The sequence below is a fragment of the Janthinobacterium sp. PSPC1-1 genome (genome assembly GCF_049897625.1).
Classification (GTDB): domain Bacteria; phylum Pseudomonadota; class Gammaproteobacteria; order Burkholderiales; family Burkholderiaceae_D; genus Janthinobacterium; species Janthinobacterium tructae.
Window position 1 is genome coordinate 291316 of record NZ_JAFCWP010000006.1, and the last position, 55749, is coordinate 347064.

Here is a 55749-nt window from a genome sequence, read left to right on the forward strand (position 1 = left end):
GTTGACGGAAGTCGTGTCGGTGATCACCACTTCGCCAGTCTGCGCGCCGAGCAGCGGCGCCAGGCGGTCGCCCAGGCGCTTGGGCAGGTCGAACCAGCCGGCCGTATTCCAGCTGCGGATCAGGTCCGTGCCCCATTCGGCCGTGATGACGTGCTGGGCCCGGGCCAGGGCCGCTTTCGGCCGGGCGCCCAGGGAATTGCCGTCGAGGTAAATCACGTCTTGCGGCAAGTCGAATTGCTGGCGCAGGGGCGCCAGGGGGTCGTCGAGATCGCGCGCGCCGCAGTCATGTCGAGAAATCATGGTGGCTTTCATGTCGGGACTTGCATTAATGGCACGATATTGATTGAGACCTAAAGTATCGTGCGGAAGCAGGCAGTGTAGCAAATCCCCGCCAAAAAGCGGTATTTCCGCCTGGGATGAGGGGCGGAAAGTGCCGCCTTGTGGGGCGTCAACGAAAAAAATCACGATTTTTTAAAAATATTTTCAAATCACCCTAAAGTTCTGCAATTCGCCGCCGTCAACGATTACATGAACGGTGTCAAGCCGCCAAAAAGAATGCGGGTTTTTAAATATTTTTCGAAAAAACCCTAAAGTTACTGTCAAGGCAGCCGTTATCTAGGTAAGCAGACTTGATTTTGATCAAGTTGTTGTAAAAAAGTGATATTTTTTACAGGCCTGAAGCCGGGTAAATCCCCTTCAACGCCCACCTCCAACATCCGCGCCCTTACTGGCGTGCGACCATGATCGAGTAGTGTTTGTCAGACAAACACCTACGGTCCTGCCCGCCATTTCCCGACCTAAAATACAGTCCTTCGCCTCTGTTGCGTTTGATGTTGCTCCTGCAGAATGTATCTCACTGGCAACAGACAACGCCAGCTGAATTCAACGGATTGAGGAGATGGAAATGACTGCTAACGATATGATGGCTGAGATTCGCGACGCTAACCTGAGCTACCTGATGCTGGCCCAGCAAATGATTCGTGCGGACAAGGTAACGGCCATCTTCCGTTTGGGCATAGCCGCCGACATCGCCGAATTGATCGAAGGCATGAGCAATGCGCAGATCCTGAAGCTCGCTGGCGGCAACATGATGCTGGCCCGCTTCCGCTTCGACGACAGCGCCATCCTGGGCATGTTGACGAACTACAATAAAGACCGCTCGCTGGCCCAGTCGCATGCCGCCATTTTAATGGCCGGCCAAGGCGTCGAAGAAATCGCTTAAGGTCAACCTTATTAGTCAGTATCAGTAGTCGGTATCAGTCAGTCGCGGAGTACACAGCATGGCCAAGAAAAGTGTCGTATCGGAAGCGCAAGAAATCCAGCTGGCCATCGAGTTGATACAGCTGGGCGCGCGCCTGCAACTGCTGGAGACGGAAGTCTCGCTGTCGCGCGAACGCCTGCTGAATCTGTACAAGGAATTGAAGGGCGTCTCGCCGCCCAAGGGCATGCTGCCCTTTTCCACCGACTGGTTCCTAACCTGGCAGCCGAATATCCATTCCTCGCTATTCATCAATATCCACAAATTCCTCGTCGACCACGCTGGCGCCACCGGCATCGAAGCCGTGATGAAGGCGTATAAACTGTATCTGGAGCAGATGCCGCCCGAAGCGGGTGAAGAGCCGCTGCTGTCGCTGACGCGGGCCTGGACCCTGGTGCGCTTTTTCAGCAGCAAGATGCTGAACATGGCGCCCTGCGGCAAGTGTGGCGGCAAGTTTGTCGTCAATTGCCTCGACCTGAATGCCGATTATGTCTGCGGCCTGTGCCATATGCCTTCGCGTGCCGGCAAGACCAAGAAGGCGCGCGATGAAGCGGCTGCGGTCGCGTCGCCGCGTGTGACCGCCTGATACTGCCTCTGCATCGTTCAAGCCGGAGCTGGTCGCCAGACCGGACTCCGGTTTTTTCATGGTGCTTTCGCTTACACTGGCGTTTTCCTCCTTTGACTACCCCATGCTGCAACAAATCCTGCGCGCGCCCGCGCTCAAGGCCATCCTGATCCAGGTGCTGGCCTTTCCCTTGATGTTGCTGTTGGTGTATGGCCTGGCGCGCGCAGGCGTGGCCATGTCGTTGCCGGTCGTGGCCTTGCTGCAGGGTGTGCTGGCGGCGCTCATCACCTGGCGCGCTGGTCTGGCGCGCTGGTGGTGCGCCATCGGCCTGCTGTTCGCGCCCGCGCTGCTGGCGGCCAGCCTGCTGCACTGGCCGCCGGTCGTGTTCCTGGCTGCCTTTGTTTTCCTGCTGAGCTTGTATTGGTCCACGTTTCGCACGCAAGTGCCGTTTTACCCGTCCGGGCCGAAGGTGTGGCGGGCGGTGGCCGAGCTGATCGCGGACCGTCCCGGCGTGCGCCTGGTCGATATCGGCAGCGGCCTGGGTGGCCTGGTGCTGGACCTGGCGCGGCGGCGTCCCGATGGGCAGTTTTCCGGCATCGAACTGGCGCCGCTGCCGTGGCTGGCAAGCCGCCTGCGCGCGCGGCTGTCGGGGAGTCGCGCGCGCTTCTTGCGCGGCGACTACGAAGCGCTCGACTTCAGCCGCTACGATGCGGTCTTTGCCTACCTGTCGCCGGCGGCGATGGCAGCCCTGTGGCGCAAGGCGGAAAAGGAAATGTTGCCCGGTAGTATGCTTCTTAGTTACGAATTCCAGATCGCGGCACGCGAACCCGATAAGACCATCGCCGCCACAGAGGGTGGCCCTTTACTTTACATATGGTGCTTTTAAGCAATTGTCTGCGTTATTTGCTTGCCCGTAGGGCGATCTCACGTTATTGTAGTTCCACACGGCATTTTATCGGATTTGCCTTGAAAAGCAGCGCATTTGAATTAACTTCCGGTTGCTTTTTTGTCGCTGTCTCTTCGTCGGCGGCGCAGCCGCCAGAAGGCAGAAACAGGTTTGAACATGCCGGGCATACAGCCCCGGCCATTATTGGGAGTCAGGGCACTTGTTAGTCATAATCGGATACATCATCGTCTGCGCCTCGGTCTTTGGCGGCTTCGCGCTGGCCGGCGGCCATCTGGCGGCGCTGTTCCAGCCGCTGGAGTTGCTGATGATCGGCGGTGCCGCCCTGGGCGCCTTCCTTGTTGGTAACAATAACAAGGCGATCAAGGCAACGATCGCCGCCTTGCCCAGCCTGTTCAAGGGTTCGCGCTATACCAAAGAGCTGTACATGGAGCTGATGTCGCTGCTGTTCGAAGTGCTTAGCAAGGTGCGCAAGGAAGGCTTGATGTCGATTGAAGGCGATATCGACAAGCCCGAAGAAAGCCCCCTGTTTTCCAAGTATCCGGCCGTGCTGGCCGACCACCACATCATCGAATTCATGACCGATTACCTGCGCCTGATGGTATCGGGCAATATGGATGCCTTCCAGATTGAAAACCTGATGGACAACGAAATCGAGACGCACCATCACGAAGGCGCCGTGCCGGCCCACGTGATTGCCAAGGTGGGCGACGGCTTGCCCGCTTTCGGTATCGTCGCCGCCGTGATGGGCGTGGTGCACACGATGGAATCGGTGGGCATCCCCCCAGCCGAGCTGGGCATGCTGATCGCGCACGCGCTGGTCGGCACCTTCCTCGGCATCTTGCTGGCGTATGGTTTCGTGGGCCCGCTGGCCAGCCTGCTGGAGCAGAAGCTGGAAGAGTCGAGCAAGATGTTTCAGTGCGTGAAAGTAACCCTGCTGGCCAGCTTGAACGGGTATGCGCCGGCGCTGGCCGTGGAGTTCGGTCGCAAGGTCCTGTTCTCGACCGAGCGCCCGACGTTCAACGAGCTGGAAGACCACATCAAGAAATCGAAAACGAAGTAAGCAGTGAACAGACGCCTGGACACCATGATTCATTTGCAGCACACGGAAGGGGGACGCCATGGCCGATGAAGGCATGCGCCCGATTATCGTCAAGCGTATCAAGAAGACGGCTGGCGGCCACCATGGCGGGGCGTGGAAAATCGCCTACGCCGACTTTGTCACGGCCATGATGGCCTTCTTCCTGCTGATGTGGCTGTTGGGTTCCACCTCGAAGGGCGACTTGAACGGCATTTCCGAATTCTTCAAGACACCGCTGAAAGTGGCGATGGCGGGCGGTTCCGGCAGCGGCGAGAGCAATTCCGTGATCCAGGGCGGCGGCCAGGACCTGTCGCGCCAGGATGGACAAGTGCGCAAGGCGCAGGAAGAGCCGCAGCGCAAGTCGTTCGACCTCAATTCCGCCAAGGCCGCGCTTGAACGCGAGGAAGGCAAGCGCCTGCAGGCGCTCAAGGCGCGCATTGAGGCAACTATCGATGCCGATCCCTTGCTGAAAAAATACAAGAACCAGTTGCTGCTCGATCTCACCAGCGAAGGCTTGCGCATCCAGATCGTCGACGAGCAGAATCGTCCGATGTTTGCGCTCGCCAATGCGAATCTGCAACCCTATACCAAGGAAATCCTGCACGCCATCGGCTTTGTGCTCAATGAAGTACCGAACCGCATCGGCCTGTCCGGGCACACGGATTCGACACCCTACATGAGCGATGCCGGCTACAGCAACTGGGAATTGTCGGCTGACCGCGCGAATGCGTCGCGGCGCGAACTGGTGATTGGCGGCATGAAGGAAGAAAAAGTATTGCGCGTGGTGGGACTGGGCTCGGCCGCCCACCTGGACAAGCTCGATCCCTTCAATCCGATCAACCGGCGCATCAGCATCATCGTCATGAACAAACGTACGGAAGAAAATGTTTTGCGCGATGGGTCGGCGATCGAGCTGCCGGTGACCGATGCCGCTTCCGCCGCTGTCGCTTCGGGGCTGGTGGCCGGTGCGCCGCCTGCGGCGGCGCCAGCTCCCGGCCCGGCAGCGGCGAAAAAATAACACGCAAGGCTGTCAACGCGTGGTGTATTGAAACAATGAGACCTTTATGACAAGAAAGAAAATACTTGGCTCGCATGTAAAACGCCTGCTGTCTGGCGTGTCGGACCATGGCCGCAAGCACTTGACGGAGGTGGAAACCGACCTGGTGCAGACCGGCATCTTGCTGGAAGAGGCGATCGAGAAGCTATCCTTCAATTTCATGGCGATACACGCAGCCGTCGCTGCGCAGCAAGATACCATCGCCCTGCTGCTCGCAGGCGGTATTCCGGCCGAGCAGCAGCGGGAAAAACTGCTGGCATTGCAGGACGAAGTGGGGGGCTACGTGAATGCCGCCATCACCAGCCTGCAGTTCCAGGACATGACCAGTCAGCTGATCGAGCGCACCCTGAAGCGCGTGACGGGCTTGCGCGAGTTCCTCGGTACTTTGGGCTCGCATGGCGCGGAGATGTTGCCGGAGAGCGACAATGAAGAAATTGTCGCCTTGCTGGGGCGGGTCAGCATGGCGCTGGCGATTCAAAGCCTGGAGTTGCGCAGCGTGCTGCGCAAGGCTGTCAGTCAACAGCATTTGGAAAGCGGCGACATCGAGCTGTTCTAGCATGTCAGTGTGGAACGCTTGCGGTTGCATGGATTGATTAATCAAATACTCGGGCAGGATGCCCGGAATAAGTGGGAGCAAAGATGGCCAAAACGATACTTGCAGTGGACGATTCCAGCTCATTGCGCCAGATGGTGGCGTTCAGCCTGAAAGCCGCCGGTTACCAGGTGGTGGAGGCCGTCGACGGCCAGGACGGACTGGAAAAAGCCAAGCTGCAAACCGTGGACCTGGTATTGACGGACCAGAACATGCCGCGCATGGATGGCCTGGAGCTGATCAAGCTGCTGCGCGAATTGCCGACCTACCAGAAGGTGCCGATTCTGATGCTGACGACGGAGTCGTCGGACGAAATGAAGTCGAAAGGACGTGCCGCCGGCGCCAATGGCTGGCTGGTCAAGCCCTTCGATCCGCAACGCCTGATTGAAGTGGTCAAGAAGGTGATTGGCTGATGCCAGCCGCGCAGTGCAACGATGCAAATGACGGAGTCACCCTATGACCATCGATATTAGCCAGTTTTTCCAGGTCTTTTTCGATGAGGCCGAAGAACTGCTGGCTGAAAAAGAACGGCTGCTGCTGGCCGTCGATATTGCGGCGCCCGACGCCGAAGACCTGAATGCCATTTTCCGCACCGCCCATTCGATCAAGGGCGGGGCATCGACGTTCGGCCTCTCCGACATGAGCGAGGTGACGCACATCCTCGAGTCGCTGCTCGACCGCATCCGCCAGGGCCAGATGGCCCTGACGGCGGAACACGTCGATGCCTTTTTGGCCGCCAAGGATATCCTCAAGATGCAGCTCGACGGTCATCGTCTGGGCAGCGCCGTCGACCAGGATGCCGTGGCCAATGTGCGCATGATGCTGCAGTCGTTCTCGCAGGACGTGCCCGTGGCTGCGCTCACGCCCGTCGCGCCAGCGTTCCATACGGCTGAAAAAGCAGCCGTCAGCCACGCCGGCGGACATCGCATCCGCCTGGAACTGCCGAAAATGGAAGAGCGCGAAGTCGAGGCGCTGGCGGCCGAACTGGGCTTGCTGGGCGATGTCGCCGTGTCCACCCTGGCCGACGCGCGCAAGGTGCTGGAAGTGACGACGCATGAAAGCCTGGACGATATCCTGGCCATCTGCTCGTTCGTGCTCAATCCCGACGACATGGTCATTACGCAGGCGCCGCCACTGGCGCCAGGCGAAGCCGAAGCGGCCCGCGCGGCGCAGGAAAAAGCCCAGGGTTATGGTTTCTTCGACCCGCTGCCAGGCGCGCCTGGCGCGGCGGATCCCGGCTATGGCTTCTTCCAGCCGATCGAAGACATCCGCGCCGCCGCTGGCGTGCAGAGCGACGCCGAACAGGGTTATGGTTTCTTCCAGCCGCTCGAGCAGATTCGCGCCGACGCGGCCAAGGCGGGCAACACCAGCGCTGCCGCCGTGCCGGCCGTGGCGAGCGCCGCGGCCGAGGTGGAGCAGGAAAAGAAACCGGCCAAAAAAGAGGGCGAGAAGGCCGGTACCGAATCGTCGTCGATCCGCGTCTCGATTGAAAAAGTCGATCAGCTGATCAACCTGGTGGGTGAGCTGGTGATCACGCAGGCGATGATCGAGCAGCGCGCCAGTGCGCTCGACCCGATGCTGCACGAGAAACTGCTCGACAGCGTCAGCCACCTGACGCGCAATACGCGCGACTTGCAGGAAGCGGTGATGTCGATCCGCATGATGCCGATGGATTTCGTCTTTTCGCGCTTCCCGCGCATGGTGCGCGACCTGGCGACCAAGTTGGGCAAGAAGGTTGACTTCATCACCAATGGCGCCGCCACGGAACTGGACAAGGGCCTCATCGAGCGCATCGTCGATCCGCTGACGCACCTGGTGCGCAACAGTATCGACCACGGCGTGGAAATGCCGGCTGCTCGCGTGGCCGCCGGCAAGACCGAGGCCGGCCGTTTGTTCCTCTCGGCCAGCCACCAGGGTGGCAACATCATCATCGAAGTGTCCGATGATGGCGCGGGACTGAACCGCGAGCGCATACTGGCCAAGGCGCAGCAGCAGGGAATGGACGTGTCCGAGACGATGAGCGACGCCGACGTGTGGCAGCTGATCTTCGCGCCCGGCTTTTCCACCGCCGAGGCGGTCACCGACGTGTCGGGCCGCGGCGTGGGCATGGATGTCGTCAAGCGCAATATCAGCGCCATGGGCGGGGTGGTCGACATCCGTTCGGCGAAGGGCTTCGGCACGACGATTTCGATCTCGCTGCCGCTGACCCTGGCCATCCTGGATGGCATGTCGATCCGCGTCGGCGACGAAGTGTATATTTTACCGCTGGGCTTTGTCATCGAATCGCTGCAGCCGGCCGTTGAGGATATCAAGGACATCAGTGGCAAGGGGCAGGTGGTGAAAGTGCGTGGAGAATACCTGCCGCTGATTCCGCTGTACCAGATGTTCGACATCACGCCGCGCTTTACCAGTCCCTCGGAAGGCATCTGCGTGATCCTCGAGACGGAAGGGCGCAAGGCGGCCCTGTTTGTCGACGACCTGGTGGGACAACAGCAGGTCGTGGTGAAAAACCTCGAATCGAATTACCGCAAGGTAGTGGGTATTTCTGGCGCCACCATCCTGGGCGATGGCGGTGTGTCGCTGATTCTCGATGTCGCCGCCCTGATCCGTTCCTCTCGCCAGCTGGCCGACGAGTCCATTTTTTCGTAATACCGATAGATAAAAGATAGGAAAACGCACCATGTCAGATACTCAACAAACATCCGGAAGCAATACGGGCGACGGCAAGGACATCGCCGGACGTGAATTCCTGGCCTTCACCCTGGGCTCCGAAGAGTACGGCATCGATATCCTGAAGGTCCAGGAAATCCGTGGTTACGAAGCGGTCACCCGCATCGCCAACGCGCCTGAATTCATCAAGGGCGTGATCAACCTGCGTGGCATCATCATTCCCGTGGTCGACATGCGCATCAAGTTCAACCTGGGCACGCCCGTGTATGACCAGTTCACGGTGGTGATCATCCTGAACATCGGCGGTCGCATCGTCGGCATGGTGGTCGACAGCGTTTCCGACGTCACCACCCTGACGCCGGAACAGGTGAAACCGGCGCCGGAAATGGGCACCGCCTTCTCGACCGACTACATGATCGGCCTGGGCACCATCGACGAGCGCATGCTGATCCTGGTCGATATCGACAAGCTGATGTCGAGCAGCGAGATGGGCCTGATCGACAAGCTGGCGGCGTAAGCGGCCAGATGGCAGCATGGCGTCGCCCGGTGCGCCGCCGTGTTGCCACGCAAAGTATCACTACAGATATGCATGTACCGGCGCGAGCAGCATCTAGAGGCGCGCCGGCAGGCTGCAAGGTCCGACAGAGACCAGGCCACAACACGGCGCCGTCCGGTTGAACGGGCGCCGTTCACATAAATATTGGAGACTGTAATGAGTTTGCGCGATTTCAAGATAGGCACCCGGCTGGGGATAGGTTTCGGCAGCATCCTCGCCATCCTGGTGGTGGTGATCGTTTCGGCGAATGCACTGAATTATCGTAACAAGGCCCAGTTGCTCACGGGCCTGGCACTGGCCAGCGAAAAAAATACGCAGGCGTCGCTGATGAAAAGCGCGATGCTGGAAACCGGTATCGCCATGCGCAATATCGGCCTGCAGGGCGATGTCGGCCTGATGCAGGTGGAAGAGGGCAAGGTGCGCGAACAGCGCAAGCTGTACGACGGCGCACGCGGCAAGCTGGCCACCTTGGGCCTGTCCGATGGCGAGAAGACGCTGCTGGCCAATATCGCCAGGGTCGACGGCGAAGTCGATGCCGCCTTCAAGGAGGCGATGGGGCAGGTGCTGGCGTTTAACAGCGAGGGCGCGGCGAAGGTGATTGCCACCCGCATCGACCCCTTGAACAAGACGACCCTGGCCGATATCAACAAGCTGCTCGACTTGCAGCATGTGGCCCAGCAAAGCTTCATGGACGACTCGCTGGCGGCCGATGCGCGCCTGATGACGGTGCTGTTCATCCTGGGCGGCGCGGCGGTGGCGATCGGCGCCTGGTGCGCCATTTTCATCACGCGCTCGATCACGGTGCCGCTGTCTGGCGCACTGGCGGTGGCGCAGAAGGTGGCAGCGGGCGAGCTGACGTCGCGCGTGGTGGTCGAGGGCAAGGATGAAACGAGTGCGCTGCAGCAGGCGCTCAAGGACATGAACGAGAGCCTGGTGCAGACGGTCAGCGATGTGCGCAATGGGACGGACACCATCACCGTGGCGTCGCGCGAGATCGCCAGCGGCAATGCGGACCTGTCGGCGCGCACGGAAACGCAGGCCAGTTCGCTCGAAGAGACGGCATCGTCGATGGAAGAGCTGACGTCGACCGTGAAGCAGAACGCGGACAACGCGCGCCAGGCCAACCAGCTGGCCGTGTCGGCATCGTCGGTGGCGGAGCAGGGCGGCAAGGTGGTGGCGCAAGTGGTCGATACCATGGGTTCCATCAAGGACAGTTCGCGCAAGATCGTCGATATTATCGGCGTCATTGACGGCATCGCGTTCCAGACGAATATCCTGGCGCTGAATGCGGCCGTCGAAGCGGCGCGCGCAGGCGAACAGGGACGCGGTTTTGCGGTAGTGGCGTCGGAAGTGCGCAATCTGGCGCAACGCTCCGCTGGCGCAGCGAAAGAGATCAAGGGCCTGATCGGCGACTCGGTCGACAAGGTCGATGCGGGCAGCCGCCTGGTGGACGAGGCGGGACAGACCATGGGCCTGATCGTCACGTCGATCCGGCAGGTGGCCGACATCATGGGCGAGATCACGGCGGCAACGCAGGAACAGAGCCACGGCATCGAGGAAGTCAACCAGGCCATCGCGCAGATGGACCAGATGACGCAGCAAAATGCGGCGCTGGTCGAGGAAGCGGCGGCCGCCGCCGAAAGCATGCAGGAGCAGGCGCAGAAACTGGCCGATGCCGTCAGCATCTTCAAGCTGGACGGCGAGAGCGCGGCGCAGGCGGCCGTGCAAGCGCCCGCGCCGGTGAAAGCGCCGGCACGGCCGGCACCGAGTGTTGGGGTAACTACACGGCGGTTGGCAAAGACGGCGCAGGCCGGTACGCCACCGCCCGCGAAAAAGCTGGCGGCGGCCGGCGGCGACGATTGGGAAGAGTTCTGACGCCAACCCGGTCCCGCTAGTTATACTTGCAAAGGCATTGGTCAGAGTAGTCATAGAGAGGTAAAAACAAAATGCCGCAAACTAAAACGGATTCGGTCAAGGAATTTGATTTCACTGGCAAGGACTTCGAACGGGTCCGCGCCATGATTTACAAGCGGGCCGGCATCGCGCTGGCCGACAGCAAGCAGGAGATGGTCTACAGCCGCCTGGCCAGGCGCCTGCGCGCGACCGGCATTTCCTCGTTCGTTCGCTATCTGGACGACCTGGAAGCGGGCCGCATGGGTGACGAGTGGGAAGCGTTCACGAATGCGCTGACGACCAACCTGACGTCGTTTTTCCGCGAGGCGCATCACTTTCCGCTGCTGGCCGAGCATGTGAAAAAACTGAGCGGGCCGATCACCATCTGGTGTTCGGCCAGTTCCACCGGCGAGGAGCCGTACTCGATCGCCATGACGGTGTGCGAGGCGTTCAATACGCTCACGCCGCCCGTCACCATCATCGCCACGGATATCGACACGAATGTGCTGGCCACGGCCGCCAATGGCGTCTATAACCTGGACCGGCTCGAGAAGATGCCGGCCGACCGTGCGCGGCGCTTTTTCTTGCGCGGCAAGGGCGATCGCGAGGGGCAGGTGCGGGTACGCCCGGAACTGCGCCAGATGATCACCTTCAAGCCGCTCAACCTGCTGGCCGACAGCTGGCCCCTGACGGGACAGTTCGATGTCATCTTCTGCCGTAACGTGATGATTTATTTTGACAAGGCGACGCAGCGCAAGATCCTGTCGCGCTTTGTGCCGTTGATGAAGTCCGATGCCCTGCTGTTTGCGGGCCATTCGGAGAATTTCCTGTACGTGTCGGATTCATTGAAGCTGCGCGGTAAAACAGTCTATGAGCTCGACCAGCCTCGGGGCGCCGCGCCCAAGGCATCGTCGCACCGTACATGAGAGTGAAATATGAGCCTGGAATCCAAAGAGCAATTTGCCACTAACGTCTATTACGACAGGACGTTCAATTGTGACGCCGCCAAGATCTTGCCTGGTGAGTATTACTTTACCAACAAGGACATGCTGATCGTCACCGTGCTCGGCTCCTGCGTCTCGGCCTGCATCCGCGACCGTGTCACGGGCCTGGGCGGCATGAACCATTTCATGCTGCCCGACGGTGGCAGCGATCCGAATAGCCCGATTTCAGCGTCGATGCGCTATGGCACTTACGCCATGGAGATATTGATCAACGATCTGCTGAAGGCGGGCGCGCGGCGCGAGAACATGGAAGCGAAGGTGTTTGGCGGCGGCGCCGTGCTGCGTGGCTTCACGGCGATCAACGTCGGTGAACGCAATGCGGCCTTCGTCATCAATTACCTGAAGGCGGAGAAGATGCGCGTGGTGGCCGAGGACTTGAATGACATCCACCCGCGCAAGGTGTATTTTTTCCCCCGTAGCGGCAAGGTGCTGGTGAAAAAGCTGATGCAGACGCACAACGACACCCTGGTACGCCGCGAACTCGATTACGCAAGCCGTCTCAAGGTTGCGCCGGTGGGTGGCGAGATCGAGCTGTTCTAGTAACACCAGACCAAACCTACTGCGCGTCGTGCTTTGCGGCCTGCGATGCTCACCGTGCTTCAGCACGGTTGCGCTTCTTAGCCACAAATCACTGCCGCTCGCTACGGTTTTGTCTGGCGTTTTTACCGATTAAGAATAAGGGCCGCAAGGCTTGGAAGGATATTTTATGAAGATCAAAGTATTGATCGTGGATGATTCGGCGCTCATTCGCAGCGTCATGACGGAAATCGTGAATAGCCAGCCCGACATGGAAGTGGTGGGGGCGGCGCCTGATCCGCTGGTGGCGCGCGAGATGATCAAGCAGACCAACCCCGACGTGCTGACCCTCGACGTCGAGATGCCGAAGATGGATGGCCTCGACTTCCTGGAAAAACTGATGCGCTTGCGTCCGATGCCGGTGCTGATGGTGTCGTCGCTGACCGAGCGCGGTTCGGAAATCACCATGCGCGCGCTGGAGCTGGGCGCCGTCGATTTCGTCACCAAGCCAAAGATTTCCATCCAGAGCGGCATGCGCGAGTACACCGACATGATCGCCGACAAGATCCGCGCCGCCTCGAAGGCGCGCATTCGCGCGCGTACGCTGCCGTCGGCGGGCGACAGAGTAGCCGCACCGCTGCCTGCGCTGCGCAGCCCCTTGACGTCGAGCGAAAAGCTGATCATCGTGGGCGCCTCCACGGGCGGCACGGAAGCGATCCGCGAATTTTTGATGCAGATGCCGTCCGATTGCCCCGGCATCCTGATCACGCAGCACATGCCGGAAGGATTTACGCGTTCGTTTGCGCGCCGCCTCGATTCGCTGTGCAAGATCTCGGTGCAGGAAGCGGCAGGCGGCGAAAGGGTGCTGCCCGGCCACGCCTACATCGCGCCCGGCCATTCGCACCTGACCCTGACGCGCAGCGGCGCCAACTACATGACCAAGATCGACCAGGGTGAACCGGTTAACCGCCACCGTCCCTCGGTCGATGTGCTGTTCCGTTCGGCCGCGCAATCGGCGGGTAAAAATGCCGTCGGCGTGATCCTGACCGGCATGGGCAAGGATGGCGCACAAGGCATGTTGGAGATGAAGGCCGCAGGAGCGTATAATTTTGCGCAGGATGAAGCCAGTTGCGTGGTGTTCGGCATGCCGCGCGAGGCGATCGCCATCGGCGCTACGCATGAGGTCGGCGCTCTGACGGCGCTGCCTGGCATGGTGTTGGGACACCTGGCTGCGCATGGTATGCGTGCTTTGCGCGTGTAAGCCACGTTTTGTATGATCTGGGGCAAGTTTGTTCGCCTAAAAGCAACGAAAATGCTATCCTATAACTTGCTGCCGTAGTGTCGACCATAATGTCGGCATTCATGTCGATATTATTAACAAACCGCTACAGAAACAACGGAGTTATTCATGGCTGATCCAAAGATGAAATTTTTAGTCGTTGACGATTTTTCGACGATGCGCCGCATTGTCCGGAATTTGTTGAAGGAACTGGGTTATGCCAACGTCGATGAGGCGGAAGACGGCGTGATGGGCCTGGCCAAGCTGCGCGCGGAATCCTACGATTTCGTCGTCTCGGACTGGAACATGCCTAACATGGATGGCCTGACGATGCTGCAGCATATTCGCGCCGATCCCGCACTGGCCAAGCTGCCCGTGCTGATGGTGACGGCCGAAGCGAAAAAAGAAAACATCATCGCCGCCGCGCAAGCTGGCGCCAGCGGTTATGTTGTCAAGCCGTTCACGGCCGCGACCCTCGATGAAAAGCTGAACAAGATTTTCGAGAAGCTGGAAAAAGCCGGCGCCTGATCACGCTTTGAACCGCTTCAAAAAAACGCTGCCAGTGCGAACTGGCAGCGTTTTTTTGTCCCTTGCTTCAGCTCCAGCCTGCGGCGTGGACGGAAAGCAAATCGTCGATGCTGATGCGCCGGACAAAACCGTAGCGAGCGGCAGTGATTTGTGGCTGAGAAGCGCAACCGTACTCTGGTACGGTGAGCATCGCAGGCCGCAAAGCGCGACGCGCAGTAGGTTTTGGCCGGTGCTACACGAGGCCGCCATTCGCGCGCAGGGTCTGGCCATTCACCCAGCGGCCATCCGGCCCAGTCAGGAATGCCACGGCGGCGGCGATATCGTCCGGCGTGCCCAGGCGTTCCAGGGGCGCCATCTTGCTCACGCGTTCTATCATTTCCGCCGTCTTGCCGTTCAAGAACAGGGCCGTGGCCGTGGGGCCAGGGGCGACGGCGTTGACGGTGATGTTCTTGCCGCGCAATTCCTTGGCGAAGATAGTCGTCATCGTCTCGATGGCGGCCTTGCTGGCGCCATAGATGCTGTAGCCGGGCAGGGCCAGGCCAATCACGCTGCTCGAGAAGTTGACCACGCTGCCGCCGTGGCGCAAGCGCGTCGCCGCCTGGCGCATGGTGTTGAAGCTGCCCTTGACGTTGATGGCGAACAGGCTGTCGAAGGTGGCGTCGTCCGTGTCTGCCAGGGCCGGCAGCGCGGGCGGCATGATGCCGGCGTTGTTGACCAGCACGTCGACGCCGCCGAAGGCCGCTTCGGCCGCATCGAACAGCGCTTGCACGTCGCCCGCATTGGCCACGTTGGCCTTGACTGCGATGGCGGCGCCACCGTCGGCAAGAATGCTTGCCACCAGCTCGTCTGCCGCCGCCTTGCCGCTGGCGTAATTGACGACGAGCTGCATGCCGTCGCGTGCCAGGCGGCGGGCGATGGCCGCGCCGATGCCGCGCGAGGCGCCCGTGACGATGGCGACCCTGGCTGGGGTGAGTATGGTATGCATGCTGCTTCTCCTGTCGTGTGGGAGGCCCGCGCGGTGTGTCTGCGAGCCGGTATGGCGATTGTGATCTTTATTGTTGCGTGGATAAAGACTGGTTTGCTGGTTTTAGTGTGCAATCCAGATCAACAATCCTGCATAAGTCACGGCGCCAGCCGTCGGGCAAACGCTGCCATGTGGCTGGTTGCTACATAGAATTAAATATTTCCTAAAGTTAACTTTACACGTCAACTAAAGTGGCTCATGATCGCTGCACTATTCCACCTCTGTCCCCGACCCCGACAAGAAGGAGCGCCACATGCGCCGAGCACCCGTATTATTCTTTGCCCTGAGCACGGCCTTGCTGGCAGCTTGCGGCGTGAGCCTTGAGCAAGCCAGCGTTGCCCCTGTCGCGCCTGCCGTCGTCGAGGCGCCGGAGCCGGCCGTGCAGTTGCCTGCCGACGGCGATGGCCGGCATGCCTATCTGCACCGCGTGGGTGGCCATGATTATGTCAGCCTGAGCCAGCATGGCCCGCAGGGCGGCTTGCCGATACGCACAGGGGCGCAGCGCGGTGCGCACGCGATCCGCCTGCTAGCAGCCGATCCGGCCCAGGCACGGGCCATCCTGCGCAGCCTGAGGCTGCCTGCGAACCAGCGCAAGCTGTGGGCGGGCGAGGAAATTGTGCTCGATGCGGCCAGCTATGACATGTTGCACGCGGCACGCGGCCGCAACAAGCCGTTGTTTGCCGAGCTCAAGTTGGTAGGGATGGAGTAGTCGATAAAGAAACGGGGCCGAATGGCCCCGTTGTGATTGCGTTTAAATTTCTAAATTATCAATTAATCGCGTCTGCCCCAGCTTGGCCGCAGCCAGCACCACCAGCGGTTCGCCGGCGGCCAGTTCGGCGGCGCTTGGCGCTTGCAGGTTGGCGCGCTTGCGCACGGCGATGTAGTCCGATTTCCAGCCGCGGCCGTCGAGCAGTTGCATGGCAGCCCGTTCCAGTTCACCCACGGCCAGGTTGCCCTTGCGCACTTCCTCGGCCACGAAATTAAGTCCCTTGTACAGTTCCGGCGCTTCCGCGCGTTCGCTTTCCGACAGGTACATATTGCGCGACGATAAGGCCAGGCCATCGTCGGCCCGATACGTTTCGGCGGCGATGATTTCCGTCGGCAGCGCGAACTGGCGCGCCATGTTGCGGATGATCATCAGTTGCTGGTAATCCTTCTTGCCGAACACGGCCACTCGCGGACCCACGCACGAGAACAGCTTGGTGACGACCGTGCACACGCCTTCGAAGAAGCCGGGGCGGAATTCCCCTTCCAGGGTATTGCCCAGATCATCGGGCGGGCGCACGCGGTATTCCTGCGGTTCCGGGTAGAGTTCCTTTTCCGTCGGCGCGAACAGCACGTACACGCCTTCCTTTTCCAGCTTGGCGACGTCGGCCGCCATGGTGCGCGGATATTTTTCGAAGTCTTCGTTCGGGCCGAATTGCAGGCGGTTCACGAAGATCGAGGCGACGACAGGGTCGCCATGCTTGCGCGCCAGACGCATCAGCGACAGATGGCCTTCGTGCAGGTTGCCCATGGTGGGGACGAACGCCGTGCGCAGCTGTCCGCTGAGCTGGTCGCGCAATTCTTCGATGTCGGAAATAATTTTCATGGATTGCTTTCGCTAAAACCCCGTTGTACGGTGGTCAGTGACAAAGGGAAGGGATCAGGCGGGCGAATACGCCAGCCGGACGTAGATGGGGGCAAACGGTTCTGCCTGCGTGATTTCGATCAGGGTTTCCTTGGCCAGTTCCAGCAAGGCCACGAAATTGACCACCACCACGGGCACGCCGCCGGCAATGTCGAACAGCTCGCTGAACTCGACGAAGCGCGACGACTGCAAATGGCGCAGGATGCTCGACATGTGCTCGCGCACGGACAGTTCCTGGCGGCTGATGCGGTGGTGCTGGGTCAATTTGGCGCGTTTCAGCACGTCGAGCCAGGCCTGCTGCAAGTCCACCGGTTCCACGTCGGGCCAGGTGGGCGTCAGGCTTTGCTCGATGAAAATCTGCGTGCGCACGAAATCGCGCTCGAACTGGGGAATGGTGTTCAGGTCGTAGGCGGCCAGCTTGATCTGCTCGTACTCGAGCAGGCGGCGTACCAGTTCGGCACGGGGATCGCCGCCGTCTTCCTCGACGTCGCTCTTGCGCGAAGGCAAAAGCATGCGCGACTTGATCTCGATCAGCATGGCCGCCATCAACAGGTACTCGGCGGCCAGTTCCAGGTTGCTCACGCGGATCTGGTCCACGTATTTCAGATATTGCAGGGTCACCTGCGCCATCGGAATATCGAGAATGTTGAAGTTTTGCTTGCGGATCAGGTAGAGCAGCAAGTCGAGCGGGCCTTCGAAGGCTTCGAGGAAGATTTCCAGCGCGTCCGGCGGGATGTACAAATCCGTCGGCATGCGCAGCATCGGTTCGCCATACAGGCGGACGATGCCTGGCGGCTCGGCGGCAGGCGCCGCGTCCGTGCTTGCAGATGCTGCAGGGTCGCCGCTGCCGTCGCCGCCAGTGGCGGGTTCGGGCGACTCGATGACTGCGCCGGCACCGGAAGCGTCGGCTTCCGGCGTGACTACAGACTCTTCAGGCAGCATCGTGCCGGTTCCAGATCTTAGTTCTTGTTCTGGTAAACGTAAGCCTGTTGCTTGACGGCCGATGCCAGCTGGCGTTCCTGCTCATCGATGCTGACGGCCGGCTTGTCCCACAGCAGGGCGCGGCCCGCTTGCTGGCCCGCTTCCATGCCAGGATTCTTGGCCTTCAGTTCGGCGATGAACAAGGTGTGGTCGGATACGTAGTTGTTGTGTTTTGCAGGCAGTTTCATATTCTCTTCTGAGTGTCTTATAAGTAAGGTCAGCCGGCCGTATTTTACCGCGCCGTACCGCTTGGCGGGTTGTTGTATCGGCAAGTCCGGGGCGAAATTGCTAAAAATCAATAACGCAGCAAACGCCGCATCACCATCGGCGCCGGTTCGGCGGGGTTGGCGTGCGAATATTCCAGTTCTTCGGCCAGATCGAATTCAAAGGCCGCATAAAAATCGATCAACTTGCGCTGGTCGCGCCGCACTGCCAGGCGCAATTCCTCGGCCTGGCACGACAGGCCGTGATGAATGATGGCTTCGAGCAAATGTTGCGAAACATGGCTGCCCCGGTACGCTGGCAGCACGCCCATGCGTGAAATCTTCCAGATGGCGGGGTCGCTGTCGAGCGGCATCCAGCGCAGCGAACCGGCTGGAATGTCGTCGATCAGCAACAGAAAACCGCCGCCGTGGCGCAGTTGCTCTTCCACCTGTTGTGCCGTCTCATGGTGTCCACTGGACGAGGCCGCCACCTTGCCGGCCCACGCAGCGCGGGTCAGTTCGGCCATCAGTTGTGCATCGGCATTTGTTGCTTCGCGCACCACGATATTCATCATCGGTCCTTGTGGGGGCTTAGCGGATGCGCATGCCAGGTTCGGCGCCCGGCCACGGGTTCAGGATGTAGATGCCCGGATTCGCCTTCTCGTCGGCGGCGGACGCGGCCATGACCATGCCTTCCGAAATGCCGAACTTCATCTTGCGCGGCGCCAGGTTGGCCACCAGCACGGTCAGCTTGCCGACCAGCTCTTCCGGCTGGTACGCCGAACGGATACCCGAAAACACATTGCGCAAGCGGCCTTCGCCCGCATCCAGCGTCAGGCGCAGCAGCTTGTCGGAACCTTCGACCAGTTCGCAGTTGACGATTTTGGCGATGCGCAAGTCGACCTTGAGGAAGTCGTCGATCTTGATCTCGGGCGCGAGTTCTTCGATGGCGGCAGCGGTGGCAGCTTCAGGCACTGCTGCGTCGTTGGCGGCGTCGCCGGCCGGTGCGGCAATGGCGGGGGCCGCTTGCGGCGCGTCAAACAGCGCTTCGATCATCTTCGCATCCATGCGCGTCATCAAGTGGCTGTAGGCGCCGATGGTGCGGCCCAGCATGCTGTTCGCGACGGCGTCGCCGAACACTTGCGTATCCGCCCAGCTGAACTCGGCGTCGTTGAGGAACGAGGCCACGTTCTTGGTCACACCCGGCAGCACCGGCGACAGCAGAATCGTCAGCTGGCGGAACAGGATCAGGGCCGTGGTGCACACGTCGTGCAACTCGGCTGTTTTTTCCGCATCCTTGGCCAAAATCCACGGCTTGTTTTCATCGACATACTGGTTGGTGATGTCGGCGATTTCCATGATTTCGCGCAAGGCCTTGCCGAATTCGCGGTTCTCGAAGTGCGCGGCGATGCTGGCCTGGCGCTCGACGATGACGCCATTCACGTCCACCGTCAGCGCGCGGTTGATCCAGCTTTGCGCGCCTTCGGACAGGGTGCTCGCCAGCTTGCCGTCGAAACGCTTGGCGATGAAGCCGGCGCAGCGGCTGGCGATGTTCACGTATTTGCCGATCAGGTCGCTGTTCACGCGGGCGACAAAATCTTCGCCGTTGAAGTCCAGGTCTTCCACTTTCGAGTTCAGCTTGAAGGCGATGTAATAGCGCAGCCATTCCGGGTTCATGCCCAGATCCAGGTAGCGCAGCGGCGAAATGCCCGTGCCGCGCGACTTCGACATTTTTTCGTTATTGACCGTCAGGAAGCCGTGGACGTTGACTTTCAGTTTGTCGATCACCGGGTGATTGGCGAACTTCAGCATGGCGGGCCAGAACAGCAAATGGAAGGAAACGATGTCCTTGCCGATGAAGTGGATCTGTTCCGTCGCTGGGTCATTCAGGAAGGCGTCGAAATCGATGCCTTTCTTGTCGCAATAGTTTTTCAGGCTGGCCAGGTAACCGACAGGCGCATCCATCCACACATAGAAGAACTTGCCCGGCGCATCGGGAATCGGGATGCCGAAGTAGGGTGCGTCGCGCGAAATATCCCAGTCGGCCAGCTTTTCACCCGCTTCGCCCAGCCATTCGCTGACCTTGTTGACCATTTCAGGCTGCAAGCGGCCTGGCGTATTCAGCCAGCTTTTCAGGAATTCGAAGCAGCGCGGGTCGGACAGCTTGAAGAAATACTGTTCCGACGGCTTCATCACGGGCGTCGCATTGGTAAACACGGAGAACGGATTGACCAGGTCGGTCGGCTGGTAGGCCGCGCCGCACACTTCGCAATTGTCGCCGTACTGGTTCTTGGCGCCGCATTTCGGGCATTCGCCCTTGATGTTGCGGTCGGCCAGGAACATGCCCTTGACCGGATCGAAGAAGCGGTCGACGGTTTTCGTGACGATCAGGCCCGTATCGCGCAGCTTGCGGTAGATCGATTGCGACAGGTCGACGTTTTCCGGCGAGTCGGTCGAATACCAGTTATCGAAGGCGATATGGAAGCCATCGAGGTACTGGGCGCGGCCCGCGGCGATGTTGGCGACGAATTGCTGCGGCGTGATGCCTTCCTTTTCGGCGGCGATCATGATGGGCGTGCCATGCGTATCGTCGGCGCCCACAAAGTGCACTTCACGGCCGGCTGCGCCATCGCGTTGCATTCGCTGGAACCGGACCCAGATATCAGCCTGGATGTATTCCATGATGTGGCCAATGTGAAAAGCGGCGTTTGCGTAAGGCAGGGCAGTGGTGACGAACAGCTTGCGAGTCATGATTGATGCACTTTTGGGATGGATAATAGGGCATTTTAACAGCGGAAAGGCAATATGAGCAGATGCAGCGCTGGCAAGTGATGCTTTTGCCGCCATCGCGCCATGCAAATTTGCGCTAGACTGCGCGTATTGCACATATGTAGTACACACGGAGATTTACATGAGCATCACAGTAGAAGACGTCAAGGCCGCGCTGGCCCAGGTTATTGATCCAAATACACATAAAGATTTCGTTTCCAGCAAAACCGTCAAGAATCTGAAGGTCGATGGCAATGATATTTCCCTCGACATCGAGCTGGGCTACCCCGCCAAAAGCCAGATCGACCTGATCCGCAAGTCCGTGCTGGCCGCGCTGCGCGTGCTGCCGGGCGTGGGCAACGTCAGCGTGGGCGTGTCGTCGAAAATCATTTCGCACACGGTGCAGCGCGGCTTGAAGCCGATGAGCAACGTGAAAAACATCATTGCCGTCGCTTCCGGCAAGGGCGGCGTGGGTAAATCGACCACGGCCGTCAACCTGGCCCTGGCACTGGCGGCCGAAGGCGCCAGTGTCGGCATGCTCGACGCCGATATCTATGGCCCGTCGCAGCCGATGATGCTGGGCATCAGCGGCCAGCCGAAGACCCTCGATGGCAAGAGCATGGAGCCGATGGAAAACCACGGCCTGCAAGTGTCGTCGATCGGCTTCATGATCGATCCGGACGAACCGATGGTGTGGCGCGGCCCGATGGTCACGCAAGCCTTGCAGCAACTGCTGGACCAGACCAACTGGCGCGACCTTGACTATTTGATCGTCGACATGCCGCCAGGCACGGGTGACATTCAGCTGACCCTGTCGCAAAAAGTGCCTGTCACCGGCGCCGTCATCGTCACGACGCCGCAGGACATCGCGCTGCTGGACGCGCGCAAGGGTCTCAAAATGTTCGAGAAAGTCGGCATTCCGATCCTCGGTGTGGTGGAAAACATGAGCACGCACATCTGCTCGAACTGCGGCCATGCGGAAGAAATTTTCGGTGCCGGCGGCGGCGCGAAGATGTGCGCCGACTTTGGCGTGGAATTCCTCGGCGCCTTGCCCTTGACCATGGCGATTCGCCAGCAGACGGATTCGGGTACGCCTACCGTCGTGGCCGAGCCCGATGGCCCCGTCGCCGCGATCTACAAGCAGATCGCCCGCACCATCGCGATCAAGGTGGCGGAAAAGGCGAAGGATATGACGAGCAAGTTCCCGAGCATCGTTATTAAAAACGACTGATTTAACCCAAGGCAGAGACTGGGGTCGAACCCTCAGGGTTCGACCCCGGCCCTTCATGGGTTAACAATCCTGCGCCATGCTCGTCAGGAATATGGTTTCATGCAGTCCGTGTTGTTATTAAACAAGAGGAGACATCATGCACCTGAATACTGTATTCCTGCGCCAAGCCGCAGCCGTGGTTGTTGGCAGCCTGCTGGCCGCCAGCGCCTTTGCCCAATCCGTTTCGTTCGTCGAGCCTGTTGATGGCGCGACGGTGACCAGTCCGTTCAAGGTGAAATTTGCCGTCAGCGGCATGGACGTCAAGCCGGCCGGTGACATGACGGCGAAGACGGGTCACCATCATCTGCTCATCAATATGGGGCCGATGAAGGCGGGTGAGATGATACCCATGGATGATAAACATTTGCATTTCGGCAAAGCGCAAACGGAAACGGACGTCACCTTGCCGCCGGGCCAGTACACCTTGACCATGCAGTTCGCCAACGGCGCGCACCAGTCGTATGGGCCGGAGTTGAGCAAAAGCATCAAGGTGACGGTCAAGTAATCGCGCACATTGATTCATGTCGGCATCAGGCCGGGTTCCAGCGATGGAACCCGGCCTTTTTCTTGTTATTGCTTTTTGTCATCATTGCGTCATATAGTCGGCGTATGCTGCCCGATGGCCTAACTTTGGATGAGTGCATATGAGCAAGAATTTCTCCCTTTCCCGGCAACTGGCGCAGGCGTTGCTGCTGGTGGCCAGCGTGGCGGCGTGCCAGGCGCATGCGGCTAAGGCAGTTCCCAATGCTGCGGCGCAGCCGAAGCTGGTGGTGGTGCTGGTGGTGGACGGCTTGCCGCAGGAACAGGTGACGCGCTACCGCGAGCAGTTCGGCCAGGGCGGTTTCCGCCGCCTGCTGGAGCAGGGCGCGTGGTTCAGCGATGCGCACCAGGCGCATGGCATCACGGTGACGGCCATCGGCCACTCGGCAGTGCTGTCGGGCGCTTACCCGTACCAGCATGGCGTGATCGGCAATAACTGGATCGATCCCGTCACGAAAAAATCCGTGTACTGCACCGAGGATGGCAATTTCCACTACATCGGCGAAGCAACTCAGCCCGACGACGGCACCGCGCCGACCAGGCTGCGCGTCAGCACCCTGGGCGACGAACTGCGCTATGCCACGGGCGACAAGGCCAAGGTCGTCACGGTGTCGGGCAAGGACCGCGGCGCCATCCTGCTGGCGGGGAAAACGGGCACCGCCTATATGTACATGGAAAAGACGGGCAACTTCGCCAGCAGTACCTATTACATGCAGCAGCATCCGCAATGGGTGCAGCGCTACCAGACAGCCAAGCCGCAGGATCGCTACTATGGCAAGAGCTGGACGCCGTTGCTGGCCGACAGCGCCTACGCCAATGACGCGCGCGAGGACATCGTGCCGGCCAAGCCGGGCACGCGCAACACCTTCCCGTTCGCCTACTACAGCGACAGCGGCAAGCTCGATGGCGAGTACTACAGCCGCTTGAAGTCCGGTCCCTTCCTCGATGAGCTGACCCTGGAATTTGCGCGCGCCGCCATCGATGGCGAAAACCTGGGCCGCAACCCGGCCGGCGTGCCCGATATCCTCGGCGTGAGCCTGTCCGCGCACGATTATGTGAACCACGCCTACGGCCCGGAAAGCAGGATGTCGCACGACCACCTGCAGCGCCTGGACCGCATGCTGGCTGGCTTCTTTGCCGACCTGGATAAAAAAGTCGGCATGGATAACGTGCTGGTGGTGCTGACGGCCGACCATGGCTTTGCCAACGTGCCGGAATTTTCTGAAACGCGGGGCTTCTCCGCCAAGCGCATCGACGGCGCCAAACTGGTCGATGGCTTGAACCAGCACCTGGCAACGACCCTGGGCATCGATAAACTGGTGACGACGTCGTCGCTGCCGAATATCTACCTCGATTACGCGCTGGCGGAAAAGAGCGGCGTCCATCGCGCCGCGCTGGAAGACGCGGCGGCCCGCTTCCTGCTGCAGCAGGACGGTCTGGCGCAGGTCTACACGCGCACGCAGATGGAAACGGGCGCCGTCGCCACGCGCATGGACACGCTGATGCGCCGCGCCTGGAACCGCCAGTTGTCGGGCGATCTGATGCTCGTCACAAAGCCGGCCTGGTACTTCGGCAAGGGCGCTGGTGGCACCTCGCATGGCACGCCGTACACGTATGACACCAACGTGCCGCTGATGGTCTTCGGCCCCCGCTGGATCAAGCCGGGCGCCTATGGCCAGTATGCGGAAGTGGTCGACATCGCGCCTACGCTGGCCCATCTGCTGCGCATACGCCAGCCTTCCGCGTCGGAAGGGCGGGTGTTGACGGAGGTGGTGCGGTAGAAGAGGGGGCTACGTGCTTGTCGGGTTACGTGCTTTGCGCTAACCCGACCTACGATGACCTTGCGAAGAGCGTAGGTCGGATTAGCGGGGCAAAGCCCCGCGTAATCCGACAACAGTGTTGGCAAAACAGCTTACAGCAGCCAATCAATCGGCAGCAGCGATAGAATCGCCACGCCCATGCGCTTCCACACGCTGGTGCCCGGTTCCGTGTCGTAGCGCGTGGTGGCGCCGCTGGCGTCGCGGGCGATCCAGTACAGCGCGCCGTCGTCGCCTAGCAGCACCTGGTAGGCGCGTTGCGGGATGGTGGTGCGCATGGCCAGGCCCAGCTGGCTGGCCAGCGCGTGGCTGTCGATGACGAGGCCCATTTCCGTGTTCAACTCGATCGAGCGCGGGTCGAAGTTGAACGAGCCGACAAAGATGCGCCGGTCATCGACGGCAAAGGTCTTCGCATGCAGGCTCGATGCGGAGCTGCCCAGGTGGCCGGGCTGCGCGCGCGCGTCGCCCCGTTCCCATGAGCGGCGCGATTCATACAGCAGCACGCCCGCTTCCAGCAGAGGCCTTCTCCACTTCGCATAGCCCGCATGCACGGCCGCCACGTCGGTCGCTTCCAGCGCATTCGTCAGGATGCGCACGCCCACGCCTTTTTTTGCCAGGTCCGCAAAGGCCTGGGTGCCGGCTTTGCCGGGCACGAAATATGGCGACACCAAGTCCACTTCCTTTTCCGGCACGCCCAGCAGGTTTTGCAGGTTTTCCGCCACGCCCGTGCCGGGCCGGGCCTTGTCCAGCACCTTGGCCGGGTCGTCGCTGACCATGCGCGTGCGCGCCCATTCGAAGGGCAGGGTGCGTTCCATCATCTGCCTGACGAAGGGCGAAGTGCGCAGCGCCTGCACGTATTCCTCGGCGGCCCTGGTGTCGTCGATGCGGTCCGCTTCGGCGGCGATGGTGGCCGCATCGCCCTCGACTGGGCTGGTCAGCAGCAGACTGGCCGGGTAGGCCGAGGCGCTGTTCCAGTAGCGGTCGAAATCCTGCGAGACCTCGTCGACGACGGGGCCGACGGCCAGCACGTCAAGGTCGGCAAACAGCACGTCGCCGGCCGCGCCAAAATATTCATCGCCCACATTGCGTCCACCGACGATGGTGGCCTGGTTATCGGCCGTAAACGATTTATTGTGCATGCGCCGGTTGAGGCGGGAAAAATCGGTGGCAAAGGCGAGCGCGCGCGGCGCGCGGGGCACGAAGGGATTGAACAGGCGGATTTCCAGATTCTGCTGCTTGCCCAGCATGCTTAGGGTCTGGTCCAGACCCGCCGTGTTGTTATCGTCGAGCAGCAGGCGCACGCGCACGCCCCGTTCGGCCGCCTGGCGCAGGGCGTCGAACAGCAGGGTGCCGGTGATGTCCTTGTGCCAGATGTAGTACTGCACGTCCAGGCTGCGCTGGGCGGCGGCGGCTAGCAGCGCGCGCGCGGCAAAGGCGTCGCGCCCGTCGACCAGCGGATAAATGCCGGACACGCCGGGATGCTGCGCCACCATGGGCGCAATGGCCGTGGCCAGCTGGGTGTGCTTTGTGTCGGCCATGACGGTTGACGCGCTGCGGCCTTCCAGCGAAGGCAGTGAAGCGCAGCCGGCAAGGACGGCGGACAGCAGCAGGGACAGCAGCAGCCGGGTGGTGCTGCGGAAGGGAAGTGCTTGGGCGGGCATGGCAGGCTTTCATCGAATTGCCCCGATGTTAGCAGATGCGCATGCCCGCACGCGGGCGCGGTTTTACAGTTGTTCCAGCGCGATCAGCTCGGCCACCGTCTGGCGGCGGCGGATCAAACGGGATTGCGCCCCATCGACCAGGTATTCGGCCGCATGCGGGCGGCTGTTGTAGTTCGACGACATCGACGCGCCATACGCGCCCGCGCCTTCGAACACCACGTAGTCGCCCACCTGCGCTGCGGGCAACAAGCGGGTTTCGACCACGCCGCCATCGCGCTGGGTAAACACGTCGCCCGATTCGCACAGGGGGCCGCCGACCACTGTGGCGTGTTGCGTGTCCAGTGCCCGGCCGTCATGCGCGATGACCGACATTTCATGGTAGCTGCCGTACATGGCGGGGCGCATCAGTTCATTGAAGCCCGTGTCGAGCAAGGTGAAATGGTTGCCGCCCATTTGCTTGGTGGCGCGCACTTCGGCCACCAGCAAGCCCGCGTCGGCCACCAGGAAGCGGCCCGGTTCGATTTCCAGGTGCACGGCGTGGCCCAGGTGCGCCTCGATCTGCTTGCGCGCCGCATCCCACAGCTGGAAGTAGTGGTCCGTGTCGACCGGTTGCTCGCCTTCGCGGTAAGGCACGGACAGGCCGCCGCCCGTGGAAATGGCTTCGATGTCGTGGCCCATGTTCTTCACCAGGTCGACCATGGTGCCGCAGACGGTTTCCAGGTGGCTGTAGTCGACGCCCGAGCCGATGTGCATGTGCAGGCCCACCAGGTGCAGGCCATGCGCGCGGATGACGGCCAGCGCCTCTGGCAGTTCTGCGTGCCAGATACCGTGCTTGCTGTTTTCGCCGCCCGTATTGGTCTTGTTGCTGTGGCCATGGCCATAACCGGGATTGATGCGCAGCCAGACGCGGTGGCCGGGCGACACGGGGCCCAGCTGGCGCAGCATGTCGACGGAGCCGCAATTGACTTCGATCTTCGCTGCCGCCACGCGCGCCAGGGTGGCGCGGTCGAACAGGTCGCAGGTGAATACCACGCCGGCGGCGCCATTCGTTTGCGCCGGCGTAAAGCCTGCCTGCAGGGCGCGTTCGATCTCGCCCAGCGAGACGGCGTCCACGTGCACGCCCGCTTCGCGCATCAGGGTGAGCAGATGGATGTTCGAATTGGCCTTCTGCGCGAAGCGCACGGTGTCGAACTGCGCCAGTTGCGCCACGCGCGCGCGGATGGTGGCCGCGTCATACACCCACAGGGGCGTGCCGTGTTGCTGGGCGAGTTGGGCGAGGGTGGCGTCTGGCACTGGTTTCATGGTGGTTGTCTTTGTCATGTTATGGGTGGCGTCGGATTACGCGGGCTTTGCCCGCTAATCCGACCTACGTGCCGAGCATCATGCGGGTTTTCTTTGTAAACATAAAATATCTATTTAAGCCTACCTTATTCATTTATGATATGAGCATGACTATCTCCCTGCGCCATATAGAGGTCTTTCGCGCCATCATGACGACGGGCAGCGTGACGGCGGCCGCCGCCATGCTGCATACCTCGCAGCCCACCGTCAGCCGCGAGCTGGCGCGCCTCGAACACTTGACGGGTTTGACCTTGTTCGAGCGCGAGCGGGGGCGGCTGCGCCCGACGGCGCAGGCGCTGCAGCTGTTCGAGGAAGTGCAGCGCGCGTATTTCGGCCTGGAGCGCATCGTCAGCACGGCGGCGGCCTTGCGCCAGTTCGACCAGGGGCAGCTGTCGATCGCCTGCCTGCCCGTGTTTTCCCAGTCGCTGCTGCCGCAGGCGTGCAAGCGCTTCGTCGCCGACTTTCCCAAGGTGAGCATCAGCATCACGCCGCAGGAGTCGCCGCTGCTGGAAGAGTGGCTGTCGGCGCAGCGCCACGACATCGGCCTGACGGAAGTAGACAATGCGCCACCGGGGACCGCGCTCGATACCCTGATGTCCGTCGACGAGGTGTGCGTGCTGCCCGATGGGCACCCGCTGGCGGCGAAATCCGTGCTGCAGCCGGCGGACTTTGCGGGCCAGCCTTTCATCAGTCTGGCCGCCGTCGATCCCTACCGCCAGCAGATCGACGCCATCTTCGCGCAAGCCGGTGTGGAGCGGCGCATGGCGCTCGACACGCACAGCGCCGCCTCCGTCTGCGCCATGGTGCGCGAAGGCGTGGGGCTGGCCATCGTCAATCCGCTCACGGCGCTGGACTACGCGGGGCAGGGCTTGCAGATCCGCCGCTTCGCCGTATCCTTGCCGTTCACGGTGAATCTCGTGAAACCTTTGCACCGCCCCCTGTCGCAACTGGTCGCCCTGTTCGAGCAGGCGCTGCATGCCCAGGCGGACGAGGTGAAAAGGCGCTTGCTGCAGCTGTGACGGCGCTTGTGGAGCGGCGGCGGTCAACAGAGTAAAATGGCGTTTTACTTATTCAAGCCTGATTACCTCGATGACCACAACCGCTACTCCCGTCCGTACCCGTTTCGCTCCCAGCCCGACCGGCTATCTGCACCTGGGCGGCGCCCGCACCGCTTTATACAGCTGGGCGTATGCCCGCCACTTCGGTGGCACCTTCGTGCTGCGCATCGAAGACACGGACGTGGAGCGCTCCACGCCGGAAGCCGTGCAAGCCATCATCGAAGGCATGAAGTGGCTGGGCCTGGACCACGACGAAGGCCCGTTCTACCAGATGCAACGCATGGACCGCTACCGCGAAGTGGTGGCGCAGATGCTGGCAGAGGGTACGGCTTACCATTGCTATTCCTCGCCGGACGAAGTCGAAGCGATGCGCGAGCGCATGCGCGCCGCCGGCGAAAAGCCGCGCTACGACGGCACCTGGCGTCCGGAGCCGGGCAAGACCCTGCCGGCCATCCCTGCCGACCGCAAGCCCGTCGTGCGCTTCAAGAACCCGCTCGATGGCGACGTGACGTGGGACGATGTCGTCAAGGGCACGATCACGATTTCCAACCGTGAGCTGGACGACCTGGTGATCGCCCGCCCGGACGGCACGCCGACATACAACTTCTGCGTGGCCGTCGATGACTGGGACATGCAGATCACGCACGTGATCCGCGGCGACGACCATGTCAACAACACACCGCGCCAGATCAACATCCTGCGCGCCATCGGCGCACCGCTGCCGCTGTATGGCCATCTGCCGATGATTTTGGGGGCGGACGGCGAGAAGCTGTCAAAGCGCCACGGCGCCGTCAGCGTGATGGATTACCCGGCGCAGGGCTTCCTGCCGGAAGCGATGCTGAACTACCTGGCGCGCCTGGGCTGGAGCCATGGCGACGATGAAGTGTTCTCGACCGAGCAGTTCTGCGAGTGGTTCAACCTGAACCACCTGTCGAAATCGGCGGCCCAGTTCAACAATGAAAAACTGGCCTGGCTGAACAATCACTATATCAAGCAGGCCGACAACACCCGCCTGGCCGACCTGGCGCGCCCGCAAATGGTCGCTGCCGGCGCCGTCTTCGAAGGTGCGCCGGACCTGGCACAAGTGCTGGGCATGATGAAAGAGCGCGCCAATACGGTCAATGAACTGGCTGCCGCTTCGATGCTGTTCTTCCGCGCGCCGCAACCGGAAGCGGAACTGGTAACGCAGCACATCACGGATGCCATCAAGCCCGTGCTGGCGCAGTTTGCCGAGCGCATCGCCACGGTGGAGTGGAGCAAGGAAGCCGTGGCCGCCATGATCAAGGAAGTGCTGGCGGCCAACACCATCAAGATGCCGCTGCTGGCCATGCCCTTGCGCCTGATTTTGACGGGCCAGCTGCAGACGCCGGCCATCGACCAGGTGGTGGTGATCTTCGGCCGCGACACCGTGCTGGCGCGCCTGGCAAAGTGGCTGTAATCGACGCGTAGAAATATGTGTAAAAACAGTGTGCGGAAACCGCCCCTATGAAAAGTTGCTCATAGACGAAAAAGGGTATTTGCAGAGTGAAACTTCTTTGCTATACTCTTGTTTCTGCACCAACGGGGGTATAGCTCAGCTGGGAGAGCGCTTGCATGGCATGCAAGAGGTCAGCGGTTCGATCCCGCTTACCTCCACCAGCAGCAAAATCGCAGTCAGGTTTTGTTAGTCGTTGAAGTGGTGCAGATGTTGTTTGGAAGTTCCGCGGTCCCCATCGTCTAGAGGCCTAGGACATCACCCTTTCACGGTGAGTACAGGGGTTCGAATCCCCTTGGGGACGCCAGGTAGTTGTGGTATAGTAGTGGCAGTTGTTTGTACTGATTGTTGTAAGTTCAGGCCCGTAAAAAACAGGTTCTGGATGGAAAGCAAGTAGTGGAACAAAGTCGCCAAGTGCGGCTTTTATTATTTCTGCGCCCGGGGGGTATAGCTCAGCTGGGAGAGCGCTTGCATGGCATGCAAGAGGTCAGCGGTTCGATCCCGCTTACCTCCACCAACAGCGCAGAAGTAAGGTAGCAAAACTGTAGTTCCGTGGTCCCCATCGTCTAGAGGCCTAGGACATCACCCTTTCACGGTGAGTACAGGGGTTCGAATCCCCTTGGGGACGCCAGTTCAGTCTGGTGTTTTGGTAGTGAAGAAGTAGCAGTGTTTCTGCGCCCGGGGGGTATAGCTCAGCTGGGAGAGCGCTTGCATGGCATGCAAGAGGTCAGCGGTTCGATCCCGCTTACCTCCACCAACAGCGCAGAATTCACATGATAATTAAAGTCGCCTTGAGCGACTTTTTTTATTTGCGTCAGTGATTTCTTCGCTCGGGGGAGGGTATGACTAAGCTGTTAGCGCGCTTGCATGGCATGCAAGAGGTCAGGGTTAGCTCCCGCCAACCTCTACCAACAGCGCAGAAACGGGTAGTGAATAAATCAAAGTCGCCTTGAGCGGCTTTTTTTACGTCTGTGAATTAATCGCCTTGCCCCTCGGGGGGGTAGAGTTAAGCTGTTAGCGCGCTTGCATGGCGTGCAAGAGGTCGGCGCTTAGCTCCCGCAAGTCTCCACCAGCAGCGCAGAAGTCACGTGATAATCAAAGTCGCCTTGCGCGGCTTTTTTTTCGTCATTACTTTCTGCTTTCCTTGTTGCTTGCGCGCGGCATGTCCGCATCATTTGCGTTTCGGAATGCCATTTTTGCCATTCATCGCTTTTGGGTGTGGATTGTAGTGCCGGGTGTATAAGATTTCTGGCGTTGAAGTTGTCGAGGGGCAGCTTTGCGCGTGCGGCAGTTTTTGCGCCTGTCAGTTTTCATGGAATTACTTAACTCCGGAGGTGGAATGTCCCGCTTATTTGTCAGCATTTTGTTTGCCGCTTTCTTTCCCGCTCCGGCTTTCGCTGCCGTGGCAGCTGCCGCACCCTTCGATCTTGCTGCCCACAAGTTGCAATCGGGGCGTATCAATGAGGTGATGGTGCTGGGCACGCCGCACCTGTCGCAGCTGCCGAAGTCGTTTGATCCCGCGCAGCTGAGCGCCTTGAACGCGCGTTTGCTTGGCTGGAAGCCGCAAGCCATTGCCATCGAGGCCTTGTCCGGTCTGCAATGTGCGTACCTGCGCAGCTACCCGCAACGCTATGCGGACACGATCAAGTCTTATTGCTGGGATCCCGCTCCCGCGCGGGCGGCGACCGGCCTGGATGTGGTGGCGGCCACTGTGCAGGCGCAGCGTTTGCTGGCCGCATGGCCGGCGGTGCCATCCGCCGCGCAGCGGCGCACCCTGGCGTCGCTGTTCCTGGCGGGTGGCGAGCGGGCGTCCGCGCTGGTGCAATGGCTGCGTCTGCCGGAGGCGGAGCGGCGAGTGGGCGACGGGCTTGATGTAAAGCTGGTGGCCATGCTCAATGATCGGCTGCAGCGGCGCGGCGAGGATGTGCTGATCGCAGCCGTGGTGGCGGCGAAGAGTGGTCATGAGCAGGTGTATGCGATGGACGACCATACTGCGGACGCACCCGCCGACAATGCGCAGGACGAAAAGGCTTCCGGCGAGGCGATCATGAAGGCGTGGGACAACCCGCATACGGCACAGCGCAAGCGTATCAGTGCAGAGCTGGAGGCGGCATTGGCGACGCCGGCAGGCGTGCTGGCCATGTACCGTGCCTATAACGAGCCTGGTCAGGCCGAGATGGTCTTCCGCAGCGATTTCGGCGCGGCGCTGGAAGAGCCGTCGCCACAGCATTTCGGCCGCAATTACGTGGCCTACTGGGAGGTGCGCAATTTGCGCATGGCATCGAATATCCGCGAAGTCATGATGGTGCGGCCCGGCATGCGCGTGCTGGTGGTGGTGGGGGCGTCGCACAAGGCTTACCTGGAGGCCTATTTGAACCAGATGCATGATGTGCGCATCGTCGGCACGGACGCTATCCTGCGCCAGGAAGACTGATCGCCCGTTTCCTTGTCTTCCTGCCATCATCGCGTTTCCATGGGGGCGGGAAGTGCAATAAGATGGAAAATAAGAGGCCAGCAGTTGATTTCGTGAATCGCTTCGTGTTAAACTTCGCGCACGCTTTTTTGAGGGGCTAAGCAAAGCCTTCAACGAAGAGTCCGCTGAGAGTCAAGCCAGCACAGGTCCCCATCGTCTAGAGGCCTAGGACATCACCCTTTCACGGTGAGTACAGGGGTTCGAATCCCCTTGGGGACGCCAGGATTTAGTTGTAAAGTGAGTGCAGTGCTGAACGGGCCTGACAAGTCAGGCTTTTTTTGTTTCTGTCATATTGCTGCAGTACCGGGTCAGGATGCGAAGTAATGCATTCAGGACAGATTTCTGTCCCCATCGTCTAGAGGCCTAGGACATCACCCTTTCACGGTGAGTACAGGGGTTCGAATCCCCTTGGGGACGCCAGATTCGCAAGCAGTAAGCACGTAAAGTAACAGGTCGGGATGCAAAGCAGCGCATCTTGGACAGATTTTCTGTCCCCATCGTCTAGAGGCCTAGGACATCACCCTTTCACGGTGAGTACAGGGGTTCGAATCCCCTTGGGGACGCCAGACCGGCTGAATCAGCCAACAAAAAAGCCGCCTGGTAACAGCGCGGCTTTTTTGTTATTTGCCGGCATGCCAACGTTTCCCCTTCACTCTTGCCTGCTCATGCCATTACCTAGCGATCGCGCGCCATCCCTGGCCATCTTCTGCAAAGTCGTCGACAACTACGGCGATATCGGCATTTGCTGGCGCCTGGCGCGGCAGTTGCGCGGCGAGCACGGCGTGGCCGTCACTCTGTGGGTCGATGATTTATCCAGTTTCAAGCGCATCTGTCCTGAAATTGATGTGACTGCCGAAGTCCAGCAAGTGTCCGGCGTCATGATCCGCCAGTGGCGCGATCAGGAGGGCGTGTTTGCGCCGGACGATATCGCCGATATCGTCATCGAGTTTTTTGCCTGCGACATTCCACCCGGCTATATCGCCGCCATGGCGCAGTGCGCGCCGCAGCCGGTGTGGCTGAACCTGGAAGGCTTGACGGCGGAAGAGTGGGTCGAGGGCTGCCATGCGCTGACCTCGCCACGCCACGGCATGATCAAGCATTTCTTCTTCCCCGGTTTTACCAATAAAACGGGCGGCTTGCTGCGCGAAGCGGCGCTCGATGAAAAAAGGCGGGCATTCCAGGCCGATGCCGGCGCCATGGCGGCATTCCTCGGGCAATTTGGCGTGCGTCCGGCGGAAATGTCTGCCTTGAAAGTATCGCTGTTCTGCTACCCGTCCGCGCCCGTCGCCGAGTTGTTTGGCGTGTGGCAGGCGGGCAGCGAGCCCGTGACATGCCTGGTGCCGGAAGGCGTCGCGTTCGATGCCGTTCAGGCGTTTATCGCCGACGATGCGGCGACGGCTGGTGCGGCGCGCACGCGTGGCGCGCTCACCGTGCGCGTGTTGCCTTTCGTGCCGCAAGACGATTACGACCGCTTGCTGTGGGCCTGCGACGTCAATCTCGTGCGCGGCGAGGATTCCTTCGTGCGCGCGCAATGGGCCGGCCAGCCGTTTCTCTGGCATATCTATTTGCAGGATGAGAACTTGCATCACGTGAAATTGCGCGCCTTCCTGCAGCGCTATGCGATGGACGCGGACGGTGCCATCGACAGCCTGGTGCAGGCGGCGCTGGCCTGGAATGGCGCCAGCGCGGACGCCTTGCCGTGGACGCTGCTGTGGCCCGCCTTGCAGGCCGACCTGCCGCGCATCAGGGCGCGCGCGCAGGCCTGGCAGCGGCAGATACAGTCCAATGGCGATCTGGCAAGTAACTTGCTGGCATTCGCCGGCGCGACGAGATAGGCGCTTGCCAAAAATTAAGGTAAAATGCCCGGTTATTTCTAACGTATTTTTAACCGATCAAACGCAAGCTTGCGGCGCTGATGGCGCACAGGCGGCAGATGGTCTTCATGCAACCCACTTTTTACGTACATTCCTATGAAACCCGCAAAAGAAATTCGTGTTGGCAATATCATCATGGTCGACAGCAAGCCAATGATCGTGTTGCGTTCTGATGTCAACGGTTCGAGCCGCACGGGCTTCACCTACAAATGGAAGATGAAAAATCTTCTGACGAACACCCCGATGGAAAACGTGTTCCGCGGCGACGACAAGTTTGACGTTGTTGTTCTGGATAAAAAGCCAGTGACGTATTCGTACTTCGCCGACCCGCTGTTCGTTTTCATGGACACCGAGTACAACCAGTATGAAATCGAAGAAGAAAACCTGGGCGATGCACTGCATTACCTGAAGGATGGCATGGAATGCGAAGCCATTTTCTACGACGGCAAGGCTATCTCCGTTGAACTGCCTACGACCATCGCCCGTCAAGTGGTGTACTCGGAGCCTGCGGTCAAGGGCAACACTTCGGGCAACGTCCTGAAAGAAGCCAAGATCGAAAACGCCATCGAAGCGCATCGCCACATCGTGCAAGTGCCGCTGTTCGTGGCACAGGACGATGTCATCGAAATCGACACCCGTACCAACGAATACAAGCGTGTCGTACGCAACTGATTTGCCCCAGTGCTTGACCATCAAGAAACGCTGCCTTCGGGCGGCGTTTTTTTTGCTTTAAAAATAATCCCCTTTGATAACAATTGAGTTGCAAGGACTGCTATGCTATGGATAGCACATTATTGCGTTAGAAACACTGAAGTTTCCTGGAGATAGCATGCAGCGTAGTCATATGGTGCGCAACGGCGCATATCGGGGGGCGACGCCTGCCGCGGCGGCCATGCCGGCGCGCGTGTCGCGCCCCGTACTGACCCGTGCCACGGCGCCCGCCAGCCCCATGGCCCACCTGCTCGATGCGGGCGTCTTGCCGCAACAGCAGATGATGCAGGCAGGCAAGCTCAGTTCCCATGCGCTGACGTCGCAGTACCTGGCGCGCATCCGCTCCCTGTGCAGCATCGGCGCGCGTGCCTATGCCGGCATTGAAATCAATCCCGATGCGCTGAAAATTGCCCTGGAAATGGACCGCGAGCGGCAGGGGCACAAGGTGCGCGGCCCCTTGCATGGCATCCCCATCGTCTTGCGCGACAATATTGCCACCGGCGACCGCATGAAGACGCGTACCCAGGCGCAGCTGGCCACGCAGGCCGGCTGCGATTCCTTTGTCGCGGCGCGCTTGCGCGCGGCCGGCGCCGTCATCATCGGCAAAAGCAATTTGCGCCAGTGGGCCGCCGTCAGCGTGCCGCATGCCAGTGCCAGCTGGGCCGGCCTGACCATCCTGGCGGTGGACAGCGCGGCGGACGGCTCCATTGTCGCGCCCGCATCTACGTGCGGCCTGGTTGCCATCAAGCCCACGGGCAGGGCCGCCGCCGGGCAGGGCGGCGAGCCAGCCACGGCGGGACCGATGGCGCCCAGCGTGCGCGAGGCGGCCTGGCTGCTCGCTGCCCTGACGGGCGAGCACCTGGCCGATGGCATGGTGCTCGATGCCGCCGCCTTGCATGGGCGCCGCATCGGCGTGGCGCGCCACCTGTTCGGCCAGTGTGCCGGAACCGATGCCGTGATCGAGCAGGCACTGCTGGTGCTGCGCGAACAAGGCGCGGAACTGATCGAGCCGCCGCCCGCGTCCGAGCCGGGCGGCATCGCAGCGTTGCTGTGCTCGCATGAACTCGATGCGCTGGTAGGGCCAACGTGTCATGGCGTATCGCAGGCGCAGTGCGCCTTGCCGCAGATTACGGTGCCTGCCGGCGTGGTTGAGGGCTTGCCCGTCGGTTTGTCCTTCATCGGACCTGCCCACGGCGACATACCGCTCATCGCGATGGCCTATGCCTATGAGCAGGCGACGTTGCACCGGCGCACACCGGCATTGCCGTCCAGCATTACGCAGGCGCTGCGTTGACCATGATGATATTTTTCGCTTTCTTTCGATAACTATGCTCGCAACCTTGCTGCTAAGTGCGGCCGTGGCCGCCACCCCGACTCCTTTTGATGCCGCGCAACTGTCTGGCAGCTGGTCCGACAGCGTGAATACGAGCAGTGTTTGCGAAGAAGCGCAGCACTTTACGCGCATGCAGCTGTCTGACGATCACCAGCGGCTGGCGATCTTCAACGACCGCACCTGGAAAAGCAAGCTCGGTGAAACCAACCGTTTTGCCGCGACCGTGGTGGCGGAAACGGAGCGCAGCCTGACGTTACGCTATGACAATGAAACCCGCCTCAATGCCGCTGGCAAGCTGGTGGAATGGCAGTTGATTATCGTCGCGCCCGGCGTGTACCGCTGGCGCGAGACGGGCTGGCCGGAAGGCAAGGTCAACGGGGTCGTCGGCATCCGCTGCTCTCCCTGATGCGGGTGTGCAAGCATGGCATTCTGCTATGCTGCCCGCATTATCCGATGCCTTTAGGAGAAGTCATGTCCGCACGTATGCTGTCCCCCCTGTTCCTGGCCGCCGCCGTGGCGCTGGCCACCATGCCGGCGCAAGCGCGCACGCCCAGGCTGTCGCTCATTGAGCAAGCGCAAAGCTGCGACGGTGGCCATACCTGCCCGTATTTCCCCGACGTCTACAAGGCGGACTACGCGTTTCGCAAGGCCTTCAATGTGGGCTTGAAAAAAGCCGGCCTGAAGCGGCAGCGCTGGGTGCCCGATGGCGTGGCAAGTCCGCTCAAGCCGGTCGAGATCGACGGCAAGGCGCGCCTGCTGAGCAGCGTCTGCGAACCGCATAATTGCGGCCACCACTACACCATCCTGTACGACCCGGTCGAGCGCAGCATGACGGGCATGTACATGGGCAGCGACGCCAAGGGCGGTTTGCGCACCGTGTACTTTGGCGAGCCCAGCATCGCCGAAGCCGACCTGCTGTTCAAGAACTGATGCACGCGCCACTACGCATCTCCAGCGAACGCGGCGAACTGGACGTGCCCATGATCCACCGCTACCTGAGCGAGCAGTCGTACTGGAAGCGCGGCGTGGCGATTGAAACGGTGCGCAAGGGAATTACCAACGCGCTGTGTTTCGGTGGCTATGTCGATGGCCAGCAAGTGGCGTTCGCCAGGGTCATCACCGATTACACGGATTTTGCTTACCTGCGCGATGTGTTTGTGTTGCCGCAATACCAAGGACGCGGATATGGCAAGCAGATGGTGGCCGCCGTGCTCGACGATGCACGCTTGCGCGATGTCGTTTGGATGCTGGGGACCGATGACGCGCATGGCCTGTATGCGGCCTTTGGTTTTGCGCCACTGGAGGCGCCGCAAAAATACATGCGCCGCCCCGCGCCTTAATAATTATCAAAAAAACCTTTAAGTGACAAGAGAACTATTGGCATTATTATACGAAATAATGTTGCATTGATAATGACATCATGTCATTATTCGCGCTCTGCAGCGTGCGTTGCTGATGCTGTGCTTTGTCGTCGCCCCCCTGGGGGCGCAGGCAAAGGTGGTGAACGGTCCGATTGCTCATCCCTGGCACGTTTTCTCGTCTCTTTAAAGGAATACATCATGAAACAATATGGAGCCGAGTTTCTCGGCACGTTCTGGCTGGTGCTGGGCGGTTGCGGCAGCGCCGTGCTGGCAGCTGGCTTTCCCGGCCTTGGCATCGGTTTTGCCGGCGTGGCGCTGGCGTTTGGCCTGACGGTGCTGACCATGGCTTACGCCATCGGCCACATCTCGGGTTGCCATTTGAATCCTGCCGTCTCGATCGGTCTGTGGGCCGGTGGCCGCTTTCCCGCCAAGCAACTGTTGCCGTACATCATCGCGCAAGTGCTGGGTGCCATCGTGGCCGGCGGCGTGCTGTACCTGATCGCCAGCGGCCAGGCCGGCTTCGATGTCAGCAAGGGCTTTGCCTCGAACGGCTATGGCGCCCATTCGCCGGGCGGTTATTCGATGCTGTCGGCGCTGGTGATTGAAATCGTGCTGACGATGTTCTTCCTGATCGTCATCCTGGGCGCCACCGACAAGCGCGCGCCGGCCGGTTTTGCCCCGCTGCCGATCGGCCTGGCGCTGACCCTGATCCACCTGATCAGCATTCCCGTGACGAACACTTCCGTCAACCCGGCCCGCAGCACGGGCGTGGCCTTGTACGTGGGCGACTGGGCTACCAGCCAGCTGTGGCTGTTCTGGCTGGCACCCATCATCGGCGCCTTGCTGGGCGCGCTGGCCTACCGCTTGATTGCTGGCGAAAAAGAGTAGGTCGGCTTAGCCCGCAGGGCGAAGCCGACAACGCCGATAGCGTAGCTTGTCGGCTTACGCGCGGCTGCGCCACGCTAAGCCGACCTACGGTGGCGTCCATCATTGGCGCCTTGTCCGGTGCGGTAGGTCGGCTTAGCCCGCAGGGCGTAAGCCGACAATTGCCGACAAACCACTTGACGAAAGCAGCCCACGGGTTGCTTTTTTCGTTTAATCGGCAGCGCGCCACTCGCTCAGGTAATGCTGCGGCGTGCGGCCCAGGATGCGGCGGAACATGGCGCTGAAGGCGCTGGGGCTGGCGTAGCCCAGCGCATAGGCGATGGCCGCCACGCCTTCGCCCCGGTCTAGGCGACAAAATGCCTCGGCCAGGTGGACTTGTTGCAGCCATTGGCGGTAGTGCAAGCCTGTTTCCTTGGGAAACAGACGGATCAGGGTGCGCGCACTGGCGCCCGCATCCTGCGCCCAGTCTTCGATGCTGCGCCGGCTGCCCGGTGCGCTCATGATGGCCGAGCAGACTGCCACCAGGCGGCGGTCGCGCGGCCAGGGGATGGCGAGGGGCACCGTATCGGCCGCCGCCAGTTCCGACAGGATCAGGTGCGCCAGCCAGTCGCCGCGCCCCGCCAGCGCATACTCGATCGGTTCGGCCAGCAAGGCCAGGATCAGCTCGCGCAGCAGCCGGCTCACTTCCAGCACCTTGCAATCGGCGCCATACTGGGCCGCTACCTGCGCATCGATATACACGGTGCGCATGCTCAGTTCGCTCAAGATATGGACTTCATGCACGACCCCCACGGGGATCAGCAGGGCGCGCCGGGGCGGCAATATCCACACGCCGTGCTCGGTGGAGACGCGCATCACGCCTTCCGTCGCATACAGCAGTTGCGCCCGCACATGGCTGTGCGGCGCCGTATAGTCGCCCAGCGCATATTGTCGGGACATGGCCGTCACGGGGCGCGGCACGTGCTGGTAATCGTGTGAGCTGGTGCTGCGGCTGAACGGCACGCCATCGGGGTGGGTCTGGGCGGTTGGGGGGCTGTACATGTGGGGCGTTGGCTTGTCTCTTGGTTGTCACTTGGGCGACGATTATTGGAAGTTGTCAGTTCAGCGACCATACTATACTGGCTTCTTTGCCGGGCCGCCCGCCGTGCCCGATTATTGCGGAAGACACATGCACACAACCACACCTGCCCCAGCATTGGCCAAGTCCGTGCCGGCGACTCCCTCGCTTCATCGTTCCCAACAACAATCTGGCCTGGCCATGCACATCCTGGGCGCCGTCGCCTTCGTGCATTTGCTCAATGACCTGATCCAGGCATTATTGCCGTCGATTTACCCGATGCTGAAAGCCGAGTTTTCACTCAGTTTTACCCAGGTCGGTCTTATAACCCTGACGTTCCAGTGCACGGCCTCGTTGCTGCAGCCCTGGATCGGCTTGTACACGGACCGCCGTCCGCTGCCCTTCCTGCTGCCCATCGGCATGTGTTTTACCCTGGCCGGCGTGCTGATGCTGTCCATCGTCTCGACCTTTCCGACCCTGTTGATCGCTTCGGGCCTGATCGGCGTCGGTTCCTCGACCTTTCACCCGGAAGCGTCGCGCGTGGCGCGCATGGCATCGGGCGGGCGCTACGGCTTTGCGCAATCGCTGTTCCAGGTGGGTGGCAATGTCGGTTCCGCGTTGGGACCGCTGCTGGCGGCGGCCGTCATCGTGAACCGCGGCCAGGGCAATATCGCCTGGTTCAGCCTGCTGGCCGTGCTGGCCATCGGCGTGCTGTACAAGGTCAGCCACTGGTACAGCGGCCACCTGGCCAGCTTCAAGCCGAAGGCGGGCGGCCACGGGCCGAACTTGTCGCGCAACAAGGTGCTGCAAGCGTTGGGGGTGCTGGCCCTGCTGGTGTTTTCGAAGTACATCTACATGGCCAGCCTGTCGAGCTATTACACCTTTTACCTGATCGATAAATTCCATCTGTCCATCGGCGCGGCGCAGCTGTACCTGTTCCTGTTCCTCGCCGCCGTGGCGGCCGGCACCTTCATGGGCGGCCCCATCGGCGACCGCATCGGCCGCAAGCGCGTGATCTGGATTTCCATCCTGGGCGCCGCACCGTTCACTTTGCTGCTGCCGTATGTGGACCTGTTCTGGACGGCCGTCTTGACGGTGATCATCGGTTTCGTCATTTCCTCCGCCTTTTCCGCCATCGTCGTCTTCGCACAAGAACTGGTGCCGGGCAAGGTGGGCATGATCGCGGGCATCTTCTTTGGCCTGATGTTCGGCGTCTCCGGCATCGCTGCTGCCGCCATGGGCTATCTGGCGGACGTGGCGGGCATCGCCTATGTGTATAAAATCTGCTCCTATCTGCCGCTGCTGGGCATCCTGACGGTGCTGCTGCCGCATATCGAGCAGGCGAAAAAATAAGCGGGCGACGCGGGAGGGCTTGACGGCCCGCCTGCGTACATGCGATATTTGTCCCATGAACACTTTCATCCTCCCTCCAGTTTTTGCATCCGGCGCCGCTGCTGCGCTGTGTCCGTGCGCCTGGCCCCGTGAGGATGCGGCTACGCGCCGGTAACGTTTTACTCCTCATTCGATGGCCACAGTGTTGAAAAACCTGTGGCCATTTTCTTTTTCCGCAGCGCTAATGAAAGTTCCGCATGACACTCCATTTGTACGATACGTATAGCCGCAGCCTGCGCCCGTTTGAACCCATCGCCCCGGGCCAGGCGGGCCTGTACGCCTGCGGCCCCACCGTCTACGATTACGCGCATATCGGCAATCTGCGCACCTATCTGTTCGTCGATGGCTTGCGCCGCGCGCTCGCATTCAATGGCTTGCAGGTGCGCCACGTGATGAACATCACGGACGTGGGCCATTTGACGTCGGATGCGGACAGCGGCGACGACAAGGTCGAAGCGCGCAGCCGGCGCAGCGGCGAGTCGGCCTGGGACATCGCCGCCGCATTCACGCGCGCGTTTGAGGCCGATTTGCGCCAGTTGAATATCCTGCCGCCCACCGTCTGGTGCCGCGCCACGGACCACATCGCGGAGCAGATCGCGTTCATCGGCGACCTGGAAACGAAGGGTTACACCTACCGCACCGACGACGGCATCTATTTCGATACCACGCGCCAGGACGATTATGGCAAGCTGGCGCGCCTGAAGCGCGACGGCCTGCAGGCGGGCAAGCGGGTGGAGCTGGGCGAGAAGCGCGATATCTGCGACTTCGCGCTGTGGAAGTTCAGCGGCGTACCGGGCCAGCGGCAAATGGAGTGGGATAGCCCCTGGGGCCTGGGTTTTCCAGGATGGCACATCGAATGCTCGGCCATGGCGGAAAAGCACCTGGGCACGTATTTCGACATCCATTGCGGCGGCGAAGACCACGTGGCCGTCCACCACAGCAACGAGATCGCGCAAACGCAAGCGCGCCACGGCACGCGCCTGGCCAATTTCTGGCTGCACGGTGCTTTCCTCAAGACGCAGGATGCGAAGATGTCGAAATCCTCGGGCGACTTTTTGCGCCTGCAAAGCCTGCTGGGGCAGGGCGTCGATCCGCTCGCCTACCGCTACCTGTGCCTGGGCGCCCATTACCGCAGCAGCCTCAATTTCACGGATGACGCCTTGCGCGCCGCCGCCAGCGGCCTGGCGCGCCTGCGCGTGGCCATGCATGGCCTGGGAGATGCGGGCGGCGAGGCAGATCCCGCGTGGCTGGCGCGCTTTACGGCGTGCATCAACGATGACTTGAATTATCCGCGCGCGCTGGCCGTGGCCTGGGAGCTGCTGAAAAGTGATGTACCCGATAGCGCCAAAAAAGCGACCTTGCTGCGCTTCGACGAGGCCTTGGGCCTGGACTTGCTGCGCTGGCAGCCGGCGCAGGTGGAAGTGCCGCAGCAGGTGCAAGCGTGGATGGCGGAACGGGCCATCGCGCGCGCGCAGCGCCAGTGGGCCGAGGCGGACCGTTTGCGTACACTGGCGCGCGCGGCCGGCTACGACATCGACGATACGCCGCAAGGGCAACAGGCGCGTCCTTTGTGAAGATGTCCTGCATAATGGCCGCCTGATGAAACTGGAGATGCCGTGAAGCGTCGTGTGCTGCTATTGAGTTGTTGCCTGGCTTTTTCTGCCGCGCAGGCGGCCAGCGAGTGTCCGGGCTTCCCCGTGCTGGCCACGTCGGGCGAGGCGCTGCTGGCGCAAGTGCGCGCGCTGCCACCCGTCGGTATCGACCGCGAACGGCAGGCGTGCGCGCCGGCGACCATCATCGACTTGGCCTACAGCGGCGGCACCTTGTGCAGTTTTGGCGGCGAGGTCGATGCCGCGACGGCCGCCATCACACGCCTGGCCGATGGCGGTGAGCTGGTCGAGTACCTGTATCTGTTCCCGTATGCGCCCGCCTCGCACGCGCGCTTGCTGGCGCTGCTGGCCGCGCATTTTAGCCAGGTCGACAAGGCGGCCTGGCCGGCCTTCCTGCAGGGGATCACGCCGGGCAAGGAAACCACGGCCCTGTTCACGCATGGCGGCTTTTATATCTCGCTGGGCAAACCCTCCGAAGGTGATCCTGCCGCATGGTATTCGAATGTGATCTTTGAAAAGATGGACAAGCCTGCGCTGGGTGTGCGCAAGGTTTGCCGGGAGGGGCGCGATGGCTGAAGCGGACGCCTTTCCAGCCGCATTGGCCGTCACTGTGACGCAGCTGCTGCCCGTGCTGGGGAGCAGCCGGGCACACCGGCCATTTACCGTGTATCAGAATGGCGAGGCCTTGCTGATTCCGACGCGCACGTACTACGACCGCGAGCAGCTGCTGGCCTGTACCCAGTTGGCAGGCGACGCTGGCGTGATCGCCCTGTGTCTGGGCACGCGCCACCATGACGGCCATCTGCGTGAAGCCTGTTTAAGACAGTTGTTGCTGCAGGAGCGGGTATGGACGGTGCCGTTTGTCGTGCACCTGTGCGGCGAATACGTGCTGCAGATTGTCGAGGTGATTGGCGCGGTGCTGCCGGCCTGGAATGGGGAGGCGCTGGCGCGCTACCTGCGGGAAAACCCCGCGTATGTGGCTACCCTGGAGCGACGCAGCATCAGTTACTGGAACTGCTACTACCGTTGGCGCTATCCCGTGTGGGAAGATTATCCGGGACGCAGGGCCATGGCGACCCTGCGTGCCTTGCAGGCGCTTACGCCTCGATAAAGCGCATCTTGAAGCTGCGGCCCTTGATGTTGCCAAAGTCGCGGCCCAAGGTATTGCCAGCGTTGAGGCGCTTGAAGGCTGCTTCGGCCACCTTGCGGTCGAGCGCCACGTAGGTCATGAACTCGAACACGTTGATCTTGCCCACTTGCTCCTTGGTCAGGCCCGCGTCGCCCGTCAGCGCGCCCAGCAAGTCGCCCGGGCGCAGCTTGTCCTTCTTGCCGCCCATGATGCACAGGGTGACCATCGGCGCCGGCAGTGCCTCGATCCCGTCATCTTCCGCCAGCTCTTTCAGGTCGTGCCATTCGGCGGCGCTGTTCTGGTACTGCTCGATCAGCTTGACCCATTTTTTCTCGTTCGGTGCGCACAGCGACAGGGCCAGGCCCTTCTTGCTGCCACGGCCCGTGCGGCCGATGCGGTGGATGTGCACTTCCGTGTCTTTCGAGACGTCGACGTTGATCACGGCGCCCAGGTCGGAAATATCGAGGCCGCGCGCGGCGACGTCGGTGGCCACCAGCACGGAGCAGCTGCGGTTGGCAAACAGCACCAGGATTTCATCGCGCTCGCGCTGTTCCAGCTCGCCATACAGGGCCAGCGCGGAAAAGCCTTGCTGGCGCAGTTCTTCGGCCAGTTCGCGGCAATGCACCTTGGTGTTGCAGAAGGCCAAGGTCGATTCCGGCTTGAAGTGTTTCAGCAGCTTGCCGACGGCGCCATTGCGCTCGTCGAAGCCGATTTCATAGAAGCGCTGTTCGATCTTGTCGTTGTCGTGCTGTGCCTCGACCGTTACTTCCAGGGGATTGACGAGGAACGATGCCGTGGCGCGGCGGATATCTTCCGGATACGTGGCCGAGAACAGCAGGGTCTGGCGGCGCGCCGGGCAAGCGCTGACGATGCCGGCGATTTCCTCGTAAAAGCCCATGTCCGTCATGCGGTCGGCTTCATCGAGCACCAGTGTCTGCACGTGATTCAGGTTGATGGTGCCGCGGCCCAGGTGGTCGCGCATGCGACCTGGCGTACCGACGACGATGTGGGCGCCGTGTTCCAGCGAGGCGATTTGCGGGCGCATCGGTGCGCCGCCCGTCAGGGTCAGGATCTTGATGTTGCCGGCCGCGCGGGCCAGGCGGCGCAGCTCATTGGCTACCTGGTCGGCCAGTTCGCGCGTGGGGCACAGCACCAGGCCCTGCACGGCAAACCAGGCCGGATTGAGCTTGTGCAGGATGCCGATGCCGAAGGCGGCGGTCTTGCCGCTGCCCGTCTTGGCTTGGGCGATCAGGTCGCGGCCATCGAGCACCGCCGGCAGGCTTTGCGCCTGGATGGTGGTCATCTCGTGGTAGCCGAGCGAGTCCAGATTGGCCAGGAAGGCGGGCGTCAGCGGCAGGCTGGAAAAAGAATTGGTGGTGGCGGTGGTAGTGGGGTTCATAGGGGCGGAGCCGGTAAAAAGCGGGTGGATGGGCACAGTCTACAGGCTTGCGCCCTTGTGCGGTGGTGTGGAAGCCGGCGGCAAACGGCCGCTGGCGTGGGGTACTAATTGTCAGGCGCCCAGATGGGCAAGCCGGTCAGGTCGAGTCCTGCGTCGCGCGTCCATACGGGCAGGCCCGTGGCGTCCGTCGGCTCCAGCAATTCGAGCTGCACCTGCTTCAAAGCCACCTTGCGCGCACGCGCGCGGCGCTGCGGTTCCGGCGCCGGCTCTGGCGCCTCGTGCGCTGGCAGCTGGCCGAAGCCGGGCAAGTCGATGGTGGCGTTGTCTTTTTTATCTCTCATTTACTAACCTCTGTCCCTGGCCTGCGAAAGCCAAGGGGCGGGCAAGGTGCTGCCCGCCTATGTCTATACGCTTTAACTTCATCCACAAAACAAAAGCCCGGCTACTGGAGTCGGGCTCATTGTGAATATCATCGGCAGGGAAAGCAGACCTGCGGATTTAAGTGCGGCACGCAGTGTATCACAGGCGTGCCGCACTGTGGGAGGCTTAGCGGAAGCTCAAGGCGCCAGTCAAGTCGCCCGGCGGCAGCGCGCCGCGTGACGCGAACGCATCATTGCGCACTTTCAGGCCTTCGAGCAGTGGCAAGTCGTGCAGGCGCGTGATCAGGCGCAGGATCGACGTGGTGTCATAGAAATTGTGGTCGACGGCGCCTTTTTTCGCGTACGGCGAGACGACGATGGCGGGAATGCGCGTGCCCGGGCCCCAGCGGTCGCCTTTTGGCGGCGCCACGTGATCCCACCAGCCGCCGTTTTCGTCAAACGTGATCACCACGATCATGTCTTTCCACTGCGGCGATTCCTTCAGATGCTGGATGATGTTGGCCACGTGCTGGTCGCCCGACTCGATATCCGAATAGCCGGCGTGCAGGTTCAGATTGCCCTGCGGCTTGTAGAAGGTTACGGCCGGCAGCTTGCCCGCCACGGCGGCGGCGAGGAATTTGTTCGAGATCGGGCTGTCGCCCGTGCCGCCGTCGCGCAGGTGTTCGGCGCGCGCAGCCGTGCCTGGGGCGAACTGCTTGAAGTAGTTCAGCGGCTGGTGGTGGAACTGGAAGTTCGGCTTGCTGCCGCCGCCCTTCTGGTCCAGCGCCGCTTGCCAGCCGCCGCCATACCACGCCCAGCTGACGCCCTTGCGCGACAGCAGGTCGCCGATGGTGTCGTAGGTTTGCGGTGGCAGGGTGTTCGCGTCGGCCGGGTCGGCATGCAGCGGGTCGCCATCGAAGGCGGGGCGGACGTAACTCGGTTGATATGGCGGCGCCATGGTGTTGACGGCATAGCCGTCCGGCGTGAGGGCGCCGTCATTGACGTACTTCGGCTTGCCATCGAGCGCCGATGCGGGGCAGTCGGGAGAAATGGCCAGGCGCACGCCTTGCGGGCCATCGGACAGCACGGCGATCTTTTTCTTCGCTGCCGTCTCGGCAGCATTGAAGTATTCGTTGGCGCGCCCCGTGACGAGGAACTGGTGGTTCATGTAGGAGCCGCCGAAGGCCGCCATGAAGAAGTTGTCGCACAGCGTGTACTGTTCGGCGATCTGCCACAGGTTCAGGTTTTTCGAAGTCTCGCCGTAATGGCCCATCACCAGGCCGCCGCTGTCGGCCCACGCGGCAAAGCCGTCGTTCTTGCCGCCGTTGATCTGCATCTGGTTGTTATAGAAGCGGTGCACCAGGTCGCGCGTGATGATGCTTTCGGGCAGGGGCTTGCCGGCCGCGTCGCTCAATTTGTAGGGCGCGTTCGGCAGGCCGGAAATCTGCTCTTCCTTGATCAGGTAATCGATGCCGCCGATATTTTGCTGGTTCGGCACCAGGCCGCCCCAGATCTTTGGCAGGGTGGCCAGCGGCTTGCCGTCACGGTCCAGCTGCCGCGCCTGTTCCGCCGTGACGGCGGACAGGGGCGCGCTGGTGCCGGGGAAGTTGGCGAACAGGTTGTTGAAGCTGCGGTTTTCCAGGTAGATCACCACCACGTTCTTGACGTGCGCCTTGAGTTTCGCGTCGAGCGAACCCTTGGCGATGGTCTTTCTGGCTGGCGCGGCGTCGGCCAGCGCCGGCAGGCTGGCGGCCAGACCGACTGCGGAAGCAGCCTGAAAAATGCGCCGGCGCGAGGGATTGGCGGGTTGGTCGGCCGAATCGGCTGGCAGGGCGGGGGCGAGGTCCTTCACACATTCTCCTTGGGTGTCTCTATGGGCACGGGCGCTGGCGGCAATGGCCGGCAACGCCCGTGAAGCGGGAAAATTGTATCACCGGCCCTGCGGCAATGTGAAATATTCAGCCCGGCCCTTGCCCTGGCTCTAGAACTGATACCGCACGGTCAACGCCACCTTGCGCGCCGGGCCATACATGCCCGAGTACCACCAGTCCGACACGGAAGCCGTGTACTGCTTGTCGAACAGGTTGGCCACGTTGACGGTAGCGGACAGCTTGTCGTTGACGTCGTAGCGCGCCATCAGGCTGGCCACCGAGTACGCCTTCTGTTCCCAGTGCAGGGTACTCTTGATCTGCCACGCCTCGATGTCGGAATACACGCGGCTCTGCCAGTTCACGCCGCCGCCCACCGTCAGGCGATGCAGCTCGCCAGGCAGCCGATATGTGGTCCACAGCTTCACCAGATGGCGCGGGAAGGTGGTCTGGATCGCCTTGCCTGCATTGTTTTCCGTCTGGCTGTACGACCACGAGGCCGACACATTCCAGCTTGGCGTGAGGGCGCCCGTCGCTTCCAGGTCGATGCCCTTGGTATCGGCGCCCTTGATGGTGCGGAACGCCGGATCGTTGGAGCCGGGCAGGGTGTGGCCAGGGTCCGATTCGGCCAGGTTTTTCTGGCGGATCAGATACAGCGCGGCGGCCGTGTTCAGGCGGCCATCGAACCAGCCGCTCTTGACGCCCGCTTCAAAGGTCTTGCCTTCGCGCGGCGCCAGCAGCTTGCCGTAGCGGTCTTGCGAGGCTTGCGGCTGGTAGATGGTGGAGTAGCTGGCGTAGGCGCTGTGCGTGGCGTCGATGTCGTACACCAGGCCGCCGTACGGCGTGAAGACGCTGCTGTCCGAGGCCGGCGATGCGCTATAAAATGGCACGGTGGGTGCGTCCGAGATGTAGTTTTCGCTGTAGCGCAGTACTTTTGCCCCTGCGATCATTTTCAGGCGCTCGGACAGCGTAAAGCGGCTGGCCGCGTAGGCGCTGGCCTGGCGGCGCGTGCTGTCGTAAGTGACGAAGGTATCGCCAAACACGGGCGTTGCCATGCGATTCCAGCGGTACAGGTTGACGGGTGTGCCCTGGATGTTCTTGTCGCGGCGGCCATCTGTCGTGCTTTGAAATTCGTTGTAGTCCATGCCCAGTACCAGTTCGTGCTGGCGGCCGAACGCGCTGAACGGGCCGCGCACATTGACGTCCACGCTGTTGACCTGGAGCTGGTAATCGCGGTAGTCGGCGCTCATGCGCAGGCCAGCGCCCGTGGCCTGGTCGGAAAAGGCGCTACTCACGTTCATGAACACGGAGCGTTCTTCCTGCGAGGACTGCACGCGGTTGGCCGAAATTTTCAGCTTCCAGTCGTTCGCCAGCGCGTGTTCCAGGGTGACGAAGAGGTCGGTCGAATTGGTGTCGAAGCGATTCGATTTGGCCGCCGGGCTGAAGGAGCGCGGCAGGTCCGTCATGGCGCCATTGCTGTAGAACAGGGGGAAGCCCAGGTAGGACAGCGAACCATTCGAGCGCTTGCGCTGGTGCGTGACGCCGGCTGTCAGCTTAGTGTCGCTGGACAGGTCCGCCTCGACCACGCCATACAGCACTTTCTTGTCGCGGCTGTAGCCGTCGATCATGCTGTCGCCTTCCTCGTACACCGTCACCAGGCGGCCGCGCACGGTGCGTGCCTCGTTCAGCGGACCCGCGATGTCGGCCATGGCGCGCCGCTCATCGTAGGAGCCCAGCTCGCCCTCGACGGACGCCTGGAACTGCGCCGTCGGCTTCTTGCGCACCATGTTGATGGCGCCCGAGGCATCGCCCGCGCCCGTCATCAGGCCCGAGGCGCCGCGCAGCACTTCGATGCGGTCGTACAGTGCCATGTCGGCCAGGCTTTGCGACGGTATCGCATTGAGGCCCAGGTTTTCCGAATGCGTGCTGACACCATCGAGCTGGTAGTTGGTAATCGCATAGCCGCGCGAAGTAAAGCCGGAGCGTTCGCTGCCCAGCGAGAACAGGGTGATGCCCGGCGTTTGCGCCATGACCTGCGCGATGGTGTTCAGGCCCTGGTCCTGCATGCGCTGCTGCGTGATGACGCTGACCGACTGCGGCGTTTCCCTGATCGACAGGCCCAGCGGCGTGGCCGTGGAAACCGGCAGGGCGGAGACATACGCGCCCGAGCCTTCGGTGGCATCCTGCTGCGCCTTGACCGATACCTCCGGCATCATCGACAGCGCCTCGCCGCCCGCTACGGCATCGGCCTGGCGCAGCACGTAGCTGCCATTGGTGCTGCGCTCGGCCTTCAGGCCGGTGCCGCGCAGCACGCCGTTCAGGGCCGCCAGCACGTCGTGGCGGCCCGTGAGGCCTGCGGAGGTCTTGCCGCGCGTCTGTTCCGGCGTGAAGCTGAGGATGACCCTGGACTGGCTGGCGACCTGGCGCAGCGCCGCCGCCAGGTCGCCGGCCGGCACCTGGAAGTCGAGAGTGGCCGCGGCAGCAGCCGCGCTTTCCTGCGCCAGGGCTGGCGCCTGGGCGTTCAGCAGCAGGGCCGAACCGATAAAGACGAGTTCGATGGCATACGCCATGCGCTTGATGCGCGGCTTGGAATGAATGGCAAGAGACATGGTTACCTTGTGGTGTAGTCGTCAAAAAGAACGTTGCCTACACAGGTCACGCGAGAAACGCAAACGGGTAAGGTTTTTTTGCGGCGGACTTAAAATAAATGCTTAGCGCTGCCGGCGCGCTTCCACCTGCACCCAGTAGCGCGTGCGCAGGCGCACATCGACGGGCAGGGAGTCGGGCAGCGACAGCAGCACGGCGTCCAGGTCGGCCAGCGGGAAGACGCCGGAGATGCGCAGGCCGGCGACGGCATCGTCGCAGCCCAGCAAGCCGTGGCGGTAGCGGCTCAATTCATACAGGAAGTCGCGCAGCGGCATGGCGTCGGCCAGCAGCAAGCCCTGGCGCCAGGCCCAGATGTCGGGCGAGACGGCGTGCGCGGGCAAGACCTGTCGCGCCGTCATGCCGCCGCCCTGGCCCGCATGGATCACGCGGCTGCCGTCGCCATGGCGCGGCGTCAGGCGCACGGCGCCTTCTTCGACGGCGACCAGGGTATTGCCGTCCGCCTGGCGCACCGAGTAGCGCGTGCCCAGCGCCTGGGCGTGGCCATGCGCGGTCTCGACGAGGAAGGGGCGGTAGGGCCGGCCCGTTTCGTGGGCGGTGGCGATGAATACCTCCCCGTGCACCAGTTGCAGCAGCCGTTGCGTGCCGCTGAAGCGGATGTTCACGGCGCTGCGGCTGTTCAGGTGCAGACGGCTGCCGTCGGGCAGGCTCAGCTCGCGGCGCTCGCCCACGCCCGTGGCCATGTCAGCCAGCGCGGCGCGGGCCATGTCGGGTGCGTAGGGCGAGCGCGCGCCGAACCAGCCCGTGATGCCGATGGTCGAAACCCACGCCAGCAGTTGCAGGCTGTTGCGGCGCGAGATGGGCGCGGCAGGACGCCGTGCCAGCGCCGTGCGGCACGCTTGCGCATCGAGTTCGCGCAAGCCGCCGCTGGCGCTTTCGATGTGTTTCCACGCCCGTTCATGGTCGGGGTGCGCCTGGCGCCACGCTTGCCAGGCCGTCTTTTCCGCCGGCGTGGCGACGCCGCTCATCAGGGTGGTTAGCCATTCGGCTGCCTGCATGGCAATGGCCAGGTCGATGGGCTGGCCCAGCGCATACACGGTGGCGGTGCGCATGTCAGGGCGCGGCAAAATCAGGCACGGCAAAAAAGCACAGCAAATTGGCCTTGCTCAGGTATTTTTTGACGGAATGCGTGGTGGTGCCCAGTTCAGCGGCGATCTCGGCGTAGCTCATGCCGTCCAGGTGGGCCAGCAGGAAGGCGGCCCTGGCCTTGGCGGAGAGCTGGTCCAGCGCGCGGTCGATCCGTTGCAGCGATTCGAGCAGGATGGACATCGTTTCCGGCGAGGGCGCGCAGGCTTGCGGCTGATGCCGCAGGGCGTCGAGGTAGGCCCGTTCCAGTTCTTCGCGCCGGCAGTGATTGGCCAGCAGGCGCTTGGCGATGGTAGCCAGGAAGGGGCGCGGCTGCGCGATCCCGGCACTGCTGCGTGCAAGGAAAATCTTGAGGAAGGTATCCTGCGCCAGGTCGCCCGCCAGCCCCGCGTCGTGCAGGCGACGCTTCAGCCAGTGCAGCAACCAGGAGTGGTGCTCGGCATACAGGGCCTGGAAATCGGACGGCGGGGAAGGGGCGGACAGCATGTGCACAGTACAGCTTAATCTAAATGAGAATTGTTCTCATAATAACGCAGCGGCGCACGCCAGGCAATCAGGGAAAACGCGGCGTTGTTGAAATGCGACTGCGCACCCGGGCCGCGTGCGGCAACGGACTTGCGCTTGCGCACGGCAGATGTAAAAGTTTCCTTGGCGCAAGCTTTCATGTGAGAAAATGCGGCTTGTCGATGTGGTGCGGAGCGCAAAATGATGTGGATGGTTGGCGGTGTCCTGGTTCTTTTGGTCGCCAGATTTTTATGGTTGGCCTTTTTTCATCGGGTCAACGCGATGTCGCGCCAGGCTGAACTGATGAACTGGCTCGACATCGGGCGGGTGTCGAATGCCGATGGTGGCAAGGATATTTTGTTGGCGAGAAATGAGCGCGGTGCCCGGATCGACTGGCGCACGGGCGAGGTCTGGTTGATGAATCCCAAGGTAGAGGAGCCGTTTGCCGATTTTCTCGCCGTCGAACGCTGGCTGACTTTGCGCGATATGCCGATGCCGGACAGGCCGGCGCCAGCCGCAGCAGCGGAGCCGGAACCGGCGCCTGAACCCGGCCCCGTGCGTGATACCTTGCCGGCCTTCCAGCAAAAGGTCGATGCTTGCCTGGCCAAGGCGCAGGGTGGCCAGGAATTACTGGAAACCAAGCAGGCCTTCGAGGCGGGCAGCGAGCCTTACCTCGAGGCATCGACTGAACTGAGCAAGACCGCGCTGGAGCTCGATGTCTCGCCGGCGATGGTGGCCACGTTTCATATCAGTGCCTTTGCCGCCCTGGCAGAAACGGCGGGCGCCGACAAGCTGGAAAGAGTGGCGGCCAGCCTGCATGCGGCGGCGAGGCAGATCCGGGCCAGCGTCACTGCGTAAAGGTGGGCCAGGCCTGGAATGAAAAAACCGCTGAATCCCTTGCAGGAGTCAGCGGTTTTTATGTATTGGTTGCGGGGACAGGATTTGAACCTGTGACCTTCGGGTTATGAGCCCGACGAGCTGCCAGACTGCTCCACCCCGCAGGCGAATTATATACGAGTTTGTTGCATTGCGAAAGAGTGGATTGCAACCGAGGGCATTTGCTTTGCATGAGGGGCATTGACATGCTGCGCCGCAATGGAAAAAGCCGCTGATCCCTTTGCAAGAATCAGCGGCTTTCATGTATCTGGTTGCGGGGACAGGATTTGAACCTGTGACCTTCGGGTTATGAGCCCGACGAGCTGCCAGACTGCTCCACCCCGCAGCCGAATTATAGCCGGGTTTGCTGCAATGCGCAATGGCCTGGTTTCAGACTCTCGATTACGCTGCCGCCAGGCGCCACAGCGACGTGATTTCCTTCGAGCGGGCTGCGTGCAGGCTGTCCGTCGTATCTTGCGTGCGCGGGTGCGTGGGTTTCACGTCCAGGCGGTCGATCACTTTCAAACCCGCTTGCGCTATCCATTCGAGCAATTGCGCGCGCGGGCGCAGGCCCAGGTGCTCGGCCAGGTCCGACAGGATCAGCCAGCCTTCGCCGTTTGCTTCCAGGTGATCGGCTAGGCCGGCGAGGAAACCGCGCAGCATGCGGCTGTCCGGATCGTAGACGGCGTATTCGATCGGCGAGCTGGGGCGGGCCGGCAGCCATGGCGGATTGCACACGACCAGCGGCGCGCGGCCGGCAGGGAACAGGTCGGCCTGCACCACGTCGACCTTGTCGAGCAGATCGAGGCGCGCCAGGTTTTCGCGCGCGCAGGACAGGGCACGCGGGTCCTGGTCGGTGGCGACGATGCGTTGGATGCCGCGCTGTGCCAGCACGGCGGCCAGCACGCCCGTGCCGGTGCCGATGTCGAAGGCCAGGCTGGCGCGCGCGGGCAGCGGCGCGTCGGCCACCAGGCCCACGTATTCACCGCGAATCGGCGCGAACACGCCGTAATGCGGGTGGATGCGCTGGCCCAGGGCCGGCAGTTCCACGCCCGTGCGGCGCCATTCGTGCGCGCCAATCAGGCCCAGCAGCTCGCGCAGCGAGGCGACGAACGCTTCTTCGCCACGGCCATACGCCTCATTGCACGCCAGTTTCACGTCCGGTGCGCGGCGCAGCGGGATCGTGTAGTCGGCGTCAAAAGGCAGCAGCAGCATGGCCAGGGTGCGGGCGCGCTGCGACTGGGCCTGGCGGTGCAAGTGAAACGCTTCTGTGGCGGATGGCTCGGGTTGCGCCAGCTTGGCGGCCTTGGCTTTTTTGCTTGGTTTGTCGTTCTTGTGGTCGGCGCGCCGCGCCAGCGCCTGCAGCAACTGGCGCGCGTTCTGGAAGTCGCCGCGCCACAGCATGGCAGTGCCTTCGCAGGCCAGGCGGTAAGCCTGGTCGGCCGTCGTGCGGTCATCGGCGATGACGACGCGCTTGGGCGGCGGCATGCCGCTTTCCGAGCGCCAGCGGGCCGAATGCTCGGCGCCGTTTTCGCTCCAGTGGATCTGCGGATGAACGGTAGGTGAAGAGGTGTCGGACATGGGATTCAATCGATAGAAGGGGGCGCGCGGCATGGTCGCCTGCGCAGGCCGTCTTCCATTATACGTCGCTGGCCGTGCCGTCAGCGCTGTCCGTGCCATAGGCGAGTGCCAGCGCGCGGGCGCGCGCCTGGTCTGCGGGCGTGGTTTCCACGGTTTTTTTGGCGGCCTCGGCGGTATTGTCCGGCTGCACCAGCTTGAGCAAACGCAAACTCAGGCTGCCCGCCAGCTCGCCATCCTTGCCGCTGGCGCTGGCGCCGTCGGACGTGCCCTGATAGAGATTGCTTTGCAATTGCTGGCCCAGCAGCTTGAACAGGTCGTGCAGATTGCCGGCGAAGGTCGTGGCGGGCAACTCTTTGGCGGGCAGGGCGGCGTCATCGGATGGCGGAACTTCCTGCGCATCATCTTGCGTTTGCACAAACGCGCCCGCACTGATGTTCGATTGATATTGCACTTCCAGTTCGAAGTCGAAGGTCTGGCCATCGGCCGTGGTGATCTTGCCCTTGCCGATGAAATGCGCGTTTTCATCGAGGCTGAAGGCGGCGGCGCGGCTGCTGCTGCCGGCGCCCGAAACGCTGGCACTGCCGCTGCTGAAGCTGGAACCGGCTTGCAGGTCGACCGAATCGAAGGCGACAGTAGCGCCGTCGCCGAACAGCTGGCGCGTCATGTTGCCTAGAAAGTCTTGCGCCACATCGACGGTGGCGTTGCCCAGCGCATCGGTCCGTTGCGCGAGTCCCTTGGCCGACAGGTCCAGGCCGTTTTTTGACAGGGCCACCACATCTTGCGCCGTGCGCTGCATCAGGGGCGAGCCGGCCAGGCCGGACGCGCCGGCGCCCGCTTTTTGCGGCGCTTGCCCTGCCAGGGGTGTGGCGGCAGGCTGGCGGGAGCCGGAAACGAGGGCGGGAAGCTGGGACATGAACAAATTCCGAATGAGCAAGTACTCAGTTAACGGCATTCGTGTCCCATTCTTTAACCATTAGTGGTGGTGCGCCCAGTTACCGTCTGCCGATTCCAGGTAAGACTTGACAGCATCGGCCTGGCCCGTGGCGTGACGCTTGAGTTCGCCGCATGCGCAAATGCCCTGGTACGGCTGGATATGCGAGCAGGCGGAGACTTTTTGCAGATAGACCTGCATGGATTTGTGACATTTTACGCACTTGAAGGTGAGGCTGCGGGCGGCTTTCATTGGTTTCCTTGAACTGTTGCGGGGCGTAGGCGGTGCCTGCGCGAAGGCGGCGATTTTAACGCACTCTGGCCATCGTTACACGTTGTTGCATCTGCGCCACGCGCAGGTCAACTGAATCCGCGCCATGACGTTGAACGTATATAGGAGGTCGTCTGACCGCCGTTGAAGAGGTAGCACCATGGAAAAGCATGACAAGGAAAAGCCTGTACAGCCCGCCAAGGAGCTGGTCAGGAAGTGGCTGAAAGCGGAGCTGGCACAACGCCGGCCTCCACCTGACCCCGAGCAGATCCGCCGCGAGCTGGGCTGGGATATGCTCAAGCTGTGCCGCGAACCTGTGCCACGCTAGCGGTTTACAACGCCTGACAAAACCGTAGCGAGCGGAAGTGGGTTGTGGTTGAGACGCGGAACTGTGCGAATGTACGGGGGCGCCGAGCCAGTGAGCATCGGAAACCGCGACCCGCGACGCGCAGTAGGTTTTGACAGGTGTTCTCAGCGCACCGTCACCACGCTCTTACCGCCAGACCCCGGCTGCACGAGGATGCGGGTGGCGATGCGTTCTGTCATTTCCTGGACGTGCGAGATGACGCCCACCTTGCGTCCCATCGCTTGCAGGCCGTCGAGCGCATCCATGGCCACGCGCAGGGTTTCCGTGTCCAGGCTGCCGAAGCCTTCGTCGATGAACAGCGATTCCACGCGCACCCGGTTCGAGGACAGCGAGGCCAGGCCCAGCGCC

At 61.8% G+C, this 55749-nt stretch carries 55 protein-coding genes and 10 tRNA genes (2 of these 65 cut by a window edge); 42 read left to right on the forward strand and 23 right to left on the reverse strand.

The genetic code is table 11. From position 1 onward, the window contains the following. Positions 1-300, reverse strand: partial view of a kynureninase gene (gene kynU, locus ACP7EG_RS20125; RefSeq protein ID WP_426089031.1) — the 5' portion only. The gene continues 951 nt to the left of window position 1, outside the view; the window shows 300 of its 1251 coding nt (coding positions 1-300); it begins with the start codon at positions 298-300; its stop codon lies beyond the left edge, outside the window. Between the two features lie 604 nt (positions 301-904). On the opposite strand from kynU, the gene flhD reads away from it, so the two are divergent. From flhD to cheY, 14 genes are all read left to right on the forward strand, one after another. Continuing rightward, positions 905-1222 (forward strand): flagellar transcriptional regulator FlhD, encoded by a 318-nt coding sequence (gene flhD, locus ACP7EG_RS20130; RefSeq protein WP_010396649.1) that lies wholly within the window; start codon positions 905-907, stop codon positions 1220-1222. A 58-nt stretch (positions 1223-1280) separates the two neighbouring features. Continuing rightward, positions 1281-1844: a flagellar transcriptional regulator FlhC gene (gene flhC, locus ACP7EG_RS20135; RefSeq protein WP_071078265.1), complete on the forward strand. Its 564-nt coding sequence runs from the start codon at positions 1281-1283 to the stop codon at positions 1842-1844. Between the two features lie 103 nt (positions 1845-1947). Further along, positions 1948-2709, forward strand: a complete 762-nt coding sequence (locus ACP7EG_RS20140) for an SAM-dependent methyltransferase (protein WP_426089032.1) — start codon at positions 1948-1950, stop codon at positions 2707-2709. A 220-nt stretch (positions 2710-2929) separates the two neighbouring features. Then, positions 2930-3790 carry a flagellar motor stator protein MotA gene (gene motA / locus ACP7EG_RS20145; RefSeq protein ID WP_353658010.1) on the forward strand — a complete coding sequence of 287 codons (861 nt, stop codon included), beginning with the start codon at positions 2930-2932 and terminating at the stop codon, positions 3788-3790. 58 nt (positions 3791-3848) lie between these two features. Then, complete coding sequence (motB, locus tag ACP7EG_RS20150; RefSeq protein ID WP_099759900.1) at positions 3849-4826, forward strand: flagellar motor protein MotB; 978 nt, start codon at positions 3849-3851, stop codon at positions 4824-4826. Positions 4827-4872: 46 nt separating this feature from the next. Beyond that, on the forward strand, positions 4873-5421 hold the full coding sequence (locus ACP7EG_RS20155; protein WP_099759899.1) for a chemotaxis protein: 549 nt from the start codon (positions 4873-4875) through the stop codon (positions 5419-5421). Positions 5422-5504: 83 nt separating this feature from the next. Next, positions 5505-5870, forward strand: coding sequence for a response regulator (locus ACP7EG_RS20160; protein ID WP_034758362.1), 366 nt, complete (start codon positions 5505-5507; stop codon positions 5868-5870). A gap of 43 nt (positions 5871-5913) precedes the next feature. Then, positions 5914-8106: a chemotaxis protein CheA gene (gene cheA, locus ACP7EG_RS20165; RefSeq protein WP_426089033.1), complete on the forward strand. Its 2193-nt coding sequence runs from the start codon at positions 5914-5916 to the stop codon at positions 8104-8106. A gap of 31 nt (positions 8107-8137) precedes the next feature. Beyond that, on the forward strand, positions 8138-8644 hold the full coding sequence (locus tag ACP7EG_RS20170) for a chemotaxis protein CheW (RefSeq protein WP_071078260.1): 507 nt from the start codon (positions 8138-8140) through the stop codon (positions 8642-8644). Between the two features lie 195 nt (positions 8645-8839). Next, the gene (locus ACP7EG_RS20175) at positions 8840-10558 is read left to right on the forward strand and encodes a methyl-accepting chemotaxis protein (RefSeq protein WP_426089034.1); all 1719 of its coding nucleotides are present in this window, start codon (positions 8840-8842) and stop codon (positions 10556-10558) included. A gap of 71 nt (positions 10559-10629) precedes the next feature. Further along, positions 10630-11502 carry a CheR family methyltransferase gene (locus ACP7EG_RS20180; protein ID WP_152257161.1) on the forward strand — a complete coding sequence of 291 codons (873 nt, stop codon included), beginning with the start codon at positions 10630-10632 and terminating at the stop codon, positions 11500-11502. A gap of 9 nt (positions 11503-11511) precedes the next feature. Next, positions 11512-12120, forward strand: coding sequence for a chemoreceptor glutamine deamidase CheD (gene cheD / locus ACP7EG_RS20185; RefSeq protein ID WP_071078257.1), 609 nt, complete (start codon positions 11512-11514; stop codon positions 12118-12120). A 166-nt stretch (positions 12121-12286) separates the two neighbouring features. Beyond that, entirely contained in the window at positions 12287-13357 is a 1071-nt protein-coding gene (locus ACP7EG_RS20190; protein ID WP_071078256.1) for a protein-glutamate methylesterase/protein-glutamine glutaminase, read from the forward strand. A 147-nt stretch (positions 13358-13504) separates the two neighbouring features. Further along, a complete protein-coding gene (gene cheY / locus ACP7EG_RS20195; RefSeq protein WP_010396677.1) occupies positions 13505-13903 on the forward strand; it encodes a chemotaxis response regulator CheY in 399 nt (132 codons plus the stop codon). A 232-nt stretch (positions 13904-14135) separates the two neighbouring features. On the opposite strand, the gene ACP7EG_RS20200 is transcribed toward cheY, so the two are convergent. Beyond that, the gene (locus ACP7EG_RS20200) at positions 14136-14888 is read right to left on the reverse strand and encodes an SDR family oxidoreductase (protein WP_426089035.1); all 753 of its coding nucleotides are present in this window, start codon (positions 14886-14888) and stop codon (positions 14136-14138) included. Between the two features lie 292 nt (positions 14889-15180). Between ACP7EG_RS20200 and ACP7EG_RS20205 the strand changes: the two genes are divergently transcribed. Then, positions 15181-15636 carry a hypothetical protein gene (locus tag ACP7EG_RS20205; protein WP_426089036.1) on the forward strand — a complete coding sequence of 152 codons (456 nt, stop codon included), beginning with the start codon at positions 15181-15183 and terminating at the stop codon, positions 15634-15636. Positions 15637-15678: 42 nt separating this feature from the next. Here ACP7EG_RS20205 and panC read toward each other — a convergent pair whose 3' ends face one another. From panC to metG, 5 genes are all read right to left on the reverse strand, one after another. Then, positions 15679-16518 (reverse strand): pantoate--beta-alanine ligase, encoded by an 840-nt coding sequence (panC, locus tag ACP7EG_RS20210; protein WP_426089037.1) that lies wholly within the window; start codon positions 16516-16518, stop codon positions 15679-15681. Positions 16519-16572: 54 nt separating this feature from the next. Then, a complete protein-coding gene (locus ACP7EG_RS20215; protein ID WP_282408436.1) occupies positions 16573-17499 on the reverse strand; it encodes a segregation and condensation protein A in 927 nt (308 codons plus the stop codon). Positions 17500-17516: 17 nt separating this feature from the next. Next, a complete protein-coding gene (locus ACP7EG_RS20220; RefSeq protein WP_034778041.1) occupies positions 17517-17726 on the reverse strand; it encodes a DUF3460 family protein in 210 nt (69 codons plus the stop codon). A 107-nt stretch (positions 17727-17833) separates the two neighbouring features. Then, entirely contained in the window at positions 17834-18313 is a 480-nt protein-coding gene (locus tag ACP7EG_RS20225; protein ID WP_034778216.1) for a GNAT family N-acetyltransferase, read from the reverse strand. 19 nt (positions 18314-18332) lie between these two features. After that, positions 18333-20492, reverse strand: a complete 2160-nt coding sequence (gene metG / locus ACP7EG_RS20230) for a methionine--tRNA ligase (protein WP_426089038.1) — start codon at positions 20490-20492, stop codon at positions 18333-18335. Positions 20493-20652: 160 nt separating this feature from the next. On the opposite strand from metG, the gene apbC reads away from it, so the two are divergent. From apbC to ACP7EG_RS20245, 3 genes are all read left to right on the forward strand, one after another. Then, entirely contained in the window at positions 20653-21741 is a 1089-nt protein-coding gene (gene apbC / locus ACP7EG_RS20235) for an iron-sulfur cluster carrier protein ApbC (protein WP_096234730.1), read from the forward strand. A 136-nt stretch (positions 21742-21877) separates the two neighbouring features. Beyond that, positions 21878-22285, forward strand: a complete 408-nt coding sequence (locus tag ACP7EG_RS20240; RefSeq protein WP_426089039.1) for a DUF4399 domain-containing protein — start codon at positions 21878-21880, stop codon at positions 22283-22285. Between the two features lie 139 nt (positions 22286-22424). Next, complete coding sequence (locus ACP7EG_RS20245) at positions 22425-24101, forward strand: alkaline phosphatase family protein (protein WP_426089040.1); 1677 nt, start codon at positions 22425-22427, stop codon at positions 24099-24101. Positions 24102-24232: 131 nt separating this feature from the next. On the opposite strand, the gene ACP7EG_RS20250 is transcribed toward ACP7EG_RS20245, so the two are convergent. Continuing rightward, complete coding sequence (locus ACP7EG_RS20250; RefSeq protein WP_426089041.1) at positions 24233-25798, reverse strand: phospholipase D family protein; 1566 nt, start codon at positions 25796-25798, stop codon at positions 24233-24235. A gap of 63 nt (positions 25799-25861) precedes the next feature. Continuing rightward, positions 25862-27100, reverse strand: a complete 1239-nt coding sequence (gene lysA, locus ACP7EG_RS20255; RefSeq protein WP_426089042.1) for a diaminopimelate decarboxylase — start codon at positions 27098-27100, stop codon at positions 25862-25864. A 146-nt stretch (positions 27101-27246) separates the two neighbouring features. On the opposite strand from lysA, the gene ACP7EG_RS20260 reads away from it, so the two are divergent. The 18 genes from ACP7EG_RS20260 (at position 27247) to aqpZ (ending at position 38311) form a co-directional block, all read left to right on the forward strand. Further along, positions 27247-28158 (forward strand): LysR family transcriptional regulator, encoded by a 912-nt coding sequence (locus ACP7EG_RS20260; protein WP_426089043.1) that lies wholly within the window; start codon positions 27247-27249, stop codon positions 28156-28158. Positions 28159-28228: 70 nt separating this feature from the next. Beyond that, a complete protein-coding gene (gltX, locus tag ACP7EG_RS20265; RefSeq protein ID WP_426089044.1) occupies positions 28229-29635 on the forward strand; it encodes a glutamate--tRNA ligase in 1407 nt (468 codons plus the stop codon). Between the two features lie 124 nt (positions 29636-29759). Next, positions 29760-29835, forward strand: a tRNA-Ala gene (locus tag ACP7EG_RS20270). A gap of 67 nt (positions 29836-29902) precedes the next feature. Next, positions 29903-29978: transfer RNA gene (locus tag ACP7EG_RS20275), tRNA-Glu, on the forward strand. Positions 29979-30112: 134 nt separating this feature from the next. Further along, positions 30113-30188 (forward strand) — tRNA-Ala (locus ACP7EG_RS20280). Positions 30189-30226: 38 nt separating this feature from the next. Next, a tRNA-Glu gene (locus tag ACP7EG_RS20285) sits at positions 30227-30302 on the forward strand. Positions 30303-30352: 50 nt separating this feature from the next. Further along, positions 30353-30428 (forward strand) — tRNA-Ala (locus tag ACP7EG_RS20290). Between the two features lie 582 nt (positions 30429-31010). Then, positions 31011-32105 carry a DUF5694 domain-containing protein gene (locus ACP7EG_RS20295; protein WP_426089045.1) on the forward strand — a complete coding sequence of 365 codons (1095 nt, stop codon included), beginning with the start codon at positions 31011-31013 and terminating at the stop codon, positions 32103-32105. A 185-nt stretch (positions 32106-32290) separates the two neighbouring features. After that, positions 32291-32366, forward strand: a tRNA-Glu gene (locus tag ACP7EG_RS20300). 122 nt (positions 32367-32488) lie between these two features. Then, a tRNA-Glu gene (locus ACP7EG_RS20305) sits at positions 32489-32564 on the forward strand. Positions 32565-32634: 70 nt separating this feature from the next. After that, positions 32635-32710 (forward strand) — tRNA-Glu (locus ACP7EG_RS20310). A gap of 99 nt (positions 32711-32809) precedes the next feature. Further along, positions 32810-33979: an elongation factor P maturation arginine rhamnosyltransferase EarP gene (gene earP / locus ACP7EG_RS20315; protein ID WP_426089046.1), complete on the forward strand. Its 1170-nt coding sequence runs from the start codon at positions 32810-32812 to the stop codon at positions 33977-33979. A 135-nt stretch (positions 33980-34114) separates the two neighbouring features. Then, positions 34115-34690 carry an elongation factor P gene (locus tag ACP7EG_RS20320; protein ID WP_071078242.1) on the forward strand — a complete coding sequence of 192 codons (576 nt, stop codon included), beginning with the start codon at positions 34115-34117 and terminating at the stop codon, positions 34688-34690. A 157-nt stretch (positions 34691-34847) separates the two neighbouring features. Continuing rightward, complete coding sequence (locus tag ACP7EG_RS20325) at positions 34848-36023, forward strand: amidase family protein (protein WP_426089047.1); 1176 nt, start codon at positions 34848-34850, stop codon at positions 36021-36023. A 34-nt stretch (positions 36024-36057) separates the two neighbouring features. Beyond that, the gene (locus ACP7EG_RS20330; RefSeq protein WP_426089048.1) at positions 36058-36468 is read left to right on the forward strand and encodes a hypothetical protein; all 411 of its coding nucleotides are present in this window, start codon (positions 36058-36060) and stop codon (positions 36466-36468) included. A 65-nt stretch (positions 36469-36533) separates the two neighbouring features. Beyond that, positions 36534-36992, forward strand: a complete 459-nt coding sequence (locus ACP7EG_RS20335) for an Ivy family c-type lysozyme inhibitor (protein WP_426089049.1) — start codon at positions 36534-36536, stop codon at positions 36990-36992. Further along, positions 36992-37402, forward strand: coding sequence for a GNAT family N-acetyltransferase (locus ACP7EG_RS20340; protein WP_426089050.1), 411 nt, complete (start codon positions 36992-36994; stop codon positions 37400-37402). The genes ACP7EG_RS20335 and ACP7EG_RS20340 overlap by 1 nt, the downstream gene beginning before the upstream one ends. Before the next feature lie 219 nt (positions 37403-37621). Further along, positions 37622-38311: an aquaporin Z gene (gene aqpZ, locus ACP7EG_RS20345; RefSeq protein WP_096234740.1), complete on the forward strand. Its 690-nt coding sequence runs from the start codon at positions 37622-37624 to the stop codon at positions 38309-38311. A 207-nt stretch (positions 38312-38518) separates the two neighbouring features. Here aqpZ and ACP7EG_RS20350 read toward each other — a convergent pair whose 3' ends face one another. After that, a complete protein-coding gene (locus ACP7EG_RS20350) occupies positions 38519-39349 on the reverse strand; it encodes an AraC family transcriptional regulator (protein ID WP_426089051.1) in 831 nt (276 codons plus the stop codon). Between the two features lie 127 nt (positions 39350-39476). Here ACP7EG_RS20350 and ACP7EG_RS20355 point away from each other — a divergent pair, with 127 nt between their 5' ends. From ACP7EG_RS20355 to ACP7EG_RS20370, 4 genes are all read left to right on the forward strand, one after another. Continuing rightward, positions 39477-40718, forward strand: a complete 1242-nt coding sequence (locus ACP7EG_RS20355; protein WP_426089052.1) for an MFS transporter — start codon at positions 39477-39479, stop codon at positions 40716-40718. Positions 40719-40954: 236 nt separating this feature from the next. After that, complete coding sequence (gene cysS / locus ACP7EG_RS20360) at positions 40955-42331, forward strand: cysteine--tRNA ligase (protein WP_426089053.1); 1377 nt, start codon at positions 40955-40957, stop codon at positions 42329-42331. Between the two features lie 42 nt (positions 42332-42373). After that, positions 42374-42943 (forward strand): hypothetical protein, encoded by a 570-nt coding sequence (locus tag ACP7EG_RS20365; protein ID WP_426089054.1) that lies wholly within the window; start codon positions 42374-42376, stop codon positions 42941-42943. Next, positions 42936-43478 (forward strand): hypothetical protein, encoded by a 543-nt coding sequence (locus tag ACP7EG_RS20370; protein WP_426089055.1) that lies wholly within the window; start codon positions 42936-42938, stop codon positions 43476-43478. Before ACP7EG_RS20365 ends, ACP7EG_RS20370 begins: the two co-directional genes overlap by 8 nt. Here the strand turns inward: ACP7EG_RS20370 and dbpA are convergent. The 7 genes from dbpA to ACP7EG_RS20405 form a co-directional block, all read right to left on the reverse strand. Further along, entirely contained in the window at positions 43465-44895 is a 1431-nt protein-coding gene (dbpA, locus tag ACP7EG_RS20375) for an ATP-dependent RNA helicase DbpA (RefSeq protein ID WP_426089056.1), read from the reverse strand. The two genes, ACP7EG_RS20370 and dbpA, sit on opposite strands and share 14 nt — an antisense overlap. A 104-nt stretch (positions 44896-44999) precedes the next feature. Continuing rightward, on the reverse strand, positions 45000-45236 hold the full coding sequence (locus ACP7EG_RS20380; RefSeq protein ID WP_102121041.1) for a hypothetical protein: 237 nt from the start codon (positions 45234-45236) through the stop codon (positions 45000-45002). A gap of 205 nt (positions 45237-45441) precedes the next feature. Next, entirely contained in the window at positions 45442-47106 is a 1665-nt protein-coding gene (locus tag ACP7EG_RS20385; protein ID WP_426089057.1) for an acid phosphatase, read from the reverse strand. Positions 47107-47235: 129 nt separating this feature from the next. Then, positions 47236-49731 carry a TonB-dependent siderophore receptor gene (locus tag ACP7EG_RS20390; protein WP_426089058.1) on the reverse strand — a complete coding sequence of 832 codons (2496 nt, stop codon included), beginning with the start codon at positions 49729-49731 and terminating at the stop codon, positions 47236-47238. A 102-nt stretch (positions 49732-49833) separates the two neighbouring features. Beyond that, positions 49834-50838 carry a FecR domain-containing protein gene (locus ACP7EG_RS20395; protein ID WP_426089059.1) on the reverse strand — a complete coding sequence of 335 codons (1005 nt, stop codon included), beginning with the start codon at positions 50836-50838 and terminating at the stop codon, positions 49834-49836. 1 nt (position 50839) lies between these two features. Then, positions 50840-51358: a sigma-70 family RNA polymerase sigma factor gene (locus ACP7EG_RS20400; RefSeq protein WP_426089060.1), complete on the reverse strand. Its 519-nt coding sequence runs from the start codon at positions 51356-51358 to the stop codon at positions 50840-50842. 14 nt (positions 51359-51372) lie between these two features. Further along, positions 51373-51537 (reverse strand): hypothetical protein, encoded by a 165-nt coding sequence (locus ACP7EG_RS20405; RefSeq protein WP_426089061.1) that lies wholly within the window; start codon positions 51535-51537, stop codon positions 51373-51375. Positions 51538-51679: 142 nt separating this feature from the next. Here ACP7EG_RS20405 and ACP7EG_RS20410 point away from each other — a divergent pair, with 142 nt between their 5' ends. Further along, entirely contained in the window at positions 51680-52234 is a 555-nt protein-coding gene (locus ACP7EG_RS20410) for a hypothetical protein (RefSeq protein ID WP_426089062.1), read from the forward strand. Positions 52235-52300: 66 nt separating this feature from the next. On the opposite strand, the gene ACP7EG_RS20415 is transcribed toward ACP7EG_RS20410, so the two are convergent. The 5 genes from ACP7EG_RS20415 to ACP7EG_RS20435 form a co-directional block, all read right to left on the reverse strand. After that, positions 52301-52377: transfer RNA gene (locus ACP7EG_RS20415), tRNA-Met, on the reverse strand. 144 nt (positions 52378-52521) lie between these two features. Next, positions 52522-52598, reverse strand: a tRNA-Met gene (locus ACP7EG_RS20420). A 56-nt stretch (positions 52599-52654) separates the two neighbouring features. Next, positions 52655-53833 (reverse strand): methyltransferase, encoded by a 1179-nt coding sequence (locus tag ACP7EG_RS20425; protein ID WP_426089063.1) that lies wholly within the window; start codon positions 53831-53833, stop codon positions 52655-52657. Between the two features lie 58 nt (positions 53834-53891). Further along, positions 53892-54746: a hypothetical protein gene (locus tag ACP7EG_RS20430; protein WP_426089064.1), complete on the reverse strand. Its 855-nt coding sequence runs from the start codon at positions 54744-54746 to the stop codon at positions 53892-53894. A gap of 60 nt (positions 54747-54806) precedes the next feature. Continuing rightward, entirely contained in the window at positions 54807-55016 is a 210-nt protein-coding gene (locus ACP7EG_RS20435) for a hypothetical protein (protein ID WP_099759861.1), read from the reverse strand. Between the two features lie 178 nt (positions 55017-55194). Here ACP7EG_RS20435 and ACP7EG_RS20440 point away from each other — a divergent pair, with 178 nt between their 5' ends. Next, complete coding sequence (locus ACP7EG_RS20440; protein WP_426089065.1) at positions 55195-55362, forward strand: hypothetical protein; 168 nt, start codon at positions 55195-55197, stop codon at positions 55360-55362. Between the two features lie 143 nt (positions 55363-55505). Here ACP7EG_RS20440 and ACP7EG_RS20445 read toward each other — a convergent pair whose 3' ends face one another. After that, positions 55506-55749: the 3' end of an AAA family ATPase gene (locus ACP7EG_RS20445; RefSeq protein WP_426089066.1), read on the reverse strand. Its footprint extends 3515 nt past the window's final position; the window shows 244 of its 3759 coding nt (coding positions 3516-3759); the start codon falls outside the window, past its right edge; the stop codon is at positions 55506-55508.

Bases quoted from the DNA above. Each gene is read 5' to 3' on its own strand.
- ACP7EG_RS20260 (WP_426089043.1), top strand. From the start codon at position 27,247: ATGACTATCTCCCTGCGCCATATAGAGGTCTTTCGCGCCATCATGACG.
- ACP7EG_RS20395 (WP_426089059.1), bottom strand. From the start codon at position 50,838: ATGCGCACCGCCACCGTGTATGCGCTGGGCCAGCCCATCGACCTGGCC.
- ACP7EG_RS20155 (WP_099759899.1), top strand. From the start codon at position 4,873: ATGACAAGAAAGAAAATACTTGGCTCGCATGTAAAACGCCTGCTGTCT.
- ACP7EG_RS20370 (WP_426089055.1), top strand. From the start codon at position 42,936: ATGGCTGAAGCGGACGCCTTTCCAGCCGCATTGGCCGTCACTGTGACG.
- flhD (WP_010396649.1), top strand. From the start codon at position 905: ATGACTGCTAACGATATGATGGCTGAGATTCGCGACGCTAACCTGAGC.
- ACP7EG_RS20225 (WP_034778216.1), bottom strand. From the start codon at position 18,313: ATGAATATCGTGGTGCGCGAAGCAACAAATGCCGATGCACAACTGATG.
- ACP7EG_RS20250 (WP_426089041.1), bottom strand. From the start codon at position 25,798: ATGCCCGCCCAAGCACTTCCCTTCCGCAGCACCACCCGGCTGCTGCTG.
- ACP7EG_RS20425 (WP_426089063.1), bottom strand. From the start codon at position 53,833: ATGTCCGACACCTCTTCACCTACCGTTCATCCGCAGATCCACTGGAGC.
- ACP7EG_RS20330 (WP_426089048.1), top strand. From the start codon at position 36,058: ATGCTCGCAACCTTGCTGCTAAGTGCGGCCGTGGCCGCCACCCCGACT.
- ACP7EG_RS20190 (WP_071078256.1), top strand. From the start codon at position 12,287: ATGAAGATCAAAGTATTGATCGTGGATGATTCGGCGCTCATTCGCAGC.
- cysS (WP_426089053.1), top strand. From the start codon at position 40,955: ATGACACTCCATTTGTACGATACGTATAGCCGCAGCCTGCGCCCGTTT.
- ACP7EG_RS20200 (WP_426089035.1), bottom strand. From the start codon at position 14,888: ATGCATACCATACTCACCCCAGCCAGGGTCGCCATCGTCACGGGCGCC.
- ACP7EG_RS20170 (WP_071078260.1), top strand. From the start codon at position 8,138: ATGTCAGATACTCAACAAACATCCGGAAGCAATACGGGCGACGGCAAG.
- ACP7EG_RS20335 (WP_426089049.1), top strand. From the start codon at position 36,534: ATGTCCGCACGTATGCTGTCCCCCCTGTTCCTGGCCGCCGCCGTGGCG.
- ACP7EG_RS20355 (WP_426089052.1), top strand. From the start codon at position 39,477: ATGCACACAACCACACCTGCCCCAGCATTGGCCAAGTCCGTGCCGGCG.
- ACP7EG_RS20430 (WP_426089064.1), bottom strand. From the start codon at position 54,746: ATGTCCCAGCTTCCCGCCCTCGTTTCCGGCTCCCGCCAGCCTGCCGCC.
- ACP7EG_RS20390 (WP_426089058.1), bottom strand. From the start codon at position 49,731: ATGTCTCTTGCCATTCATTCCAAGCCGCGCATCAAGCGCATGGCGTAT.
- ACP7EG_RS20325 (WP_426089047.1), top strand. From the start codon at position 34,848: ATGCAGCGTAGTCATATGGTGCGCAACGGCGCATATCGGGGGGCGACG.
- gltX (WP_426089044.1), top strand. From the start codon at position 28,229: ATGACCACAACCGCTACTCCCGTCCGTACCCGTTTCGCTCCCAGCCCG.
- ACP7EG_RS20405 (WP_426089061.1), bottom strand. From the start codon at position 51,537: ATGAAAGCTTGCGCCAAGGAAACTTTTACATCTGCCGTGCGCAAGCGC.
- ACP7EG_RS20320 (WP_071078242.1), top strand. From the start codon at position 34,115: ATGAAACCCGCAAAAGAAATTCGTGTTGGCAATATCATCATGGTCGAC.
- ACP7EG_RS20380 (WP_102121041.1), bottom strand. From the start codon at position 45,236: ATGAGAGATAAAAAAGACAACGCCACCATCGACTTGCCCGGCTTCGGC.
- ACP7EG_RS20435 (WP_099759861.1), bottom strand. From the start codon at position 55,016: ATGAAAGCCGCCCGCAGCCTCACCTTCAAGTGCGTAAAATGTCACAAA.
- flhC (WP_071078265.1), top strand. From the start codon at position 1,281: ATGGCCAAGAAAAGTGTCGTATCGGAAGCGCAAGAAATCCAGCTGGCC.
- ACP7EG_RS20350 (WP_426089051.1), bottom strand. From the start codon at position 39,349: ATGTACAGCCCCCCAACCGCCCAGACCCACCCCGATGGCGTGCCGTTC.
- apbC (WP_096234730.1), top strand. From the start codon at position 20,653: ATGAGCATCACAGTAGAAGACGTCAAGGCCGCGCTGGCCCAGGTTATT.
- ACP7EG_RS20175 (WP_426089034.1), top strand. From the start codon at position 8,840: ATGAGTTTGCGCGATTTCAAGATAGGCACCCGGCTGGGGATAGGTTTC.
- ACP7EG_RS20440 (WP_426089065.1), top strand. From the start codon at position 55,195: ATGGAAAAGCATGACAAGGAAAAGCCTGTACAGCCCGCCAAGGAGCTG.
- panC (WP_426089037.1), bottom strand. From the start codon at position 16,518: ATGAAAATTATTTCCGACATCGAAGAATTGCGCGACCAGCTCAGCGGA.
- ACP7EG_RS20295 (WP_426089045.1), top strand. From the start codon at position 31,011: ATGTCCCGCTTATTTGTCAGCATTTTGTTTGCCGCTTTCTTTCCCGCT.
- cheA (WP_426089033.1), top strand. From the start codon at position 5,914: ATGACCATCGATATTAGCCAGTTTTTCCAGGTCTTTTTCGATGAGGCC.
- lysA (WP_426089042.1), bottom strand. From the start codon at position 27,100: ATGAAACCAGTGCCAGACGCCACCCTCGCCCAACTCGCCCAGCAACAC.
- ACP7EG_RS20140 (WP_426089032.1), top strand. From the start codon at position 1,948: ATGCTGCAACAAATCCTGCGCGCGCCCGCGCTCAAGGCCATCCTGATC.
- ACP7EG_RS20215 (WP_282408436.1), bottom strand. From the start codon at position 17,499: ATGCTGCCTGAAGAGTCTGTAGTCACGCCGGAAGCCGACGCTTCCGGT.
- earP (WP_426089046.1), top strand. From the start codon at position 32,810: ATGCCATTACCTAGCGATCGCGCGCCATCCCTGGCCATCTTCTGCAAA.
- aqpZ (WP_096234740.1), top strand. From the start codon at position 37,622: ATGAAACAATATGGAGCCGAGTTTCTCGGCACGTTCTGGCTGGTGCTG.
- ACP7EG_RS20340 (WP_426089050.1), top strand. From the start codon at position 36,992: ATGCACGCGCCACTACGCATCTCCAGCGAACGCGGCGAACTGGACGTG.
- dbpA (WP_426089056.1), bottom strand. From the start codon at position 44,895: ATGAACCCCACTACCACCGCCACCACCAATTCTTTTTCCAGCCTGCCG.
- ACP7EG_RS20410 (WP_426089062.1), top strand. From the start codon at position 51,680: ATGAACTGGCTCGACATCGGGCGGGTGTCGAATGCCGATGGTGGCAAG.
- ACP7EG_RS20180 (WP_152257161.1), top strand. From the start codon at position 10,630: ATGCCGCAAACTAAAACGGATTCGGTCAAGGAATTTGATTTCACTGGC.
- ACP7EG_RS20240 (WP_426089039.1), top strand. From the start codon at position 21,878: ATGCACCTGAATACTGTATTCCTGCGCCAAGCCGCAGCCGTGGTTGTT.
- ACP7EG_RS20400 (WP_426089060.1), bottom strand. From the start codon at position 51,358: ATGCTGTCCGCCCCTTCCCCGCCGTCCGATTTCCAGGCCCTGTATGCC.
- cheD (WP_071078257.1), top strand. From the start codon at position 11,512: ATGAGCCTGGAATCCAAAGAGCAATTTGCCACTAACGTCTATTACGAC.
- motB (WP_099759900.1), top strand. From the start codon at position 3,849: ATGGCCGATGAAGGCATGCGCCCGATTATCGTCAAGCGTATCAAGAAG.
- ACP7EG_RS20160 (WP_034758362.1), top strand. From the start codon at position 5,505: ATGGCCAAAACGATACTTGCAGTGGACGATTCCAGCTCATTGCGCCAG.
- ACP7EG_RS20245 (WP_426089040.1), top strand. From the start codon at position 22,425: ATGAGCAAGAATTTCTCCCTTTCCCGGCAACTGGCGCAGGCGTTGCTG.
- ACP7EG_RS20220 (WP_034778041.1), bottom strand. From the start codon at position 17,726: ATGAAACTGCCTGCAAAACACAACAACTACGTATCCGACCACACCTTG.
- metG (WP_426089038.1), bottom strand. From the start codon at position 20,492: ATGACTCGCAAGCTGTTCGTCACCACTGCCCTGCCTTACGCAAACGCC.
- cheY (WP_010396677.1), top strand. From the start codon at position 13,505: ATGGCTGATCCAAAGATGAAATTTTTAGTCGTTGACGATTTTTCGACG.
- ACP7EG_RS20205 (WP_426089036.1), top strand. From the start codon at position 15,181: ATGCGCCGAGCACCCGTATTATTCTTTGCCCTGAGCACGGCCTTGCTG.